Annotated in this window: 52 protein-coding genes, 2 tRNA genes and 1 other RNA gene (2 of these 55 only partly in view); 19 read left to right on the top strand and 36 right to left on the bottom strand. The window is 73.0% G+C overall.

Translation table 11 applies throughout. The features are described 5' to 3' along the window. On the top strand, positions 1-559 hold the 3' end of the coding sequence (locus tag AC3YO9_RS05790) for a S9 family peptidase (protein ID WP_489982434.1). The gene continues 1247 nt to the left of window position 1, outside the view; the window shows 559 of its 1806 coding nt (coding positions 1248-1806); the start codon falls outside the window, past its left edge; its stop codon occupies positions 557-559. Between the two features lie 36 nt (positions 560-595). On the opposite strand, the gene AC3YO9_RS05785 is transcribed toward AC3YO9_RS05790, so the two are convergent. From AC3YO9_RS05785 to ffs, 3 genes are all read right to left on the bottom strand, one after another. Continuing rightward, the gene (locus tag AC3YO9_RS05785; protein ID WP_489982433.1) at positions 596-2752 is read right to left on the bottom strand and encodes a DNA polymerase III subunits gamma/tau; all 2157 of its coding nucleotides are present in this window, start codon (positions 2750-2752) and stop codon (positions 596-598) included. A 95-nt stretch (positions 2753-2847) separates the two neighbouring features. Further along, on the bottom strand, positions 2848-4125 hold the full coding sequence (locus AC3YO9_RS05780) for an aspartate aminotransferase type Ic (protein WP_489982432.1): 1278 nt from the start codon (positions 4123-4125) through the stop codon (positions 2848-2850). Between the two features lie 39 nt (positions 4126-4164). Further along, positions 4165-4259: signal recognition particle sRNA small type (gene ffs, locus AC3YO9_RS05775), an RNA gene on the bottom strand. 61 nt (positions 4260-4320) lie between these two features. On the opposite strand from ffs, the gene AC3YO9_RS05770 reads away from it, so the two are divergent. Further along, positions 4321-4408, top strand: a tRNA-Ser gene (locus tag AC3YO9_RS05770). 56 nt (positions 4409-4464) lie between these two features. Here AC3YO9_RS05770 and AC3YO9_RS05765 read toward each other — a convergent pair. Together AC3YO9_RS05765 and AC3YO9_RS05760 are read right to left on the bottom strand one after the other, a co-directional pair. Continuing rightward, entirely contained in the window at positions 4465-5604 is a 1140-nt protein-coding gene (locus AC3YO9_RS05765; RefSeq protein ID WP_489982431.1) for an NlpC/P60 family protein, read from the bottom strand. Between the two features lie 227 nt (positions 5605-5831). After that, positions 5832-6341 (bottom strand): hypothetical protein, encoded by a 510-nt coding sequence (locus AC3YO9_RS05760; protein ID WP_127781761.1) that lies wholly within the window; start codon positions 6339-6341, stop codon positions 5832-5834. Positions 6342-6458: 117 nt separating this feature from the next. On the opposite strand from AC3YO9_RS05760, the gene AC3YO9_RS05755 reads away from it, so the two are divergent. Beyond that, on the top strand, positions 6459-8267 hold the full coding sequence (locus AC3YO9_RS05755) for a thiamine pyrophosphate-requiring protein (protein ID WP_489982430.1): 1809 nt from the start codon (positions 6459-6461) through the stop codon (positions 8265-8267). Here the strand turns inward: AC3YO9_RS05755 and AC3YO9_RS05750 are convergent, their stop codons facing one another. Next, a complete protein-coding gene (locus tag AC3YO9_RS05750) occupies positions 8268-8999 on the bottom strand; it encodes a peptidyl-tRNA hydrolase (protein WP_489982429.1) in 732 nt (243 codons plus the stop codon). Between the two features lie 177 nt (positions 9000-9176). Here AC3YO9_RS05750 and AC3YO9_RS05745 point away from each other — a divergent pair, with 177 nt between their 5' ends. From AC3YO9_RS05745 to AC3YO9_RS05735, 3 genes are read left to right on the top strand one after another with little or no spacing between them, the layout of a single operon-like run. After that, a complete protein-coding gene (locus tag AC3YO9_RS05745) occupies positions 9177-10472 on the top strand; it encodes a cytochrome P450 (protein WP_127781759.1) in 1296 nt (431 codons plus the stop codon). Further along, a complete protein-coding gene (locus tag AC3YO9_RS05740; protein WP_127781758.1) occupies positions 10469-11674 on the top strand; it encodes an NAD(P)/FAD-dependent oxidoreductase in 1206 nt (401 codons plus the stop codon). The genes AC3YO9_RS05745 and AC3YO9_RS05740 overlap by 4 nt, the downstream gene beginning before the upstream one ends. Positions 11675-11733: 59 nt before the next feature. Then, positions 11734-12354: a TetR/AcrR family transcriptional regulator gene (locus AC3YO9_RS05735; protein ID WP_127781757.1), complete on the top strand. Its 621-nt coding sequence runs from the start codon at positions 11734-11736 to the stop codon at positions 12352-12354. On the opposite strand, the gene AC3YO9_RS05730 is transcribed toward AC3YO9_RS05735, so the two are convergent. The 5 genes from AC3YO9_RS05730 to AC3YO9_RS05710 all read right to left on the bottom strand — a co-directional run bounded on the left by AC3YO9_RS05730 (position 12351) and on the right by AC3YO9_RS05710 (position 15735). Continuing rightward, positions 12351-12854 carry a metallophosphoesterase family protein gene (locus tag AC3YO9_RS05730; RefSeq protein ID WP_489982428.1) on the bottom strand — a complete coding sequence of 168 codons (504 nt, stop codon included), beginning with the start codon at positions 12852-12854 and terminating at the stop codon, positions 12351-12353. The genes AC3YO9_RS05735 and AC3YO9_RS05730 overlap by 4 nt on opposite strands. A gap of 20 nt (positions 12855-12874) precedes the next feature. Continuing rightward, on the bottom strand, positions 12875-13507 hold the full coding sequence (locus tag AC3YO9_RS05725) for a hypothetical protein (protein ID WP_127781755.1): 633 nt from the start codon (positions 13505-13507) through the stop codon (positions 12875-12877). 47 nt (positions 13508-13554) lie between these two features. Next, a complete protein-coding gene (locus AC3YO9_RS05720) occupies positions 13555-13914 on the bottom strand; it encodes a hypothetical protein (protein WP_127781754.1) in 360 nt (119 codons plus the stop codon). A gap of 30 nt (positions 13915-13944) precedes the next feature. Continuing rightward, positions 13945-15126, bottom strand: coding sequence for an LLM class flavin-dependent oxidoreductase (locus AC3YO9_RS05715; protein ID WP_489982427.1), 1182 nt, complete (start codon positions 15124-15126; stop codon positions 13945-13947). 87 nt (positions 15127-15213) lie between these two features. Beyond that, positions 15214-15735, bottom strand: coding sequence for a DinB family protein (locus AC3YO9_RS05710; RefSeq protein WP_127781752.1), 522 nt, complete (start codon positions 15733-15735; stop codon positions 15214-15216). A 169-nt stretch (positions 15736-15904) separates the two neighbouring features. On the opposite strand from AC3YO9_RS05710, the gene atzF reads away from it, so the two are divergent. Together atzF and AC3YO9_RS05700 are read left to right on the top strand one after the other, a co-directional pair. After that, positions 15905-17695 carry an allophanate hydrolase gene (gene atzF / locus AC3YO9_RS05705; RefSeq protein ID WP_489982426.1) on the top strand — a complete coding sequence of 597 codons (1791 nt, stop codon included), beginning with the start codon at positions 15905-15907 and terminating at the stop codon, positions 17693-17695. A 77-nt stretch (positions 17696-17772) separates the two neighbouring features. Next, positions 17773-18495: a YoaK family protein gene (locus AC3YO9_RS05700; RefSeq protein WP_489982425.1), complete on the top strand. Its 723-nt coding sequence runs from the start codon at positions 17773-17775 to the stop codon at positions 18493-18495. Between the two features lie 77 nt (positions 18496-18572). On the opposite strand, the gene AC3YO9_RS05695 is transcribed toward AC3YO9_RS05700, so the two are convergent. The 7 genes from AC3YO9_RS05695 to AC3YO9_RS05665 all read right to left on the bottom strand — a co-directional run bounded on the left by AC3YO9_RS05695 (position 18573) and on the right by AC3YO9_RS05665 (position 26669). Next, the gene (locus tag AC3YO9_RS05695; protein WP_127781749.1) at positions 18573-19610 is read right to left on the bottom strand and encodes an isopenicillin N synthase family dioxygenase; all 1038 of its coding nucleotides are present in this window, start codon (positions 19608-19610) and stop codon (positions 18573-18575) included. Beyond that, positions 19607-20476, bottom strand: a complete 870-nt coding sequence (locus AC3YO9_RS05690; RefSeq protein ID WP_489982424.1) for an N-acyl homoserine lactonase family protein — start codon at positions 20474-20476, stop codon at positions 19607-19609. Before AC3YO9_RS05690 ends, AC3YO9_RS05695 begins: the two co-directional genes overlap by 4 nt. Before the next feature lie 3 nt (positions 20477-20479). After that, on the bottom strand, positions 20480-22081 hold the full coding sequence (locus AC3YO9_RS05685; RefSeq protein WP_489982423.1) for an ABC transporter substrate-binding protein: 1602 nt from the start codon (positions 22079-22081) through the stop codon (positions 20480-20482). After that, positions 22078-22674, bottom strand: a complete 597-nt coding sequence (locus tag AC3YO9_RS05680; protein WP_489982422.1) for a cysteine hydrolase family protein — start codon at positions 22672-22674, stop codon at positions 22078-22080. The genes AC3YO9_RS05685 and AC3YO9_RS05680 overlap by 4 nt, the downstream gene beginning before the upstream one ends. Before the next feature lie 89 nt (positions 22675-22763). Then, positions 22764-23759, bottom strand: coding sequence for an ABC transporter permease (locus tag AC3YO9_RS05675; protein ID WP_127781746.1), 996 nt, complete (start codon positions 23757-23759; stop codon positions 22764-22766). A gap of 11 nt (positions 23760-23770) precedes the next feature. Then, positions 23771-24556, bottom strand: a complete 786-nt coding sequence (locus AC3YO9_RS05670) for an ABC transporter permease (protein ID WP_489982421.1) — start codon at positions 24554-24556, stop codon at positions 23771-23773. Positions 24557-24641: 85 nt separating this feature from the next. Beyond that, positions 24642-26669, bottom strand: coding sequence for a dipeptide ABC transporter ATP-binding protein (locus AC3YO9_RS05665; RefSeq protein ID WP_489982584.1), 2028 nt, complete (start codon positions 26667-26669; stop codon positions 24642-24644). Between the two features lie 154 nt (positions 26670-26823). Here AC3YO9_RS05665 and AC3YO9_RS05660 point away from each other — a divergent pair, with 154 nt between their 5' ends. Beyond that, positions 26824-27558, top strand: coding sequence for a hypothetical protein (locus tag AC3YO9_RS05660; protein ID WP_127781744.1), 735 nt, complete (start codon positions 26824-26826; stop codon positions 27556-27558). A 13-nt stretch (positions 27559-27571) separates the two neighbouring features. Here the strand turns inward: AC3YO9_RS05660 and AC3YO9_RS05655 are convergent, their stop codons facing one another. Next, positions 27572-28627, bottom strand: coding sequence for an ABC-2 transporter permease (locus tag AC3YO9_RS05655; RefSeq protein ID WP_489982420.1), 1056 nt, complete (start codon positions 28625-28627; stop codon positions 27572-27574). A 55-nt stretch (positions 28628-28682) separates the two neighbouring features. Here AC3YO9_RS05655 and AC3YO9_RS05650 point away from each other — a divergent pair, with 55 nt between their 5' ends. Then, a complete protein-coding gene (locus tag AC3YO9_RS05650; protein ID WP_489982419.1) occupies positions 28683-29126 on the top strand; it encodes a MarR family winged helix-turn-helix transcriptional regulator in 444 nt (147 codons plus the stop codon). Between the two features lie 105 nt (positions 29127-29231). On the opposite strand, the gene AC3YO9_RS05645 is transcribed toward AC3YO9_RS05650, so the two are convergent. Together AC3YO9_RS05645 and AC3YO9_RS05640 are read right to left on the bottom strand one after the other, a co-directional pair. After that, positions 29232-29321: transfer RNA gene (locus AC3YO9_RS05645), tRNA-Ser, on the bottom strand. Positions 29322-29742: 421 nt separating this feature from the next. After that, positions 29743-31476, bottom strand: coding sequence for a hypothetical protein (locus AC3YO9_RS05640; RefSeq protein WP_489982418.1), 1734 nt, complete (start codon positions 31474-31476; stop codon positions 29743-29745). 102 nt (positions 31477-31578) lie between these two features. On the opposite strand from AC3YO9_RS05640, the gene AC3YO9_RS05635 reads away from it, so the two are divergent. Then, a complete protein-coding gene (locus tag AC3YO9_RS05635; protein ID WP_489982417.1) occupies positions 31579-32631 on the top strand; it encodes a DUF2776 family protein in 1053 nt (350 codons plus the stop codon). Positions 32632-32643: 12 nt separating this feature from the next. On the opposite strand, the gene AC3YO9_RS05630 is transcribed toward AC3YO9_RS05635, so the two are convergent. Both AC3YO9_RS05630 and AC3YO9_RS05625 read right to left on the bottom strand, forming a co-directional pair. Beyond that, entirely contained in the window at positions 32644-33078 is a 435-nt protein-coding gene (locus tag AC3YO9_RS05630) for a nucleoside deaminase (protein ID WP_489982583.1), read from the bottom strand. 65 nt (positions 33079-33143) lie between these two features. Beyond that, positions 33144-33686, bottom strand: a complete 543-nt coding sequence (locus tag AC3YO9_RS05625; RefSeq protein ID WP_127781739.1) for a tRNA adenosine deaminase-associated protein — start codon at positions 33684-33686, stop codon at positions 33144-33146. Between the two features lie 141 nt (positions 33687-33827). On the opposite strand from AC3YO9_RS05625, the gene AC3YO9_RS05620 reads away from it, so the two are divergent. Further along, positions 33828-34751: a prephenate dehydrogenase gene (locus tag AC3YO9_RS05620; RefSeq protein WP_489982416.1), complete on the top strand. Its 924-nt coding sequence runs from the start codon at positions 33828-33830 to the stop codon at positions 34749-34751. Between the two features lie 32 nt (positions 34752-34783). Continuing rightward, positions 34784-36121 carry an amidase gene (locus AC3YO9_RS05615; RefSeq protein ID WP_489982415.1) on the top strand — a complete coding sequence of 446 codons (1338 nt, stop codon included), beginning with the start codon at positions 34784-34786 and terminating at the stop codon, positions 36119-36121. Between the two features lie 39 nt (positions 36122-36160). On the opposite strand, the gene AC3YO9_RS05610 is transcribed toward AC3YO9_RS05615, so the two are convergent. The 3 genes from AC3YO9_RS05610 to AC3YO9_RS05600 are packed head-to-tail and all read right to left on the bottom strand — an operon-like array spanning position 36161 to position 38984. Next, positions 36161-36775: a putative glycolipid-binding domain-containing protein gene (locus AC3YO9_RS05610; RefSeq protein ID WP_127781737.1), complete on the bottom strand. Its 615-nt coding sequence runs from the start codon at positions 36773-36775 to the stop codon at positions 36161-36163. Between the two features lie 50 nt (positions 36776-36825). Further along, entirely contained in the window at positions 36826-38373 is a 1548-nt protein-coding gene (locus AC3YO9_RS05605) for a glycerol-3-phosphate dehydrogenase/oxidase (protein WP_489982414.1), read from the bottom strand. After that, positions 38370-38984 carry a TetR/AcrR family transcriptional regulator gene (locus AC3YO9_RS05600; protein WP_489982413.1) on the bottom strand — a complete coding sequence of 205 codons (615 nt, stop codon included), beginning with the start codon at positions 38982-38984 and terminating at the stop codon, positions 38370-38372. Before AC3YO9_RS05600 ends, AC3YO9_RS05605 begins: the two co-directional genes overlap by 4 nt. A 17-nt stretch (positions 38985-39001) precedes the next feature. Here AC3YO9_RS05600 and AC3YO9_RS05595 point away from each other — a divergent pair, with 17 nt between their 5' ends. Beyond that, entirely contained in the window at positions 39002-40666 is a 1665-nt protein-coding gene (locus AC3YO9_RS05595) for an FAD-binding oxidoreductase (protein ID WP_489982412.1), read from the top strand. Continuing rightward, on the top strand, positions 40663-41529 hold the full coding sequence (locus AC3YO9_RS05590; RefSeq protein WP_489982411.1) for a diacylglycerol/lipid kinase family protein: 867 nt from the start codon (positions 40663-40665) through the stop codon (positions 41527-41529). Before AC3YO9_RS05595 ends, AC3YO9_RS05590 begins: the two co-directional genes overlap by 4 nt. A gap of 24 nt (positions 41530-41553) precedes the next feature. On the opposite strand, the gene AC3YO9_RS05585 is transcribed toward AC3YO9_RS05590, so the two are convergent. Continuing rightward, complete coding sequence (locus AC3YO9_RS05585; RefSeq protein WP_489982410.1) at positions 41554-42246, bottom strand: YoaK family protein; 693 nt, start codon at positions 42244-42246, stop codon at positions 41554-41556. Positions 42247-42577: 331 nt separating this feature from the next. Between AC3YO9_RS05585 and fdxA the strand changes: the two genes are divergently transcribed. Further along, positions 42578-42892 (top strand): ferredoxin, encoded by a 315-nt coding sequence (fdxA, locus tag AC3YO9_RS05580; protein ID WP_489982409.1) that lies wholly within the window; start codon positions 42578-42580, stop codon positions 42890-42892. Next, positions 42889-43875, top strand: a complete 987-nt coding sequence (locus AC3YO9_RS05575; RefSeq protein ID WP_489982408.1) for an NAD(P)/FAD-dependent oxidoreductase — start codon at positions 42889-42891, stop codon at positions 43873-43875. The genes fdxA and AC3YO9_RS05575 overlap by 4 nt, the downstream gene beginning before the upstream one ends. A 287-nt stretch (positions 43876-44162) precedes the next feature. Here the strand turns inward: AC3YO9_RS05575 and AC3YO9_RS05570 are convergent, their stop codons facing one another. From AC3YO9_RS05570 to AC3YO9_RS05555, 4 genes are all read right to left on the bottom strand, one after another. Then, positions 44163-44333, bottom strand: a complete 171-nt coding sequence (locus AC3YO9_RS05570; RefSeq protein WP_489982407.1) for a hypothetical protein — start codon at positions 44331-44333, stop codon at positions 44163-44165. 190 nt (positions 44334-44523) lie between these two features. Next, positions 44524-45321 (bottom strand): IclR family transcriptional regulator, encoded by a 798-nt coding sequence (locus AC3YO9_RS05565; protein ID WP_164860543.1) that lies wholly within the window; start codon positions 45319-45321, stop codon positions 44524-44526. Continuing rightward, complete coding sequence (locus AC3YO9_RS05560) at positions 45318-46613, bottom strand: hypothetical protein (protein ID WP_489982406.1); 1296 nt, start codon at positions 46611-46613, stop codon at positions 45318-45320. The genes AC3YO9_RS05565 and AC3YO9_RS05560 overlap by 4 nt, the downstream gene beginning before the upstream one ends. Further along, entirely contained in the window at positions 46601-47497 is an 897-nt protein-coding gene (locus AC3YO9_RS05555; RefSeq protein ID WP_489982405.1) for a VOC family protein, read from the bottom strand. Before AC3YO9_RS05555 ends, AC3YO9_RS05560 begins: the two co-directional genes overlap by 13 nt. Before the next feature lie 197 nt (positions 47498-47694). On the opposite strand from AC3YO9_RS05555, the gene AC3YO9_RS05550 reads away from it, so the two are divergent. After that, the gene (locus AC3YO9_RS05550; protein ID WP_489982404.1) at positions 47695-48783 is read left to right on the top strand and encodes an acetamidase/formamidase family protein; all 1089 of its coding nucleotides are present in this window, start codon (positions 47695-47697) and stop codon (positions 48781-48783) included. Positions 48784-48845: 62 nt separating this feature from the next. On the opposite strand, the gene AC3YO9_RS05545 is transcribed toward AC3YO9_RS05550, so the two are convergent. After that, positions 48846-50303, bottom strand: a complete 1458-nt coding sequence (locus AC3YO9_RS05545) for an aldehyde dehydrogenase family protein (RefSeq protein WP_489982403.1) — start codon at positions 50301-50303, stop codon at positions 48846-48848. A 129-nt stretch (positions 50304-50432) separates the two neighbouring features. On the opposite strand from AC3YO9_RS05545, the gene AC3YO9_RS05540 reads away from it, so the two are divergent. After that, positions 50433-51515 (top strand): zinc-binding dehydrogenase, encoded by a 1083-nt coding sequence (locus tag AC3YO9_RS05540; RefSeq protein ID WP_489982402.1) that lies wholly within the window; start codon positions 50433-50435, stop codon positions 51513-51515. A gap of 56 nt (positions 51516-51571) precedes the next feature. Here AC3YO9_RS05540 and AC3YO9_RS05535 read toward each other — a convergent pair whose 3' ends face one another. The 4 genes from AC3YO9_RS05535 to AC3YO9_RS05520 all read right to left on the bottom strand — a co-directional run. Then, the gene (locus AC3YO9_RS05535; RefSeq protein ID WP_489982401.1) at positions 51572-53758 is read right to left on the bottom strand and encodes a cytochrome P450/oxidoreductase; all 2187 of its coding nucleotides are present in this window, start codon (positions 53756-53758) and stop codon (positions 51572-51574) included. A gap of 61 nt (positions 53759-53819) precedes the next feature. After that, entirely contained in the window at positions 53820-54884 is a 1065-nt protein-coding gene (locus AC3YO9_RS05530) for a TauD/TfdA family dioxygenase (RefSeq protein ID WP_127781724.1), read from the bottom strand. Between the two features lie 49 nt (positions 54885-54933). Next, positions 54934-55848, bottom strand: a complete 915-nt coding sequence (locus AC3YO9_RS05525; RefSeq protein ID WP_127781723.1) for an ABC transporter permease — start codon at positions 55846-55848, stop codon at positions 54934-54936. After that, positions 55845-56345: the final stretch of an ABC transporter permease gene (locus tag AC3YO9_RS05520; RefSeq protein WP_489982400.1), read on the bottom strand. Its footprint extends 654 nt past the window's final position; 501 of the gene's 1155 nt are visible here — the last part of the coding sequence; the start codon falls outside the window, past its right edge — the gene reads right to left on this strand; its stop codon occupies positions 55845-55847. The genes AC3YO9_RS05525 and AC3YO9_RS05520 overlap by 4 nt, the downstream gene beginning before the upstream one ends.

Genomic DNA, 56345 nt, shown 5'->3' with positions numbered 1-56345 from the left:
CTCGGCCGGCTACGGCAAGCGCTGGGTGTCGCTGGACGACGTGCGCCTGCGGCTGGACTCGGTGGCCGACCTCGGCGCGATCCACGACTGGTTGCCCACCGTGGACTGCGACCCGGCTCGGGCCGCGCTCTACGGCGGGTCCTACGGCGGCTACATGGTGCTGGCCGGGTGCGCGTTCCAGCCCGAGCGCTGGCGCGCCGGCGTGGACATCGTGGGCATGTCCTCGCTGGTGACGTTCCTGGAGAACACCTCGCCGTACCGGCGGGCGGCGCGGGAGCGCGAGTACGGGACGCTGGAGCACGACCGCGAGTTCCTCGAGCAGGCGTCACCGCTGAGCCGCATCGACGACATCCAGGCCGCGCTGCTGGTCATCCACGGGGCCAACGACCCCCGGGTGCCGCTCAGCGAGGCTGAGCAGCTGCACGACGCGCTGACCACCCGTGGGGTGGAGTGCGACCTGCTGGTGTACCCCGACGAGGGTCATGGGCTGGCCAAGCGGGTGAACCGGATGGACGCCTACCCGCGCGCGGTGGAGTTCCTGGCCAAGCACCTGGCCTGAGGGACAGCTCGGCGGAGGGTCCGCTCGGCCCGCCGCTCAGCGGGGGTCGAGCGGGCGGGCACCGAGCTCGGCGGCCAGCAGCTCCAGGGCGACCTCCTCGGGGTCACGTCGGCCGGCCGGGTCACCCAGGTCGCCGCTGGCGGCCTCGGCGAGCATCGCCTCCTCGTCCAGCGGCTCGGGCTCCGGGGCGTGGCGCCCTGCGTCGTCGGGGTCGTCGGGGTCGCTCGGGCCGTCAGGCAGTGGCACCTCGTCGGCCGGCGCCGCCTGCCCGGTGGAGCCACCGGAGGGACGGGTGAAGCGCGGCGGGGCGGCGGGGGCCTGGCGCTGCGCGGCGGCGGGCGGCGCCGCCGGGGCAGCGGCCGGCTCGCCACCGGTCTCGCACACCACCACCCAGTCGACCCCCAGCACGTCGCGCAGGGCCGCGGAGACCACCGCGGAGTTGCGGGACTCGGTGAGCCGCTTGGCCAGCGGCGCGGAGTCGTGGCCGAGCACCAGGGTGTTGCCGTCGAGGCGGCGCACGGTGGCGCTGGAGAGCATCACCTCGGTGGTGCGGCTGCGCTCGCGGACGGCGGAGCGGACCTCCGACCACACGGTGCGCACGGTGGCGGCGTCGGGCTGCCCGGCCACCGGACCGGCAGCCGCGGGCGCCTCCGGTGCTGGCGCGGCGGGGGCTGGGGCGGCGGGTGCTGGGGCGGCGGGTGCTGGGGCGGGTGCCCGGCGCTCGGGTGCGGCCGGGGGCTGCGCCTGCTTGGCCTGGGCTGCCGGGGGTTGGGCTGCCGGTGGCGTGGGCGCTTGCCGGGGCGCGGCCGGGGCCGACTCGGCCGCCGGCTCGGGGCGGCGCACGGGCGCCGGCTGCGGGGCGGCCGCCGGGGCGGGCGCGGCGACCGGACGCTCGGCCACCGCAGGCTCGGGCTCGGCGGCCGCAGGCGCAGGAGCGGCGGCGGGAGCGGGCGCGGCGGCCGGCTCGATGCGGCGGGAGGGCCGCTGGAACGCCGGCTCGGCGGGCGCGACCTGGTCGGTCTCCTCGGTGGGCGGGGTGATGACCATGCGCCGCTCCACCCGCTCGAGGCGGTGCAGCACGGCCGACTCGGCGTCCGAGGCGGAGGGCAGCAGCATCCGCGCGCACATCACCTCGAGCAGCAGCCGCGGGGAGGTGGCCCCACGCATCTCGCCCAGTCCGCTGTGGATGATCTCGGCGTAGCGGGCGAGGGTGGCCCCGCCCAGGTGCTCGGCCTCGTCGCGCATCCGCTCCAGCACGTCGCCGGGTGCCTCCACCAGACCGCGCTCCCCGGCGTCGGGCACCGCGCGCAGCAGGATCAGGTCACGCACCCGGTCGAGCAGGTCGACGGCGAAGCGGCGCGGGTCGTGCCCGGCGTCCACCAGCGTCTGCACGGTGCCGAACAGCGCGGCCCCGTCGTCGGCGGCCAGCGCGTCCACCGCGTCGTCGATGAGCGCGACGTCAGTGACCCCGAGCAGGGCCAGCGCCCGCTGGTAGGTGACGCCCTCGGGTCCGGCCCCGGCCAGCAGCTGGTCCAGCACGCTCAGGGAGTCGCGCGGCGAGCCGCCGCCGGCCCGGATCACCAGCGGGTACACCGCGGCGTCCACCTGCACCTGCTCCTGCTGGCAGATCCGCTCCAGCAGACCACGCATGGTGGCCGGGGGCAGCAGCCGGAACGGGTAGTGGTGGGTGCGCGAGCGGATGGTGGCGAGCACCTTCTCCGGCTCGGTGGTGGCGAAGATGAAGACCAGGTGCTCCGGCGGCTCCTCCACGATCTTCAGCAGCGCGTTGAAGCCCTGCGTGGTGACCATGTGCGCCTCGTCCACGATGAAGACGCGGTAGCGCGAGGAGGCGGGGGCGTAGAAGGCGCGGTCGCGCAGCTCGCGGGCGTCGTCCACCCCACCGTGGCTGGCGGCGTCGAGCTCCACCACGTCGAGGGTGCCCGCCCCACCGGGGGCCAGGCCGATGCAGGACTCGCAGACCCCGCACGGGGTGGCCGTGGGACCCTGCTCGCAGTTGAGCGAGCGGGCCAGGATGCGGGCCGAGGACGTCTTGCCGCAGCCGCGCGGGCCGGAGAACAGGTAGGCGTGGTTGATGCGGCCGGACGTCAGCGCCACGCTGAGCGGCTCGGTGACGTGCTCCTGGCCGACGACCTCGGCAAAGGTCGCCGGACGGTACTTGCGGTAGAGGGCCACGGGGTGAGGGTACCGGCGCGCACTGACAGCCATCAGTCAGCAGCAGCACACCGCCGCTGTGACCTCGGCCGGGCCCGGGTGCTCAGGCGGTCAGGTCAGGAGCTGAGCAGCTTCTCCGCCGCCGCCAGCAGCACGCAGGTGGCCAGCCCGTCGATGGCCACCCGCAGCTCCTCGACGCCGGGGTAGGTGGGGGCGATGCGGATGTTGCGGTCGTGCGGGTCGTCGCCGTAGGGGAAGGCCGCACCGGCCGGGGTCATGGCGATGCCGGCGTGCTTGGCCAGCGCGATCACCCGGGAGGCGGTGCCGTCGAGCACGTCCAGGCTGACGAAGTATCCACCGGCGGGCTCGCTCCAGCTGGCGGCCTTGAGCTCACCGAGGCGGTTCTCCAGGATCTCCAGCACCAGGGCGAACTTTGGGGCCAGGATCTGGCGGTGGCGCTCCATCAGCGCGCGCACGCCGTCCGGGCTCTGCAGGAACTGCGCGTGCCGCAGCTGGTTGACCTTGTCCGGGCCGATGCTCTGCGCGGCCAGGTGCTTGAGGTACCAAGACACGTTGGCCGACGAGCCGCCCAGGAAGCTGACCCCGGCGCCGGGGAAGGTGATCTTGGAGGTGGAGGCGAAGACCAGCACCCGGTTGGGGTTGCCCGCCTCGGCGCACAGGCCCACCACGTCCACCGGCTCCGCCGGGCTGTCGGTGAGGTGGTGCACCGCGTAGGCGTTGTCCCAGTACAGCCGGAAGTCGGCGGCCGCAGTGGGCATCTTGGCCAGCTGCGCGACGACCTCGGGCGAGCAGACCGTGCCGGTGGGGTTGGCGTAGGTGGGCACCAGCCACATGCCCTTGATCAGCGGGTCGGCGGCGACGAGCTGGGAGACCAGCGCCATGTCCGGGCCGTCCTCGCGCATCGGCACGGGGATCATCTCGATGCCGTAGCGCTCGCAGATGGCGAAGTGCCGGTCGTAGCCGGGCGCGGGGCAGAGGAACTTGACGCGCGGGTGCTGGCTCCACGGGCGCTCGGAGTCGGGCGTGCCGTGCAGCAGCGAGAAGATGATCGAGTCGTGCATCAGCGTCAGGCTGGAGTTGCCCGCCGCGATGAGCTGGTCGACGGGGACGCGCACGAGCGGTGCGAAGATCTCGCGGATCTCCCGCAGCCCCTGCAGGCCGCCGTAGTTGCGGACGTCGGTGCCGTCGGCGGAGCGGTGGTGCTCGACGCCGGGCAGCTCCAGCAGCTCCTTGGACAGGTCCAGCTGCTCGGGACCGGGCTTGCCACGGGTGAGGTCGAGCGACACCGCCTTGGCGACGAGCTCCTCGTAGGCCGGGCGCTGGGCGTCTCGCAGGTCCGCGAGCTCGTGCTGACCGAGCGTCGTCAGTGACATGTACCCGTTGCCCTTCCGTGGTGGCCGATGGTCCAGACATGAAGGGGACCCCGCGCACCCGGCAGAGCCCGTTGACCCTTGCTGCCTTCCGGCCCTGGGGGAGTTCACAGGATGGACGCCGCGCGGGGTCCGTGGATCAGTGTAGCCGCAGGGGGCGATTGGGTTCGACGCCCGTCGCCCGGTAGAGTCCCCCTCGGAGGATTCGCCTAGTGGCCTATGGCGCTCGCCTGGAACGCGGGTTGGGTTAACGCCCTCAGGGGTTCAAATCCCCTATCCTCCGCCACGAACGACGTGAGCCCCGACCAAGCGGTCGGGGCTCACGTCGTTTCTGCAAATCCGTCACATCCGGCGGGCCGTGGTGTAGGGCAGGTACTTGATCGGCGTGTACTGCACGCCCTGGCCCTCGGTCGGGGCGTTGAGCACGTTGCCGTTGCCGTCGTAGATGCCGACGTGCGTGACCGGGCTGTAGAAGAACACCAGGTCGCCGGCCTGCAGGTTGCTCTTGTCCACGTAGGTGCCCACCTTGGCCTGGTCGGCCGCCACCCGTGGCAGCGTCACCCCGACCTGGCGAAACGCCCACGACGTCAGCCCCGAGCAGTCGAACACGGTGGGGCCGTTGCCGCCCCACACGTAGCGGGCACCCAGCTTGGTGTGCGCGACGGCCAGGGCGCGCTTGCCCTTGGACTCAGCCGCCGGCGGGGGGCTGGGGGTGGCGGCCGCACCCACCACCCGGGTGGTGTTGCTGGCCGCGGTCCAGATGACCGACCCGCCCTGGAAGTCGGTGCGCCGCCCCTCGGCCACCACGTACTCGTCGCTGGTGGGGAAACCCAGCGCGCTGGTCTCCCAGCCCAGCCCGGCCCACCGCTCGCGAATGGCGCCGCGCACCTCGTGCGCACCGGTGGCCGGCGACCAGTAGATGCTGCCGCCCTGGAAGTGGTTGAACGCGCCCGCCTTGGTGGGGGTGCCGGCCTCGCCGGTGGTGGGGAACCCGAGCGCGCCGCCCTCCCAACCAAGCGCGGCCCACTTGTCCCGGATGGAGCCGTGCACCTCGCGGACCCCGGTGCCCGGCGACCAGTACAGGCTGCCGCCCTGGAAGTGGTTGAACGCCCCGAAGACGCGCGGGGTGAAGGCCTCGTCGGTGGTGGGGAAGCCCAGGAACGAGCCGGTGGCTCCGGCGGCGGTGTAGCCGTCCCGGATCAGGCCCTTGACGCTGTGCGCCCCGGTGACCGCGCTCCAGTAGACGGTGCCTCCGCCAAAGCCGGTGGCCCGCCCACCGGGCACCGCGTGCTCGTCCTTGGTGCAGGTGCCGAGGAACGACCTCTCCGCTCCCACGCCCTGCCAGTAGGCGCCGATGGCCCCGTAGGGCTGGCACGCCGGTGCGGCCTGCGCCGCCGCGGGCTGGAGCCCGGCTCCCGTCATGGTCGCGGCAGCGACGGCGGCCAGCACCGCCACGCTGCGCAGGCGGTCGGTGAGACCCATCTGCAGTGTTTCCTTCCACGCTTGCCCAGCAGGCGTCCTCGCACGGTGGGGCAGCCGTCGGCGTGCACGCCGGCAGCGGGAAGCAGGTCGCCAGCGGCACGTGTCAGCCTCGGCAGCCCCTGTCCACGACCCCCGGAGGTCTTCACCTCCGACGAGGAGCTCACCGTTCCCATCGCCCAGCGGCCGGCGAACCTGAGCGCCGCGTCCCAATCGGCCGGCACCAGCCGTCACCGGCTGCTGTGCGCCGCCCGCCACCCGGCCCGGGCGTACCCCGCGGCCAGGGTCACCACGCAGGACCCGGCCAGCGCCCACTTGGTGGTGCTGGCCACGCCGGTCGCGGTGATCACCGGCGGGGTGATCGCCTCGCGGTGGTCGAGCAGGTACAGGTGCGCCACGTTCTCCGCGTAGTCGCAGGCCGCGGCCACCCACGGCGCCACCAGCAGCGCCGTGCGCACCCGCGGTGGCAGCGCCACCAGCTCGTCCAGCTTGAGCGTGCTGGCGGTGAGGCTGCAGCCGTAGATCACCGGGTGCACCATGTCCGGCGGCAGGTGCGAGCGGTAGCGCGCCAGCTGCCCCTCGTCCCAGCCGTCCACGATGGACCGGAACGTGGGCGCCGAGGTGGTCAGCTGCAGCCGGAACAGGTCCTTGGTCATTGGCCCCAGGCGGCGGCCGATGAAAGTCTGCGAGGCCAGGTACAGCGCGTTGAGCCCGAGGGCGGCAGCGGTGCGCGAGTTCATCCGACCACCCTGGCCGCCGGGGCGGGCCTCCACAAGGGCTCGTTCAGCGCCGCCCCGCAGCGGCGTCCCATACTGGCCGCGCCCGTGAATCTCGGCGAGCCCCAAGGGAGATCTGACGTGAGCGACGAGCGACTGGTGGCCGACGTGGTGGTTGAGCGGATGCGCAGCTGGGGCGTGCCACGGCTGTTCGGCTACCCCGGCGACGGTGCCAACCCGCTGATGGCCGCGCTGCGCCGGGCGGGCGACGACCCGGAGTTCGTGCAGGCCCGCCACGAGGAGAACGCCGCGCTGATGGCGGTGGGCCACGCCAAGTACACCGGGCAGGTGGGCGTGGTGATGACGACGCAGGGCCCGGGCGCGGTGCACGTGCTCAACGGCCTCTACGACGCCAAGCTCGACCACGTGCCGGTGGTGGCCCTGGTGGGGCAGCAGAACCGCTCCATCATCGGCTCGCAGTACCAGCAGGAGGTGGACCTTCAGCGGCTCTTCGCCGACGTCGCGGCCCGGTTCTGCCAGACCGCGCTCACCGCCGAGCAGGTGCCGATGCTGCTGGACCGCGCCTTCCGCACGGCGCTGACCACCCGGACCCCGACGGTGGTGGTGCTGCCGCACGACGTGCAGCAGCTGCCGGCCCCGGACCTGCCGCACGCCCACGCCATCATGGTGACCACGCCGGTGTGGCGCCGCCCGGTGGCCGTCCCCAACGCCGACGACCTCGCGGCCGCCGCCGAGGTGCTCAACGCCGGCGAGCGGGTGGCGCTGCTGGTGGGCCAGGGCGCCCGGGACGCGCAGGCGGAGGTGCTGGCGGTGGCGGAGCGGCTCGGCGCCGGCATCGCCACCAGCCTGCTGGGCAAGCCCTACGTGGACGAGGACCACCCGCTGGTGGCCGGCACCATGGGCCACCTCGGCACCACCGCCAGCGCCCACGTGCTGGGCGAGTGCGACACCCTGCTCGTGGTCGGCTCCAACGACCCGTGGACGGAGTACTACCCGCCGCCGGGGCAGGCCCGGGCGGTGCAGGTGGACGCCGCCAGCGAGCACCTGGGCAACCGCTACCCCATCGAGGTGCCGCTGGCCGGTGACGCCGCGGCCACCCTCACCGCCCTGCTGCCGCTGCTGCACGAGCGCACCGACCACGCCTGGGAGCGCAGCGTCCGCGCCGACGTCGCCGCCTGGCACCAGGTCAGCGCCGACCGGGCGCAGGTCCCCGCCCGCCCGGTGAACCCCGAGCTGGTGGTGCGGACGCTGTCGGCGCAGCTGCCCGCTGATGCACAGGTGAGCGTGGACGTCGGCTCGGTCGTCTACTGGTACGCCCGGCAGCTGCGCCTGCCCCCAGGGGTTCCCGCGCACCTGTCCTCCACCCTGGCCTCGATGGGCTCGGCCCTGCCGTACGGCATCGCCGCCAAGCTGGCCCACCCCGACCGCCCGCTGGTCGCCCTGGCCGGGGACGGCGCCATGCAGATGAACGGCCTGGCCGAGCTGATCACGGTGGCGCGGATGTGGCCACAGTGGACGCACCCCGGGTTCGTGGTGTGCGTGCTGCACAACGAGGAGCTGGGCGAGGTGACGTGGGAGCAGCGCGAGATGGAGGGCGACCCGCGGTACGAGGCCAGCCAGGCGCTGCCGTCGTTCCCCTACGCCGGCTACGCCGAGCTGTTGGGGCTCACCGGAATCCGCGTCACTGACCCGGCCGAGCTGAGCGACGCCTGGAGCCAGGCGCTGGCCGCGCAGCGCCCCGTGGTGCTGGAGGTGCTCACCGATGCCGACGTGCCGCTGCTGCCGCCCTACCCCGCCGGCGCGGAGAAGCTGGCGAAGTTCCGTGCCGGCCTCGAGCAGGAGCCGAGCAGCGAGCACGCCCGTGAGCTGCTGGAGATCTACCGAGCCATGGAGGACGCGCTCACCGAGCAGCGCCAGGCGCGCAGCTGATCAGCGCCAGCGGGCGGTGGCCGTGCAGGTGCCTGGCGCCACGTCGGTGAGCCCGCCGTCGATCACCTGCACCGGCTGCCGGGTGCGCTCGTGCGCCCACCGGGCAGGGGTGGGCTGCTCGATCACCACGGGGAACCCGGCCGTGGCCCACGCCGCCCGGCGCCGGTCGTCCATCCGGTAGAGGGCCAGCTGCGCGGCGTGCCCGGCCGCGGCGGCGGCCTTGCCCAGCGACAGCGGGGGCTCGGCGCACAGCGTCACTACCACCGGTCCGTCCACCACCGCCTCGACCTCGGCCCGCGCGTCCGGGTCGGCCAGCTCGCTGCCGGCCAGCTGCAGCTTGGCGATGGGAGCGGGGATGGCGTCGGTGGCGCACGGCACGAAGGCCCGCACCTGCGCGCCCTGCACCTCGGCGGTCACCCCGGGCAGGGACTGCACCGCCTGCCACGCCGCCCCGCGGGCGCGGCGGGAGTGCTTGCGGATGCGCCCGTCGGTCCAGCGCACCACCTCCGGCGCCCACTCACCCCCGGTGCGAGCCCGGGGGTCGTCCAGCAGGGTGGCCACGGCAGTGGCCGAGGCCGCGCACACCGCCGAGCGGGTGGGTGGGTCGGCCTTCTCGATGCGGGTGACCAGCTGCATCACCCACGGCGCCTGGCCCTCGGGGTCGGCGTCACCGCTGGGCTCGATGAGCTCGCCGCCGTCCTCGGCGAGCTCGCCCTCCGCGGGATCAGTCATGCGTCGTCTCCTCCTGGTGCGCCCGGCCGGCCGGTCACCATGCTGCCCGGCACCACTCACGGCGCGCCCACCCCACCCTTGACAAAGGCTCAGTGCGTGTAAAGATGATTGACACCTAGATCTTTTTTGTTCACCTTCTGGTCATCAGGGGGTGCCGTGTACAGCAGGAGGCTCACCGTGACCACCACCCCCCACGCCGCCCACCCCCGCGAGACCCGCCCCAAGGACCCGGCGGACATCTCCTCCACCGCGTTCTGGTCCAAGACCGCGGCCGAGCGGGAGACCACCTTCGCCGAGCTGCGCGCCGAGCGGCCGGTGAGCTGGCACGCCCCCATCGAGGGCCTGATGTTCGAGGACCCCAACGACCAGGGTTTCTGGGCCGTCACCCGGCACGCCGACCTCATCGAGGCCACCAAGCGGCACGAGGACTTCCTCTCCGGTGAGGGCATCCTGATGGAGTCCATGCCCCAGGAGCTGTTGGACACCGCACAGGGCTTCATCGCGATGGACCCACCGCGGCACACCAAGATCCGCCGGCTGCTCACCTCCGCCTTCACCCCCAGGCAGCTCGACCGGATCAACGGCCAGATCGACGCCAACGCCGCCGCCGTGGTGGACGGCATCGCCGCCAAGGGCTCGGTGGACTTCGTCGCCGAGGTCGCAGCGCTGGTGCCCATGCACAACATCTGCGACATGATGGGCGTGCCGCAGGAGGTGCGCGCCAAGGTCGCCCACGAGGCCCAGTTCGCCGGCAGCTGGAACGACCCCGAGCTGTTGGACGGCGCGGAGCCACTGCCCCGGCTGTTCGAGGCGTCGGGCTACATCTTCGAGGTGGCCAGCGACCTCATCGCCCAGCGGCGCCGCAAGCCCGAGGCTGACCTGATGACCAACCTGGTGCAGGCCGAGGTGGACGGCGAGCAGCTGACCGACGAGGAGATCATCAGCTTCTTCGGCCTGCTCACCGTGGCCGGCAACGACACCACCCGGCAGAGCCTGAGCCACACCATGAAGGCGCTCACCGACTTCCCCGACCAGCGGGAGTGGCTGATGGCGGACTTCGACGGCCGGATCAAGCCCGCGGTGGAGGAGATGGTGCGCTGGGCCACCCCGATCATGACCTTCCGCCGCACCGCCGCCCGCGACTGCGAGCTGAACGGTGCGCAGATCACCGCCGGCGACAAGGTGGTGCTGTTCTACGCCTCCGCCAACTGGGACACCGAGGTCTTCGACCACCCCGAGCGCCTGAACCTGGGCCGCAACCCCAACCCGCACATCGCCTTCGGCGGCGGCGGCATCCACCACTGCCTGGGCGGCCAGCTCGCCCGCCGCCAGATCACCGCCACCTGGCGGGAGCTGCTGCACCGGCTGCCTGACATCGCGGTGAGCGGTGAGCCCAGCTACACGGTGAGCAACTTCTTCCACGGCGTGAACCACCTGCCGGTCACCTTCACCCCCGAGCGCCGCCCGGCGTGAGCAGCAGCCAACCGCCGCTGGTCGTCGTCGGCGCCTCGCTGGCCGGGCTGCGGGCGGTGGAGGCGGCGCGGCGCACCGGCCACACCGGGCCCATCACCCTCCTCGGCGCCGAGGAGCACCTGCCCTACGACCGTCCGCCGCTGTCCAAGGCATTCCTGGACGCCGACGGCAGCACCGCGCCCAGCAGCTACCGCACCCGCGAGCAGCTGGCGGAGCTGGACGTGGACCTGCACCTGGGCAGCCCCGCCACCGCGCTGGACCCCGCCGGCCACCGCGTGCAGGTCGACGGGCAGTGGCTGGACTACGCCGCGGCAGTGATCGCCACCGGCGCCACCGCGCGCACCCTGCCCGGGGAGCAGCTGGCTGGGGTACACACCCTGCGCACCCTCGACGACGCCCGCCAGGTGCGCGCGGCGCTGGACGCGGGGGCACAGACCGTGGTGGTCGGTGGCGGGTTCATCGGCTCGGAGGTGGCCTCGGCCGCCGCCCGGCGCCAGGTGGACGTCACCGTGGTGGAGGCCGCCCCGCTGCCGCTGGTGCGGGCGGTGGGCGCGGAGATGGCCCAGGCCTGCGCCGACCTGCACCACCGGTACGGCACCCGGCTGCTGTGCGGGTCCGGGGTGCAGCGGCTGGTGGGCACCGACCGGGTGGAGGCCGTGGTGCTCGAGGACGGCACCCACCTGGACGCCGACCTGGTGGTGGTGGGCATCGGGGCGCAGCCGGCCACCGGCTGGCTGGCCGGCTCGGGGCTGACGCTGGACGACGGCGTGGTGTGCGACCCCACGCTGCGCGCCGCCGACGGGGTGTACGCCGCCGGCGACGTCGCCCGCTGGGTGAACCCGCTGTTCGGCACCAGCATGCGCCTGGAGCACTGGACCAACGCCACCGAGCAGGCGGGCACCGCCGCCCGCAACGCCCTGGACCCCGCCAGCGCCACGGAGCACCGCGCGGTGCCCTACTTCTGGTCGGAGTGGTACGGCAACAAGCTGCAGATGGTGGGTGTCGCCGACGGTGACGAGGTGCACGTGGTGGGTGGGCCGGACGCGCTGGCCGGCGACCAGTGGGTGGCGCTGTTCCGTCGCGGCGACCAGCTCACCGGGGCGCTCACGCTGAACCTGCCCGGCAAGACCATGAAGTACCGCGCCCGCATCGCCGCCGGGGGCAGCTGGGCGGACGCGCTCGACTTTGCCGGTGCCCGGTAGCCCGCCAGGCCCTGCCCCGCGCGTGGGCCGGCGCGAGCCGGCTCCGTAGGGTCTCCAGCGTGTCGGCCGACTCGCTCCGGGTGTCCTACCGCCAGCACCTGCGTGCCCAGGCGCTGGCCGCCGCGCACGCCCTCACCGCCGAGAAGGGGTGGGACCGAGTTCGGGTGAGCGAGGTCGCGGCCGCGGTCGGCACCTCCCGCACCACCCTCTACAACGAGTTCGGCGACAAGCAGGGCCTGGGCGAGGCGCTGGTGCTGCAGGAGGCCGACCGCTTCCTCACCGGCATCCGGGACGCGCTCGACGCCCACCCCGACGACGTCCGCACCGGCATCACCGCCGCGGTGCAGCACACCATGGACCAGGCCGCGGCGAGCCCGCTGCTCAAGGCGGTGCTGACCAGCCCGCGAGCGGCCACGCAGGCCGAGACCGTGCCGGAGGCGCACCGCGACGGCGGGATCCTGCCGCTGCTCACCACGTCCATCTCGCTGCTCGAGCTCGCCTCCGACCAGCTGGTCAGCTGGCTCACCGAGCACCTGCCCGACGTCACCGACGCGGACGCCAGGCACGGCATCGACGCCGTCGTCCGGCTCACCGTCAGCCACCTGGTGCTGCCGGCCGCCGACAGCGCCGAGACCAGCCACCAGGTCGCCGAGGTCGCGATCCGCTACTTCCGCCTCTAGCCGGCCCGCGGCGGCAGGCGGTGCAGCACCACGTCGCTGAGCACCCCGCCGCCCACCTGGGCTGTCAGGTAGGTGCAGTGCGGCTGACGGCGGCGGTCGGTGGGCGAGCCGGGGTTGAGCACGCGCAGCCCGTCGTGCTCGCCGTCCCAGGGGATGTGGCTGTGGCCGAAGACCAGGACGTCGACGTCGGGGTACAGCGCCCGCATGCGCTGGTCGCGCCGGGTGCTCGGTCCGGTCTCGTGCACCACCGCGAAGCGCAGGCCGCCCAGCTCCACCCGGGCCACCTCGGGCAGGCGGGCCCGCAGCTCGGCGCCGTCGTTGTTGCCCCACACCCCGACCAGCCGGCGGGCCCGCTGCTCCAGCTCGTCCAGCGCCTGCGGCACCACCCAGTCGCCGGCGTGGATCACCACGTCGGCCCGGTCCACCTCCGCCCACACCTGCTCCGGGAGCGCGCGGGCCCGCTTGGGCAGGTGGGTGTCGGCGATGATCAGCAGCTGCACGGGAGGAGTTCCTGCACCGGTCAGCCTCCGTGCGGGCGGACGCCCAGCCGCTGCAGCTCCAGGGTGCCCAGCGCCTCCAGGGTCTGCTGGTCCACGCCGGCCGGGCGCGACTGCAGCACCGCGCCCAGGGCACCCACCGGCGCCCGGCCCGCCGCGCGCAGGCCCAGCACCTGCAGGCCCTCCCGGCTGCCCCGGAGCACGCTGGCCGCCTGGGCGTCGTTGGCCCAGCGCAACCGGTTGACCACCCACCAGACGAGCACCACCCCGACACAGAGGACCAGCACGAGGGCGTAGAGCATGGTGGCGGTGGTCCCGACCGCGCTCTGCGCGCTGCGCCCCACGGCGACCAGGTCGGTGCCGGCCTCGCCGGCGGTGCGCAGCGGCGAGGCGAGGGTGCCGCCCAGCAGCGGCACGCTGCCGAGGATGGCGCTGGCGTCGCCCAGCTCGTTGTTGAGCTTGGTGCCGGCCGCCTCGGCGCGGCGGGCCGTGTCCTGGACGTCGAGCACCCGTTCCCGCAGCATCCCGGCGAGCACGATCCACACCACGCACCACAGCAGCACCCCGAGGTCGCTGATCACCTGGCGCGAGCGACGCTCAGGGACCTCCGAGTACAGCGACCAGGATCGCGCCGGTGCGGCAACAGGTGTCGTCATGGCAGGCATCTTGTCGCACAACCAGCGGGTGAGCCCGTTGCCACGGGTCAGAGACGCACGCCGAGCCGGGCCCGCAGCGCGTCCGCCACCAGCTCCGCGTCGTCCATGCCGATCAGCAGGGTGTCGAAGCGCTGCCCGCTCAGCCGCACCCGCACGGCCGGCTGCCCGCGCCGCACCGAGACCATGGTGCGCTCACCCTTGTGGCGCCAGGTGCCGATGGCTCGCAGCCCCGGCAGCCCCAGCCCGGGGGCGCGCAGGCCGCGCAACGCCTTGAGGCCGTTGGGCACCAGCTCGACGTCTCGCACGGACGAGGCGGGCACCTGGAGGTTGCGCAGCAACCCGCCCACGTGCTCGCCCACGTTCAGCCGTACCCGCAGGATGCTGTCGGACAGAACGATCGTTGCCATGCAAGCCATTCTGTCACGCGAGTCCTGCCGTCACGGCTTGTCGGCGAGCTCCTTGGCGTACTTGTCGGCCATGTGGCTGACGGCGCTCCACTGGGCGTCGGCGTGGCTGTCGCGCACTCCGGTGGCGTAGGCCTTGGCGGCCAGGGTGGACTCGGCGTGGCTGCGGCCCGGGCCCTGGAAGTGCGGCATCACGTGCTGGGCGACCAGCTCGTAGGAGCGGCGGGTGGCCTCGGGGTTGGCCCACTCGTGGCTGAGCAGCAGCATGGCGCCGAAGCCGCCGGACTGCTCCTGCAGGCGCTGCACCTGGGCGCGGGCGTCGTCGGGCGTGCCGATGACCCCCACCCCGTGGTCGTTGATGAAGTCGATCATCTCGCGGACGTCACCGCCCTCCACCCCCATCTGCGGGAACGCCGCCACCTTCTGGAAGTACCTGAACCACTGCTCGATCCCGTGCTCCACGTCGCGGTAGGCCTGCTCACGGGTCTCGGCAACGTGCATCAGCCCCACCAGGCGCCACTTGTCCCGGTCCGGCGGGGGCTGGTGGAAGTGCGCCGCCCGCTCCTGCACCACGCCCCAGTGCAGCGCGAGGGCGTCGAAGCCGTCCTGGGTGAGCGTGGCCCCGATGGACAGCAGCCCCACGCCGTAGCGCCCGGCCAGCCGGGGACCGGTGGGCGAGGCGACTGCGGCGACGGCGATGTCGAAGCAGGGCTCGGAGTAGGGCCGCAGCTGCAGCCGGGCGTCCACCAGGTTGTGGGTGGCGGTCTGCTCGGTGACCGTCTCGCCGGCCAGCAACCGCATGATGATGTCGATGTTGACGTCGAGCAGCTCGCGCGTGTCGGTGGGGTTGAGCCCGATCATCGCCGAGTCGGTGGGCAGCGAGCCCGGGCCGACGCCGAGCATGCTGCGGCCCCGGGTGAGGTGATCGAGCAGCACCATGCGGTCAGCCACCCACAGCGGGTTGTGGTAGCTGATGGAGGTGACGCCGGTGCCCAGCTTGATGCGCCGGGTGCGCTCGGCGGCGGCGGCGATGAAGATCTCCGGCGAGGCGATGATCTCGCTGCCCGCGGAGTGGTGCTCGCCGATCCAGGCCTCGTCGTAGCCCAGGTCGTCGAGGTGCTGGACGAGGCGCAGGTCCCGCTGCAGCGCCAGCGTCGGGTTCTCCCCCGCGGGGTGGAACGGGGCCAGGAACGTGCCGAACCGCAGCTTGCTCATGGTGTGCCTCTCCCGCGCTCATCACCGTTGACGAAGGTCAAATGTAACCTGCGTCACACCACGCGGCCAGCGGAAGGCGGCCGTCGCTCAGGCCATGGTCTTGGCTCCGTCCAGCGACTCGCGGATGATGTCGGCGTGCCCGGAGTGCTGGGCCGTCTCGGCGATGAGGTGCAGCAGCACCCGGCGCCCGGTCCAGCTCAGGCCCTGGGGGAACCACGGGGCGTCGGGCAGCGCCTGGGCGGTGTCCAGGTCGGGCAGCGAGGCGGCGAGCGCCTCGGTGCGGCGGGCAGTCTCCTCGTAGCCGTCGAGCAGCCCGGCCAGGGTGTCGCCCTCGACCATCTGGAAGCCGTCCGCCCACTGCGCCGTGCCGCCACCCATCATCGCGGCCGCACCCTCGGTGAGGAAGCTGGCCCACTGCCGCTCGGTGGCGGCGACGTGCTTGATCAGCCCGCCCAGGGTCAGCGTGCTGGCGGTGGTCCGCTGGGCGGCCTGCTCGTCGGTGAGGTCGCGGACGGTGTGCCGCAGGAACTGCCGGTGCTGGGCCAGGGTGCCCAGCAGCTCAGCCAGCTCTCCTCCGGCCGGGGCGGGGTTGACTGACAGGTCGCTCATGACGTTCTCCTCGGGTCCGGGCGGGAGTCCTCTGGGGCGAGGTCTCTGGGGCCTTTCCCAAGGTAGGAGACAGCACCGACAGAACTGTGACTGCCCGCACATCGCCCCGACCCCGGCCCGTAACACGTAGGCCCTGATGGCGTAACTGTCGCGGGATACCTTCGCCCGCATGGACACAACGGCACGCCGAGGCGGCACGACGACCTCGGTGCAGGAGCGCCCGGTGGTGCTCGAGACCCCCGCTGTCAGTGCGACCCGACGGGTGGAGGCGACGCTGGACAGCCTCGCGCTGCGCGAGCGTCCCGAGGCCTGGATCGCGCTGCGCCCGCCCGCCGAGCTGCTCGCGGAGGCGGCCGAGGTGGACGCCCGGGTGCAGGCGGGCGAGGTGCTGCCGCTGGCCGGCACGGTGTTCGGCGTCAAGGACAACATCGACGTGGCCGGGCTGTCCACCACCGCGGCCTGCCCCAGCTTCGCCTACCAGCCCACGGGCAGCGCACCGGCGGTGGCGCGGCTGGTGCAGGCCGGTGCCATCGTGGTGGGCAAGACCAACATGGACCAGTTCGCCACCGGGCTGGTGGGCACCCGCAGCCCGTACGGCGTGGTGCGCAACGCCCACGCCCCGGAGCGCATCTCCGGCGGTTCCAGCTCCGGGTCGGCCGTCGCCGTGGCGCTGGGCACCGTGGATTTCGCGCTGGGCACCGACACCGCAGGGTCGGGGCGGGTGCCGGCTGCGCTGCACGGCATCGTCGGGATCAAGCCCACCCTGGGCCTGGTGCCCTCCCTGGGCGTGGTGCCTGCGGCCCGCTCCTACGACACGGTCAGCGTCTTCGCCCCCACCCTGGCCGCGGCGGAGGCGGTCACGGCCGTGCTGTTCGGGCCCGAGGCCGCTGACCCCAGCTCACGCCCCTGGCCCACCGATGCCCCGCTGGCCGCACCTCCGGCGCCCAAGGTGGGGGTACCCGCCGCGGAGCAGCTGCTGCACCTCTCGCCCGCCCGGGTTCAGCGCTTCACCGAGACGGCTGAGCAGCTCCGCCAGGCCGGCGCCACGCTGGTGCTGGTGGACATCGCCCCGCTGCTGGAGGCGGCCACGCTGCTCTACAACGGTGCGCTGGTGGCCGAGCGCTATGCCGCGGTGGGCGCCTTCCTGGCCACCCAACCCGCTGACGCCGACCCGGTGGTGTCCTCCATCATCCTGGGCGCCCAGGACGTTCCGGCGCACGAGCTGGTGGCGGACCAGGGACGGCTGGCCGGCTTCGCCCGCCTGGCGCGTGCGGTGTTCGCCGAGGTGGACACGCTGCTGCTGCCCACCACCACCGAGAACCCCACCATCGCCGAGGTGCAGGCTGACCCGGTCGGGGTGAACAGCCGGCTGGGCACCTACACCAACTTCGCCAACCTGCTGGACCTGTGCGGGGTGGCGGTGCCCGCCGGCGAGGCCGACGGCGCCCCGTTCGGGGTGACGGTGCTGGCCCCGGCGTTCCACGACCGGGTGGCCGCTGACGTTGCCCACCTGCTCGACGGGAAGGGCAGCAACGACGTGGCGGTGGTGGGCGCGCAGCCCAGCCTGGAGCTGGTGGTGGTGGGCGCACACCTGGCCGGCCACCCGCTCAACCACCAGCTCATCGAGCGCGGTGCGCGCCTGGTGGGTCCGGTGCGCACGGCGCCGGAGTATCGCCTGCACGCCCTGCCCACCACCCCGCCCAAGCCGGGACTGGTGCACGACGCCGCCTGGGGTGCCGCCATCGCCGGGGAGAAGTGGCTGCTGCCACCGGCCGGGCTGGGCACCTTCCTGGCCGAGCTGCCCGAGCCGATGGTGCTGGGCACGGTGCGCCTGGACGACGGCTCGCAGTGCACCGGGTTCCTGTGCCCCAGCGAGGCGGCCGAGACCGGCCGCGAGATCACCAGCTTCGGCGGCTGGGTCGCGTACCTGGAGCGCGGCAGCACCCCCATGACCCCGTGAGCCCCGTGCCCCAGGCGCCGCGCTGAGCAGACACCGCCCGGGCCGGGGCGCGTGGGCGCTTGGGCACACTGGAGAGGGTGACGTCCCAGGCGGGCAGCACCGGCCCCGCAGAGCCTGCTGACCTCAGGCTGCGCAACGTCCTGGTGACGCTGCTGGCGGTGAACAGCGGCGCCACCGACGCCACCAGCTACCTGCTGCTCGGGGGTGTCTTCACCAGCGTGATGACCGGCAACATGGTGATCTTCGGGCTCTCCCTCGGCGACCAGGACTGGCCCACCCTCGGCAAGGCCGCCACCGCCATCGGCCTCTACGTCGTCGGCGCCCTCCTCGGCGGCTGGATGGTGGGGCTGGCCCGCAAGCCCGACGTGCTGTGGCCGCGGGCCGTCCAGCCCGCTCTGGCCGTGGAGCTGGCGCTGCTGGTGGTCTACGCGGTCGTGTGGTGGGCCGAGGACGGGCGCCCCGACCAGGGTGCGGCGCTGGCGCTGCTGGTCGCCAGCTGCCTCGCGCTGGGCATCCAGGCTGCCGCAGTGCAGCGCCTGGGGGTGCCCGGGCTGTCCACCACGTACCTCACCGGCACGCTCACCACGCTGGTGGTGCAGCTGGTCAACGGCCGGCGCGGTGAGCCGGCGCAGCGGGCTCTGCTGGCGCTCGGCGGGCTGGTCGGCGGTGCTGCACTCGCCGGGGCGCTGGTGCGCCACGCCCCCCAGGCGGTGCCGGCGGTGCACCTGGCCAGCCTGGGGCCGGTGCTGCTGGCCGGGGCGCTGAGCCGGCTCCGTCGGGTGCCGCGGCCCGCGGCCTGACGCCCCTCCGCTCGGGGCACGGCGTCCGGCACCGCAGCTGGGGGCGTCGCCAGCAGACGCCCCCAGCGGGACCCGGCCTACCCGGCCTTCGCCTGGAGCGCTCCCTGACCGAACTGTCCCCGGGGAACAGAACCCTCCGGCAGGGTGAGCTCCCCACTCTCCAGCCGCGTGCGCAGGTACTGGAACGACTGCGCGGTCTGGGCGAAGAGGTGCTCACCGGCCTTCAGCGCCGGACGCTCGCGGCCGTCAGCGGAGGCGAACTGGGGCAGCGGCGCCACCACCGTGTCGTAGTCGACGTTGAAGAAGAGCGGGAAGGAGTACCGCTCCTCCTGCACCTTGCGCACCCGGTGGGTGGTGGCGACGAACTCTCCCGCGGTCCACAGCTCGAGCAGGTCGCCGATGTTCACCACGAAGGTGTCCGGCACAGGTGGGACGTCGATCCACTCGCCGGCTCCGTTGAGCACCTCCAGGCCGGGTGCGGTGGGCTTGAGCAGGGTGAAGCACTCGTAGTCGCTGTGCGCCCCGATGCCCTCCACGTCCACCGCCTCGTCGTTGCGCCAGTAGTGCATCAGCCGCAGCTGGCTCGGCGTCTTGGTGGCCTTGGCGGTGAACAGCTCGGGGTCCTCGCCCAGAGCCACCGCGAACGCGCGCAGCAGCTGGTTCCCGACCCCGAGCACCGCGGTGTAGTAGGCGGTCACCGTCTCGGCGAAACCGGGGATGTCCGGCCAGGTGTTGGGCCCGAGCATGGGGTTGCCCGCCAGGTGGTCCGGGTCGTCGGCAGGCAGGTCGAGCGCAGAGTCGAAGGCCTCCTTCAGGTCCACCTTCGCCGGGTCGCCCTCCTCCCCCATCGGGACGTACCCGCGGTGGCACCGGGACAGCCCGATGTAGGTGCGCATCTTCTCCTCCAGCGGCCGGGCGAAGAAGTCCCTCGTCACCTCCACCAAGCTGTCGAACAGCGCCGGGTCGACCCCGGTGTTGCTCACGTAGAAGAAGCCCACCTCCCGGGAGGCACGGCCGATCTCGGCGACCACCGCCTGCTGCGCGTCGGGGTCGGCCGAGCGCAGGCCACCGATGTCGATGATGGGCACGGACTGGAACGACGTGGTCTTGCTCATGCCGGCACTTCTCCTTCTGGGTGGGCGACGAGACGGGAGTGGGAGTGAGCACCGACCGGGCCGAAGCGCTCGTGAAAGTGCTCGGTCAGCTCGGGCCAGACGTGCGGGTCGTGCCCGGGCACGAGGGTGAAGCCGCGCTCGGTGGCGAGGCGCTTGAGCCGCCGGATGGGCTCCACGGTCTCCTCGGGGGCCACCCCCACGAAACCGCCGATGGCCAGCTCGTGCTCGATGTTCTCGGTCAGGTCGGCGGCGTCGAAGGCGAAGACGAACCCGCCGCCGCCCACCGACTCGTCGAGCTCGACGGAGAAGCTCTGGTGGCCGGGGGTGTGCCCGTAGGTGGGCACGGCGTGGATGCCTGGGGCGATCTCGGCGTCCCCGTCGGCGAGCCGCCAGTCGATCCGCGGGTCGTCGAAGTCGATCCTGGCCATCGCGTGGCGCTCCGGCTCCGGGTGGTTAGACAGGCCGTACTCCAGCTCCCGCCGCTGGGCGTGCACCGGCACCTTGCCGGCAAACAGCTTGAGCCCACCGGAGTGGTCGTGGTGCAGGTGGCTGACGCCCACCGCGTGGATGTCGTCGACGTCCACCCCGATGTCGGCGAGCGCCTGCTCGACGGGCTCCCCCGTCGGGGAGATCACCGGGACGTAGTCCACGCCCGGGTAGAAGCGCTGGCGCAGGGCAGCGTCCCGGATGAGGGCGGTGTTGAAGCCCGTGTCCAGCAGCACCCACCCCCCGTCGGCCTGCAGCAGCACCCCGGGCACGGGCTCCCGCAGGCGCTCGTGAGCGGGCGCGCCGTGCACGGAGACCGACTTGGGCAGCTCTTCCCAGCCGAGGGTCAGCAGCACGATTCGACGAACCAGGTTTCCCATCGCTCAGCCCACCGTCAGCTCGGCCAGGCGCAGCGCCGTGGGGTTGGTGACGACGTGGGCCTTCTCCACGCCCTTGAGCCAGGACTGCGCGACGATGAAGTCGTTGATGTCGACGAAGTTGAGCCAGCAGCCCGTCTCCAGCGCCCTGGCGGCTGCGGTCGAGAACGCCTCGCTGGAGCCGGTCCGCTTGCCCTCCGTCAACGCGCTGGTGGTCTCTGGCGAGGAGCAGCCCAGGTAGTTCAGGCCACCGTCGGGGTCGTAGGTGATGTGCCCCCACGTGTAGGGCGAGGGGGCGTCCGGCCAGGCGCTCGAGGCGAAGAGCTCCGGCGCGTCCTTGCCCTTGGTGCCCACCCAGCCGTAGACCTCCGAGGAGGGATACCCCTGGACCTTGGCCGTGATCCCCATGCTCGCCAGCTGGGTAGAGACCAGGTTCGCCACCAGCTGGTAGTCCGGGTTGGACGAGTCATAGCCCACGGTGATGTTCTTCTGGTCCGAGGGCAGGCCTGCGGCCACCTTCGTCAGCGGCGCTGGATCATGGCGGACGGTCTGCAGCGCGAGCTGCGGGTCGATCATGTTCGGCGGGTAGACCTGCTTGGCCACCGTGCCCCGGCCGAAGTAGGTCTGCTTGACCAGGCTCTCCACGTCGATCGCCTGCTGCAGCGCGCGTCTGGTCGTGACGTCGGTGAACATGCCCTTGTTGGGGTTCACGTAGATGTTGCCGGACATCATGGTGGGCAGGGAGTAGCTGGTGAACCCGGTGTTCTTGCTGTACGACTCCACCGCTGACGAGGGCAGGTCGTGGGTGATGGCGGCTACCTGGCCGTTCTTGAACTGCAGCTGCTGCGCGGAGGTGTCGGTGAGGACGGGCAGCTCGACGTCGGTGAAGTACGGCTTCTTCCCCCAGTAGCCGGGGTAGGCCTTGAGCGCGTAGCGCGAGCCGACCTGGGCGTCGGAGAGCGTGTAGGGGCCGGTGCCGACGTCGTGGGTCTGCAGGTAGGTCTGGGCGTGGTCGGAACCGGCGTGCTGGGCCAGCGCCGTCGGGCTCATCATGCGGGGGCCGTAGGGCGAGGCGAGGTAGTCCAGGAACGCGGAGTTGGGCTCGGCCAGGGTGATGGTGGCCCGGTAGTCGCCGTCGGTGGTCACCGTCGCGACGTCGGCCACCATGTACGCCGGTCCCTGGTTCACCGCGAGCCGCCGGTCGAAGGACGCCTTGATTGCCGCGGCGGTGAAGGGGGTGCCGTCGTGGAAGGTGACGCCCTGGCGCAGCTCGAAGCTGAACACCCGGTTGTCCGGCGAGGCAGTCCAGGAGGTGGCCAGCAGCGGCTCGAGCACCGGCTTCTCGGTGCCTGCCTTGAACTGGAGCAGCCCCTCGTAGGTGTTGGTGGTGAGCATCAGGCCCTGACCCGCGTAGTAGATGTCCGGGTCCGGGGGCTGGCCGATGTCCTGCAGGAACGACAGCTTGAGCACCGTGTCGGTGGGAGCGGCGTTGGGTGCGCTGGACCCACCACCCCCGCACGCGGTGAGGGTGAGCGCCACCGCGGCGGCCATGGCGCCAGCGGCAAGGACGCGTCGCCGCGAGGAGATCAGTCCCGGTCGTCTTCTCACAGGCTTGCTCCTTCGAGGTGGGACAGGCTGAGGTTGTTGAACGCAGCGACGATCTCGTCGCTGGTGCGCACGGCACCGGTCTGCAGGTACTCCATGGCCTCGAGCGCGGCCGCGTGGCTGCGCTCCGACGAGCCACCCACGCAGTCGGAGACCACCCGGACGTAGAAGTCGCGCTGGTGGGCGTCGGCGAAGGTGTAGTGCACACAGACGTCGGTGAGCCCACCGACCAGGATCAGCGTGGATGCCCGCAGCCCGCGCAGCACGATCTCGAGCTCGGTGCCGATGAACCCGGAGTAGCGCCGCTTGACGATGTGGAACTCGTCCTGCCGTGGTCGCAGGCTTGGCTCCAGCGCGGTGCCCCGGGCACCCTCGATGCAGTGCGGACCCTCGGCGCCGTCCAGCTCGCGCCCGAAGTCGATCCCACTGGGGCGGTGCACCTCCTGGAAGAACACCACCGGGACGCCAGCGTCTCGGGCCGCCGCGAGCAGGCCCTCGACTCGGGCGACACGGTCAGCGTTGCCCCCCATCACCTCGATGCCCATCTCGTCGCCGGGCAGGCCGGCGCCCTCCTGCATGTCGACGACCACGAGCACGGGATTTCCCACTATCAGGGGCTGAGCTGGCACGGCAGTCTCCTCTGGTTGTCGGCGGAAGAGCAGGGGGAAGGGGAGGTCGAGGGGAGTCAGACCTTGATGCGGGGATCGGCGGCCGCCTGGAGCAGGTCGACGACCGCGTTGATGACGACGTAGACGGCGCCGAGGAGCAGGGTGACGCCGGCAATGGCGGGGAAATCGGCGACCGGGATGCTCTGGGCCACGTACTGCCCGATGCCGGGCCAGGCGAAGACCTGCTCCACGACCAGCACTCCGGAGAACATCAGCCCCAGCTGCAGGCCGGTCATCGCCAGGGAGGATCCGACGCAGTTGCGCAGCACGTGCTTGAACAGCACCCCCCGGCTGGACAAGCCCTTGGCGCGGCCGGTGCGGGCGTAGTCGCTCTCCAGGTCGGTGAGCAGGCTGGAGCGCAGCACCCGCCCGATCGCCACCGCGGGCCCGAGCGCGAGCGCCGTGGCCGGCAGCACCAGGTGTTGCAGCGCGTCGGCCACCACGTCCAGGCGCCCGGCCAGCAGCCCGTCGACGGTGAGCAGTCCGGTGGGGCCGTCCGGCAGGTCGGCCACGGACGAGCGGCCGGTGGCGGGCAGCCAGCCCAGCTGCTGGTAGAAGACGATGATCCCCACGATGCCGAGCAGGAACATCGGCGCCGCTGCCCCGGTGAACAGCACCACCCGGAGCACCTCGGCGCCGCGCCAGCGCAGCGTGGTGCTGAAGGCGAGCAGCATGGCCAGCAGCAGCGCGATGGTGATGCCGGCCAGTGCCAGCTCGAGCGTGGCGGGCACGAACGACAACAGGTCGGTGCCCACTGGGCGGCGGGTGCGGAAGGACGTCCCGAAGTCACCCTGCACCACCGCGACCAGGTAGTTCCAGAACTGGGTGGTGAGCGGCAGGTCGAGCCCCAGCTCGTGCCGGCGGGCCGCCACGGCGTCCGCAGATGCCTGTGCGCCCAGCTGGGCGTGCACCGGGTCGAGGCTGGAGACGCTCTGGAGCACGAACATCACCCCGGTGAGGACCACCAGGATCAGCACCATCGCCGAGAGGCGCTTGAGCACGAAGGCAGGCACGGCGGGTCCTCTCAGCTCGTCTTCATGAGGTTGCGGGCGCTGTCCCCGGCGATGTTGGCGACCAGGGTGAGCAGCAGGACCCCCACGCCAGGCAGCACCGGGATCCACCACTGCTGCAGGAAGTAGCTGAGGTTGCGAGCGGTGTCCGCACCCAGCTCCGCGGCGGGGGCGGACTGGCCGAGCCCGAGGAAGGACAGCGCAGCCAACGTGAGGACGAGCGCTCCGATGTCCTGGCTGGCAGCCACCACCGTGTTGGGAACGGCTCCGGGCAGCACGTGGCGCCGGGCCAGGCGCAACCGTCCGGCCCCCGCCAACCGCGCCGCCTCGACGTGTGGCCGAGCCATCAGGCGAGCCACCTCGCCGCGGACCAGCCGGGCGTAGAAGGGCCACCACACGATGGACACCGCGATCAAGGTGTGCAGGAAGCCAGGGCCCAGCGCGGCCACCACGGCGATGGCCAGCACCGGCGCCGGCATGGAGAGGAAGCCGTCGGTGATGCGCATCAGGGCGAAGTCGACCCAGCCACCGGCCATCCCGGCGACGAGGCCCACCAGACCGCCGACCAGCACGCCGAGGGCGACCACGGCGAGGGCAGCGAACCAGCTGGCGCGCACCCCGTACAGCACCCGGCTGAGCACGTCCCTGCCGATGCTGTCGGTGCCCAGCAGGTGCGCCCCCCAGGACGGCCCGGTCAGCGGCACTCCCACGGGCAGCAAGGGGTCGTGCGGCGCCAGGACCGGCACCGCCACGGCCACCAGCGTGAGCAGCAGCAGCAGGCTGGCTCCCAGCCAGCTCATGGTGGCTCCGCGTGAGCTGAACCAGCGGGTCCGGCGTCGAGCGGGTGCGGCCAGCGGCACCGCCCTGGACAAGGTCAGCGTCATGTCAGCTCGCCCTCCGCTCGATGCACGCCACTCGGTGGTTGCTGCCGGGCGTGCCCTCCAGCCCGACGTCCAGCGCAGGCTCGCTGCAGGTGGCGATGGCCAGCGGGCACCGGGGGTGGAAGGCGCAGCCGGAGGGCGGTGACAGGGGGCTGCCCGGCTCACCGATCATCACCTCCGGCTCGCGGCCGATGTCGGGGATCGAGGCGATGAGCGCCTGCGTGTAGGGGTGGGCGGGGCGGGCGGTGACCTGCTCGACGTCGCCGATCTCCACGATCCGACCCAGGTACATCACGGCGATGCGGTCGGCGACCACCCGGGCGACGGACAGGTCGTGGGTCACGAACACCACGGCCATGTCCAGGCTCTCCCGCAGCTGCCCGACCAGGTTGATCACCGAGGCGGCGAGGGAGACGTCCAGAGCACTGGTCGGCTCGTCGCAGAGCAGCACCGCCGGGGGCACCACGGTGGCGCGGGCCAGCGACACCCGTTGGCGCTGCCCGCCGGAGAGCTGGGCTGCGCGGGCCCTGGCCACGTCGGCAGGCAGGCCCACCCGAGTGAGCGCCTCGGTCACCCGCGCGTCGCGCTGCCGGCGCGAGAGCTTGCGGCCGCGCAGGCGCTCGGAGACCAGCTCGTGCACCGACATCCACGGTGTCAGCGAGGCACCAGCGTCCTGGAAGACCATCTGGGGGCGCTCGGTGGCGGCGAGGCCCACCTGCCCGGTCGTCGGAGTCTCCAGCCCGGCGATCACCCGGAGCAGGGTCGACTTGCCCGAGCCGCTCTCCCCCACGATCGCCACGGCCTCACCAGCGCCGACGGTGAGGGAGACCCCCCGCAGGGCCTGCAACCGAGCCCGTCCCCGCACCGCGCCGCCCGTGGGGAACGCCTTGGTGACCTCGCGGACGGAGACCGCCACGCCACGCTCGCGCGCTGGGTCGTCGGTGGTGGTCTGCGGAGCCACTACCTCGTCGGGGGGCACGGCCGCGTCAGGAGGTACGGCGTCCTCGGGAGGTACGGCCTCCTCGGGGTGCAGCCGGGCGTGGACGGTGGGTGCCGGCAGCACGCAGGCACTCACCCGGCCCGGCCCGGCCTCCGTCGGCGCAGGTGGCCGGGTGCTGCACTGGTCGTGCGCGAGCGGGCAGCGCGGGACGAAGGGGCAACCCGACAGCACCGCGGTGGGGCTGGGCACCTCGCCAGGCAGCACTGCGAGCGCACGCTGGCGGTGGGTGTCGAAGGTCAGCCGTGACTGCAGCAACCCGTGCGTGTACGGGTGCGCGGGGGCTTGCAGCACCTCCGCGGCGGGCCCGACCTCCGCGATCCGACCGGCGTAGAGCACGGCCACCCGGTCGGCGATCTGCGCGGCAACGCCCAGGTCGTGGGTGATCATCAGGACGCTGCACCCGAGCTCGTCCCGGAGTCGACGCAGCAGCACCAGCACCTGCGCCTGGACCGTGACGTCCAGGGCGGTGGTCGGCTCGTCCGCGACGATCAGCTCGGGGTCGCCCGCGACCGCCATGGCGATCATGACGCGCTGGCGAAGGCCGCCGGAGAGCTCGTGGGGATAGCTGCGCATCCGCCGCGCCGGGTCCGGGATGCCCACCGCGGCGAGCAGGCGCTCCGCCTCTGCGGTGCTGCCGGCCGACTCGGCCACCTGCTGTCCCACCCGCATCGTCGGGTTCAGCGACGTCATCGGGTCCTGGAAGATGGAGCCCAGGTTGAGTCGCCGCACCTTCTGCCGCGACTTCTCGTCACCGTGCAGCATGTCTGAGCCCATCACGCGCACGGCACCACCCAGCTCGGCGGACCGCGGCAGCAGACCCAGCAGGGAAAATCCCAGAACGCTTTTCCCGGAACCGGACTCGCCCACCAGGCCCACGATCTCGCCGGGGGAAATGGTGAGGGAGACGCCCCGGAGGGCGCGAACTGCAGCGCCCTTTCGCTGAAAGGTGACCTCCAGTTCCTCGACCTCGGCCGTTGTTTGGTTCACCGACGTGTTCGTGGTCAAGGCCAGGTCAGAAGCACTGCGGGTGATGAGGGTGTCACTCAAAGAAGCCCCCTACAGCGGAAGGAGTGAATCTCTCCGGCAATACCGGTTGCGCGATAGTTTTAGGTGCAAGTGTTTCGGCTGAACGTTCGCAGGTAACTATGAAGTGAATTGACTTGCCCGCCTTTGTCACGATGGTCAGGTGCCGACGCTGCGCTCGCTGAACCTCGCGGTGGACCTGCGCGCCGAGCCGTGGCGCTACCCCGGGCCAGCGCTGCCGTTCTCCGCGCTGCAGGTGGACGACCACCTCATCGCCCTGCACGGGGCCGCGGGCGAGGTTGACAGGCTGCTGGCCGACATGGGCGCCGCGCCCCTGGCCCGCCGGGCGCTGGTGGTCGGCATCGGCTCCAACCGCTGCCCGGACGTGCTGCGCCGCAAGCTCGCCGCAGCCGGCGCCGCCACGGTGGTGCCCACTGGCGTGGGGGTGCTGCACGGCACCGACGTGGGCCACTCCGCCCACGTCAGCCAGGGCGGGTACGTCGCGGCCACTCCGTTCGCGCGGCGAGGTGCGACCGCAGCGGTGACCGTGTCCGCGCTCAGCGCCGAGCAGCTGAGCTGTCTAGACGCCACCGAGGGCAGCTACGACCGTCGTGCTGTCGCCGCGGACCGCCTCACCCTGCAGCAGGGTTTCCCGCTCGGCGATCGCCCGCTGCTGATGTACGTGTCGCGCTGGGGGGTGCTCGGCGACCGCGACCGGCGGCCGCTGCCCTTCGGCACCCAGGACCAGGTGCTGACCCACCTGGGCGAGCTCGGCGTGGTGGACCCACAGCTGGTGGGCCGGGGAGCGCAGCACACGACGACAGCGCTGGCCGCCGACCCGCAGCTGCGGCGAGAGGTCAGCGAGCGGATGCGCCCGTTCGCCCGCCCGTGCACCTAGGGGACCGACACGCCTAGGAGACGACGCTCTCCGCCAGCTCGATCTCCCGCTCCTCGGCCTCGCTGACCTCGGCGCCCCGCAGGGCCGCCGCGCGTCGCCGCCGCTCCACCACGGCCGCCGCACCCAGCAGGGCCGCGGCGACCACCAGCCAGCCCCCGATCGTGCCGAGGTCACGGGCCAGGGACAGGTCCGGGAAGTACACGATCTTGCGGGCGGCCTCGAGCATGCCGGAGCCGATCCAGAACTGGTGCAGCCACGCGAAGAGGCCGGGCTGCAGCCACGGCTGGTACACCCCACCCGCACTGGTGAAGTTCAGCGCCACGAACAGGATGACCATGCACGCCGTGGTGAACCGGCCGACCAGGGTGTGCAGACCGACGCCGAAGAGGGTGAGCACCAGGGCGTAGGCGAAGGCCGTCCCGCCAATGGCCCAGACGTGTCCGCCCATGGTGCCATTGATCAGCTCCGCCACCGCGGTGACCAGGACGGCGTTGGCCGCGGCTCCACCCACGGCCAGGCCGATGCGGCTGCGCAGGGTTCGCGAGGCGCCCGCGGTGCCGATCGCCGTGCCCGTGCCGTAGGCGCCGACGGTGAGCGCCACCAGGTAGAAGAAGAGGGCCTGACCCGAGGGATCGTCCGGCGAGGTGGGCACCACGTCCTCCACCGCCAGCGGGAGCGACTGCTGCAGCGCGATCGGGGCGAACATCCGCTCCACGGTCACCGCCGTGGTGTCCGACGCCGCAGAGCTGACGAGCAGGCTGGGCCGGTCCGCGTCGAGCACGTAGGCAGCGCTGGTCTCCTGCGCCGCGATGCGGTCCGCCGCCGCCTGCCGGTCGGGCTGCACGGTGAGGCTGACCTTGTCGCCCAGCGTGCCGCGCAGCGACTCCACCAGCGCAGTGGCCTGTGGGGCGTCGCCGACCACGTCCACCGGCACCTGCTGCGGGTGGGGCTTGGCGAACCCGCCCACGTAGGCCGCCGCCATCACCGCTCCGAGGAGGACCGGGACGAGGGCGTGGCTCAGCACGAAGGAGACGGAGACGCGGGGGTGGCCGTGAGCGGCGGCAGGCATCGGCAGAACTCTCTGGTTGTATTTTACAACTGGTTGAGGTTGTAGAGTACAACTCATGGCGGCCGACCAGCAACCCTCAGCGCGTCGCTGGGCTGAGCAGATTCATGACGACCTCGCAGACTTCAGCCGCCGCATCCGGGCGGAGGGCGGGTCGGCGAAGGCCGGGCTGAGCTACGTCGACTTCTCGCTGCTGTCCCACGTGGATGGACATCCCGGCGCCCGGGTCACCGAGGTGGCTGCCGCGCTGCGCGTCGACAAGTCCACCGCCAGCCGGCAGCTCACCGGCCTGGAGGCTCGCGGCCTGCTGGTGCGCCACCCCGACCCGGAGCGCCCCCGCTCGCACACCCTGGCGCTGAGCGAGCAGGCGACGATGCTGCTGCACGGCGTCCGGGACGAGCAGGTGCGGGCCATCGAGGGCCGGTTGCGCGACTGGTCGGAGGAGGACGTGCAGACCTTCGCCCGGCTGCTGCACCGCTACAACCGCAGCGACGACGCCTGACCCGCCGAACCGCTGCCACCGCTCCGCTGCGTGCTGGGGCGGAACGACCCAGAACGACCAAAGCCCCTCACCGCGTGCGCGGGAGGGGCTTCGTCGTGGTGCTCGTGGCGGTAGCGGTGGGATTTGAACCCACGGAGGGGGTGAACCCTCACACGCTTTCGAGGCGTGCTCCTTAGGCCGCTCGGACACGCTACCGCCGGCTACCTTACCGGATCGCGGTCGGCGCTCCTGCCCGGCCACCTCTGGGTGCACCGCGCACGAGCCATCGCCGGGCCGCCCACGCAACCCGGGCCACCTGGTGCGAGCTAGTCGCCGGTGAGCTTGTCCTTGGTGTCGCTGGCAGCGTCCTTGACGTTCTCGCCCCCCCTGCTTGACGTTGCCCTTGGCCTGGTCGCCCTGGCCCTCGTGCTTGAGGTCCTTGTTGCCGCTGGCCCCACCCACGGCTTCCTTGGCCTTGCCGATCAGCTCTTCAGCCTTGTTCTTGGCCTTGTCGATTGCGCTCATCGTCACCCTCCGTCGTGCCGCCGTCGGACTGCAGCCGCCCATCCGGACGAGCCCTCGGCACTGCGCTGACGGTACCGCCGGACGATCCTGCTCGCAGCGGCAGAAAACGCCGCTACCTGGGCGGAAGGCCCGCGGTGAACTCCACCAAGCGGTGGCTGATCTGCTCGGGGCGCCCGTCGTTCTGCTTCCACGCCGCCGTGGTCACGTCCAGGTGGTTGTAGCCGGGCAGCACCACCTGCACGCCGCCGTTGACGATGGGGCCCCCGATGGCCGGGCCGTCGGCCACCCCGGAGTCACCGGCGTCGAAGTAGATCGCCGGGCGCTGGTTGGGCCCGTCGTACCGGAGCCCGGCCAGCGAGCCGTGCCGGTCGCCCAGCTGCGCAGCCTGCAGGTCGGTGACCAGCCGGATAGGGAAGTACCACTCAGTGCCGTCGGACTCCGGGATGCTGAACGCCGAGGCGAACTGCTGCACGTCGGTGATCTCGCTGGCCGGGGTGGTGAAGACGTCGCCGTCGGCGGTGGTCGCCCCCGCCGCGGGCAGCTCGTCGTAGTTCAGCCAGCTGCTCACCGCCGCGGGGTCGCTGGCGATGACCAGCTTGTTGCCGCCGAGCAGCGAGTTGCTGGGCGTTCCGTAGGGCAGCGGGAAGTTCTTGGGCGCGATCGATCCACCACCGGTGGGCGCACCGAAGCTGGCCCGCAGGATGGTGATGGGCGAGGAGTTGTCGTCCAGCACCGTGCCCAGCACCGTCGCGTTGGTGGCGTTGAAGTCGCGCAGGTCGGGCTGCCCGGTGAGCGCGGACGCCCAGTCCTTGGCGCCGAACAGCCGCAGCGCCACCTCGAAGTTGAGGTCCCGCGGGATGCGCGGCAGCACCGTGCTGCGTGCGTCCGGCGCCTGCCCGGCCGCCGTGTTGAGCACCCCGAGCAGCGCGAAGGTCTGCGGCGTCAGCGGGGAGAGGTTGATGTAGGGGGAGGCGGCCCGCAGCCCGCTGAGCGCGTCGGCCAGGCCCACCGGCAGCATCGCCTGCAGGGCGGCCAGCCCCTCGGTGCCGGGCCGGGTGATGCTCAGCCGGGAGTCGAGCACGTAGTAGCCGCCGCAGAGGGTGTACCCGGGGGTGCCGTTGAAGTCCCAGCTGCTCAGCGCTGCGGTGATCGGGCCGCCCAGGGAGTGGCCGCCGCACATCACCTTGCTGCGGTAGCTGGCGGGCAGCTGCATCAGCACCGTGGCGTAGTCCTGCACGGTCTGCGCCAGGCCCACCTCGTTGAGGAAGGCGGTGTCGGCGGCGCTGGCGGTGCCGGCGTAGCTCCGCCCGTCCTGCTCCGCACCGTCGAAGTAGTAGTCGAAGGCGACGTCTGCGCTGCTCGCGTCCGCGGCGGCGAGCAGCCCGGTGTGGTCCTCCAGGCAGTTGGACCGCCGGTCCAGCGCCCACACCTCCACCTGCTTGCCGGTCTTCGCCGCCGCCCGCACCACGTTGCGCGCGACGGGCTCCAGCGATCCCGCGCCCGCCAGGATGCCGGGCATGAGCACGTAGACGTTGTCGGTCTCGGCGGGGTCGGCCGGGCCGTCGGCGGCGCGCACCCGCAGGTAGCCCAGGCGGTCGCAGGCGGCGGGGTGTGCCGGGGCGGCGGCCGGCATGGGCGCGTACAGGCTGACGTAGCTGACCTGCACCCCGTCGCCGCTGGCCGACCCGGTCACCGGCTCCTCGGTGCGCTCGGCCTGCACGGGCTGCTGGGCGGCAGCGCTGGGCGGCAGCGCCAGCCCGAGCAGCGCGGTGGCGCCCGCCACGGCCAGGGCCGCGACCTTCCGAGAACGGGCGAGTCCGGCGCGCACTGCGATCTGGGTCACCATGGACGGAGACTAACCACCTCGTTGCCTGACCAACCAGTCGAAGCGTCACCCCCACGTACGGTCGATCTCAGACCACTCCGGCGAGCGCCTGCGAGGTGTCGCATGAACGTCAGCATCAGCGTCCTGTTCCGGGCCATCCCGTTGGTGATGGGCGCGCTGTGCCTGGCCTACGGCCTGGACGTGCGCCTGGCCGCCGACGACGCCGGCAGCCGGCCCGCCCACGTCACCGCCGGCACGGTCCTCATCGCCCTCACCGCGATCTGCTTCGCGCTGTTCACCACGGCGGCGACGATCATCCGGCAGCTGATCCACCGCTACAGCACGGTGTGGAAGGTGGTGCTGCCCTGTGCGGGCTACGTCGTCGCGCTGGCCACCGTGGTGTGGGGCGCGGTGATCGCCGCGGGCAGCTCCACCGAGCACCACACCATCGGGCCGGTGGTGGTGGGCATCGGGCTGGTGGCGACGTGCGTGAGCACCGTGGCCACCGCGTCCACCGCCTTCACCCGCATCCCGGCCAACAGTGCTCGTCCGGCCGACGCCGGCCCGCCGGACGGCGCCTACTCCGCCGCGGTGGGCTGGGCGCTGGGCGCGGTGCCGGCGGCCTGCGCGGTTGCGGCGATCGGCTACGCGGCGGCGCTGCTGGCCGAGGCCGGCGCCGACGACGTCGGTGGCCACGTGCTGCTCGGCCTGGGCATGATCTGCGCGAGCCTGGTGGCGCTGGTGCTCAGCATCGTGCGCCAGGTGCGCAACACCTTCACCGGCCGCGAGCGCTACTGGTGGACCTGGTGGGTGGCCGCGATGGGGACGGTCAACCTGGTGTGGGGCCTGGTGGTGCTGCTGGGCACCGACTGGCCTGCCCGCTACGCGCCCGGGTTCGTGCTCATCGGCCTGGGGCTGATCTGCTTCAGCATCCTGTCCAAGGTGCTGCTGCTGGCCCTGGTGTGGCGGCAGAGCTTCCCGCTGGCCAGCCGCATCCCGCTCATCCCGGTGGTGACCGCGCTGACCTGCCTGTTCCTGGCCGCGTTCGTGTTCGAGGCGGCAGTGGTCAGCCCCGGGTTCTTCGTCCCCGCTCGGGTGCTGGTGGGCCTGGGCGCGGTCTGCTTCACGCTGTACTCCATCGTGTCGATCCTGGAGGCCGGCGCCAGCTCGGACTGATCCGGGAGGCCCTCAGCGGTGGCCGGTGAAGAACTCCTCCAGCAGCGCCGCGCACTCGCTCTGCAAGACCCCGCCGCGCACCTCGGGCCGGTGGGTGAGCCGACGGTCGCGCACCACGTCCCACAACGACCCGACAGCCCCGCTGCGCGGCTCCCACGCCCCGAACACCACCCGACCCACGCGGGCCGCCACCGCGGCGCCGGCGCACATGGTGCACGGCTCCACGGTCACCGCCAGGGTGCACTCCAGCAGCCGCCAGCCGTCGCCGTGCACCTGTGCCGCCGCCCGCAGCGCCAGCACCTCGGCGTGCGCGGTGGGGTCACCCAGGTGCTCGCGGGCGTTGGCGGCACGGGCCAGCTCGGTGCCGTCGGCGGCGAACACCACCGCACCGATGGGCACGTCACCGGCAGGGGTCTGCCCCGCGGCGTCCAGCGCGGCGCGCACCATCGCCTCGTCGGCGGCAGGGCTCCAGGAGGGGCTCACGCAGGGCGCCGGACGTCGGGAGGGAGGGCTCAGCGCCCGTAGGCGTCCACGGCGGCGGCGAGCTCGTCGGCGAACCCGCAGCGCTCGGCGATCATCGTCAGCTGCTCGTCGGCGTAGAGGTCGGTGTCGCTGGCGATCACGTTGAGCACGGTCGCGGGCAGGCCCAGGTCGTCCAGCAGGCCCAGCTCGCCCTCGGCCCACGGGTCGACGTCGTCGAGCTCGTCGGGGTCGAGGTCGGGAATGTCGATGTTGAGGTGCTCGAGGGCGTCAGCGGCGATGTCGTAGTCCAGCGCCGCGGTGGCGTCGGAGAGCACCAGCCGGATGCCCTGCGGACCCGGCCGCAGGATGAGGAAGAACTCGTCGTCGACGTCCAGCAGGCCGAACACCGCTCCCGCACTGCGCAGCTCGCGCAGCTCGGTCACCGCCTCGGACAGGCTGTGCAGCGCGGCCGGCTTGAGCGGCTTGCACCGCCACGTGCCCTCCTCGCGAGTGACGGCGATGGCGGTGCCCTCGAGGTCGTCGTCGGAGGCTTCCTGGGCGACCTTGCTCTTGGACCCACGCTGCTCGGACATGGGCATCACGGTAGTCGTTGTCCAGCCGCCGGCGGACCGTCGTCCCGGTGCGAGGCACGCGGTGTCGCGGCGGGGTGCCAGGATCGTGCCCGGCAGGCGGTGCCCACCAGGCACCGGGGCGAGGCGAGGAGCTGAGGCGGCGTGACCAGACCGGTGTGTGTGCTGGGGCTCGGGCTGATCGGCGGCTCGCTGCTGCGGGCTGCCACCGACGCGGGCCGACCGGCGTGGGGCTACAACCGCTCCCCCGTGGCGCCCGCCGACGGGTACGACGTCAGCAGCGACCTGCCCGCCACCCTGCGCCGTGCCGCCGACGCCGACGCGCTGGTGGTGGTGGCGGTGCCGATGACCGCCCTGCAGCCGGTGCTGGCCGCGGTGGCCGAGCACGCCCCGGGCTGCGCGCTGACCGACGCGGTGAGCGTCAAGGCGCCGGTGGCCGCGGCGGTGGCCCAGCACGGGCTGGCCGCGCGCTACGTGGGTGGGCACCCGATGGCCGGCACCGCGCACTCCGGCTGGGCCGCCGGCAGCGCCACGTTGTTCCGCGACGCTGCCTGGGTGGTGGCCGCCGACGACGGCCTGGACCTGGACGTGTGGCGGGACGTGGCCCAGCTGGCCCTGGACTGCGGCGCCCACGTGGTGCCGGCGTCGGCCGAGGAGCACGACCGCGCCGTCGCCGCCATCTCCCACCTGCCGCACGTGCTGGCCGCAGTCCTGGCGGCGGTGGGTGGCGAGGGCGGAGAGCTGGCGCTGAGCCTGGCCGCCGGGTCCTTCCGCGACGGCACCCGGGTTGCCGCCACCCGTCCCGAGCTGGTGCAGGCGATGTGCGAGGCCAACCGCAGCAGCCTGCTCGACGCGCTGGAGGACACCCTCACCCGGCTGACGAACGCGCGCGACTCGTTGCGCGACAACGCAACCCTGGGTAGCACCGTTGCTGCGGGGCACACCGCCCGGCTGCGCCTGGACGAGCTGCACCGCACCGAGGTCACCGACGTCGACCTCACCGGTCCGCAGGCGCTGGAGCGGCTGCGCGCGCTGGGCCGCAACGGGGGCATGATCCGCCGGCTCTGAGCGCCCCGGGCAGGATGGACACCATGGCCAGGATGAAGGACTCCACCCTCGATCTCCGTGAGCTCGCGATGCACCTGCGCTCGGGGCGGCTGAGCCCGGTGGACCACGTGGAGTCCACCCTGGCCGGGCTGACCGAGGCCGGCGGACTGGTCACTGCGCGCGACGACGACGCCGCCATGCGGGCGGCCGAGCTGGCCGCCACCGAGATCACGAGCGGGCAGTGGCGCGGACCGCTGCACGGCATGGCGGTGGCCGTCAGCGACACCATCGACGTGGCCGGCCTGCCCACCCGCTGCGGCAGCGCGGTGCGCGCCGGCGCCGCACCCGCTCGCACCGACGCCGAGGCGGTGGCCCGGCTCCGGGCGGCCGGCGCCATCGTGGTGGCCAAGGCGCAGTGCCAGGAGCTCGGCCTGGGTCCCACCGGCGACGTCGGCGTGGGCTCGGCGCCGCACAACCCGCACGAGCACGGGGCCATCACCGGCGGCGCGTCCTCCGGTGCGGCCGCGCTCGTGGCGCGGGGCTACGTGCCGTTCGCGCTGGGCAGCGACACCGGCGGCGACGTCCGCGTGCCCGCGGCGCTGTGCGGCGTCGTCGGGCTGCGACCGCACCAGGGCGCGGTGCCCACCACCGGGATGGTGCCGGTGTCCACCACGCTGGACCTGCCCGGGCTGCTCACCGGCGACGTGCACGGCGCGTCAGTGGTGTGGGACGTGCTGGCCCGCGGCGCCGAGGGCACCGGGGGCGGCATCCAGGAGCCCGGCGTGACCGGGTTGCGCATCGGGCTGCCGCAGAACGTGCTGCTGGGGGTGGACGACCCGCAGCTGGAGGTGGTGCTGCAGGCCGCCGCCGCCCGGCTGAGCCAGCACGGCGCGGAGCTGGTGGAGATCGAGATCCCCGACCTCGACGCCCTCGCCGCCACCTACGCCGTGATCGTCGGGGCGGAGGCGCACGCCACCCACGCCGCCGAGCTGGTGGAGCGCCGGGAGGACTTCCAGCCGGAGACGGCGCAGCGCCTGCTGGCGCAGTCCGAGCGCACCGCGCAGGAGTACATCAGCGCGCTGCGCACCCGCGACCGGCTGCGGACGTCGATCATGGCCACGCTGCGCAGGACCTACGGGCTGGACGCGCTGCTGCTGGGCACCACGCCGCTGCGCGCCACCCCGCTGGGCGAGCGCACCCTGGCCGGCGACCTGGACCTGCGGGCCGAGCTGTCCCGGCTGACCAGCCCGTTCAGCCTGCTGGGTGCGCCCGCGGTGAGCGTGCCCGCCCGCGCCGTGGACGGGCTGCCGATCGGCATCCAGGTGGCCGGGGTGAAGCTGGAGGAGCGCGGCATCCTGCGGGTGGCCGCCGTGGTCGACGGCAAGGACTGACCGACGGCCCCGAGGGGTGGAACGCCCCCGGAGGAAACGTCAGATGCGGTGGGTGATGCCCGCGTAGTCCAGCGCGAAGCCGTCCTCGTCCACCGCCATGAGCGCCACCCCGGACGGGGTCACAGCCTCCACGCCGGTGGGCGAGCTGGTGTAGGTGCACGTCGCCGGCTGCACGGTCAGGTCGGGCAGGCTCACCGCCACCACGGGCACGGTCTCCGCGCGGTGGTCGTTGACCAGCCCGAGGCGACGCACCGGCAGGGTGGCGAACAACGAGCTCACGCCGACGTGCACGTCGATGGCGCCGTCGAAGCCCGAGCTCTTGGGTCCCTGGCCGTGGTCGATCAGCCAGAGCCCGTCGGAGTTCCGGCTCAGGGCCACCTGCCGGTCGCCCTGGGCGACGGTGCTGCGGATGGCCAGCCGACGGGTCACGCCGGCCTCGTCCAGCAGCAGCTCGTAGGAGGCGCTGAACGACTCGTGCGCGCTGGTGCGCCCGGCGACGATGCGGCCGTGCACCTTCACCGCTCGGCTGGTCATCTGGACACGGGCGGACTCGAGCAGCGCGGCGGCGTCGCCGGCCCAGGTCAGCATGGCCGGCCAGGTGTTGCTCTCGTCGTTCGGAGCCGCTGTGTTCTCAACGGTCACTGATGCAGTCACGCGACCAGGGTAGGCGTCCGCAGCTGGAGCGGTCGCAGAGGTGGGGATGCTCACTCGCCCAGAGCTTTTGACGCTTCAGTCAGCACCTGTTTGGCCACCTCAGCTGCGGTGGGCACGAGGGCGGGGGCCACTGTGGTCAGCCGGCTGCGCCGGGACAGCAGGTCGCCGACGTCCAGCGCCCCCTCGGCCAGCGCTCCGAACAGCAGCTCCTCGCGGCACAGCGGGTGCCCCGGCACCACGCGCTCGCCCGGCCGCTCCACCACGCTGCGCACCACCGGGGCCTCGGCGCCGTACCGGTGCACCAGCCGGGCCGGCGCGTCCACGCCCAGCAGCTCGGCGCGCGGCAGGGCGCCCACCAGCCCCAGCTTGGCGGTGACGCAGGGACCGGCGTCCAGCCCGCGCAGCGCGACGGCGTGGTCCACCGCGTCCTGGGCCATGGCGCGGTAGGTGGTCAGCTTGCCGCCCACCACGGTCACCACGCCGGGGGGCTGCTCCAGCACGGAGTGCTGGCGGGAGAGGTCGGCGGTGCTGGCGTCGCCGGTGTCCAGCAGCGGGCGCAGGCCGGTGTAGGTGGCCAGCACGTCGGCGCGGGTGAGCGGGGTGCGCAGCGCGGCGTTGACCACCTCGAGCAGGAAGTCGACGTCGCGCTCGGCGGCCTGCGGCTCCTCGCTGACCTCCTCGGCGGGGTCGTCGGTGAGCCCCACGTAGACCACCCCCTCCGGCTGGGGCAGGGCGAAGACGTAGCGGCCGAAGTGGCCGGGCACGCCCACGGTGAGCGCAGCGGAGGGCCGGCCCAGGCGCTCGGCGGGCACCACCAGGTGCACCCCCTTGCTGGGCCGCAGCCGCACCTCGGGGGCAAGGCGGTCGGCCCACACCCCGGTGGCGTTGACCACCGCCCGCGCCCGCAGGTCCAGCTCGGCGCCGCTGCGCACGTCGCGCACCCGGGCCCCGTCGGCGTGCACCTGCAGCGCCTGCGCGTAGGTGAGCACCCGCGCCCCGAAGCCGGCCGCGGTGCGGGCCAGGCCGATCACCAGCCGGGCGTCGTCGGTGAGCTGGCCGTCCCAGTGCACCAGCCCGCCGCGCAGCCCGGCGGGGCGCAGGCCCGGCACCAGCTGCAGCGCCTCGGTGCTGGACACCCGGCGCGGGGCGGGCAGGGTGTGGGCGGAGGTGCCGGCGACGCGTCGCAGCCCGTCGCCGATGCGCATCCCCAGCAGGCTCACCACCCCCGGCAGCGGCGGGGTGTGCTCGTCCAGCGGGGTGAGGAAGGGCAGCGCCCGGGTGAGGTGCGGGGCGGTGTGCTCCATCAGCACGTGCCGCTCCCGGGCGGACTCCCAGGCCAGCGCCACGTCGCCCTTGACCAGGTAGCGCAGCCCGCCGTGCACCAGCTTGCTGGACCAGCGGCTGGTGCCGTGGGCCAGGTCGGCCTTCTCCACCAGCGCCACCGACAGTCCCCGGCTGGCCGCGTCCAGGGCAACGCCGGCCCCGGTGACCCCGCCGCCGACCACCAGCAGGTCCACCTCGGCGCCGTCGGCCAGCTGGGCCAGCTCGGCGCTGCGTCGGCGGCTGTTGAGCCAGGTGCCGGGCTGCGGGCCGCTCACGCCTGACGCTCCGACAGCCCCGGGGCCAGGTAGTGGTCGAGCATGATGCCCAGCTCGGCCAGCGCACCCTCCGGGTCGCTCTCCCGCAGCGTGATCGCCCAGGACATCACGAAGACCTGCACCATCAGCAGGATGTTGCGGGCGGCCAGCTCCGGGTCGCACTCGCGCACCGAGCCGTCGGCGTGCCCGGCGGTGATGGCGGCGACCAGCAGGTCCAGGAACATCCGCTGGCTGGCCCCGGTGCGCTCGCGCAGGTACGGCAGCAGCACCTCGGGGTCGACCTCCAGCACCCGGTTGAGCAGCGGGTCGGTGCTGAGCCGGCGCACCACGGCCAGCGTGGTGGCGCACAGCCGCTGCCGCGCCGTTCCCGTGCCGTGGTCGGCCACCTCGGCGAACAAGACGGCGGACTCGCGGGTGAGCAGCGCGGCCAGCACCCGCTGGATGTCGGGGAAGCGGCGGTAGAACGTCATGCGGCTGACGTCGGCCCGGCGTGCCACGTCGGTGGCGGTGGTGCGGCGCAGGCCGAACGCGATGACCAGCTCCCGGGCGGCGTCGAGGATCCGGCCGGTGACCTCGTCGTCGTCCTCGCCCTTGTTACGGCTAGACGTCATGTGTCACTGTGTACCGCATGAGCAGCGAGGACGCCAGCGCCCACTCGTCGGTGCGGCTCGGCTCGGTGTGGCACGGCTGGGGCGACCCGGCCCGGCGCGCCCCCCTGCCCCGGGCCGCGCGGGAGCACCTGGCCGCGGCCGGCCTGCTGGGCGAGCGCAGCACTCCGGTGCCGCTGGAGCAGGTGCGCCTGCCCGACCCGCTGCTGAGCGAGGCCGCGACCGCGGCACTGGTGGCGGCGGTGGGCATCGAGCACGTGCGCACCGACCGCCTGACCCGGGTGCTGCACGCCGGCGGCAAGTCCTACCTGGACCTGCTGCGCCGGCGTCGCGGGGACGCCGAGCACGCTCCGGACGCCGTGGTGTGCCCGGCCGACCACCAGCAGGTGCGGCAGGTGCTGCAGGCGTGCGTGCAGCACGAGGTGGCCGTGGTGCCCTTCGGGGGCGGGACCAGCGTGGTGGGTGGGGTGGAGCCGCTGAGGGGTCGGTTCTCCGCGCTCGTCGCCCTGGACCTCACCCGGCTGGACGCGCTGGTGGACGTCGACCCGGTGTCGATGACGGCCACGCTGCAGGCCGGCATGCGCGGCCCGCAGGTGGAGCGCGAGCTCGGCGCGCACGGGCTCACCCTGGGCCACTTCCCGCAGAGCTGGGAGCAGGCCACCGTCGGCGGGTTCGTGGCCACCCGCTCGGCCGGGCAGGCCTCCACCGGCTACGGCCGCTTCGACGAGGTGCTGATCGGTGCCACCTGCGCCACGCCCAGCGGTGACCTGGTCCTGGGCCGTGGACCGGCCAGCGCCGCCGGCCCGCGGCTGCTGGACGTGGTGGTGGGCTCGGAGGGCCGCCTCGGCGTGGTCACCTCCGCCACGGTGGCGGTGCGCACCGCGCCGGCGGTGCAGAAGTTCACCGGCTGGTCGTTCCCGTCGTTCGCGGCGGGCACGGCGGCGTTCCGGGCGCTGGCCCAGCAGCTCGGCCACGGGGTGGCGCCGGACTCCTGCCGGCTGTCCGACGAGGAGGAGACCACCACCACGCTGCGCCTGGCCGGGGGTTCCCTCGGCGCCCGCGCGCTGCGCGGCTACCTGCGCACCCGCGGACGCCGCACCGGCAGCCTGGCCATCTTCGGCTGGGACGGCACCGCCACGGAGGTCACCCGCCGCAGCCGGGCGGCGGCGGCGCTGCTGCGCCAGCACGGCGGCGTCCCGCTGGGCAGCGGCCCGGGCCAGGCCTGGTCGCACGGGCGCTTCCACGCCCCGTACCTGCGCGACGAGCTGCTCGACCACGGGGTGCTGGTGGAGACGCTGGAGACCGCCACCTCCTGGCGCGACCTGCCTGCGCTGCACACCGCGGTGGCCGCCGCGCTGCGCCGCTCGCTGACCACCGCCGCCAGCACCCCGCTGGTGCAGTGCCACGTCTCGCACGTCTACCGCACGGGCGCCTCGCTGTACTTCACCGTGGTGGCCCGCCAGGACCCCACCGACCCGGAGGGCCAGTGGCTCGCCGCCAAGCGCGCGGCGTCTGACGTCATCGCCGCGCACGGCGCCCCGGCCACCCACCAGCACGCGGTGGGCACCGATCACGCCCCGTGGATGGCGGCGGAGGTGGGCGAGACCGGCCTGCAGCTGCTGCGGTCCATGAAGGACTCGCTCGACCCCACCGGCATCCTCAACCCGGGCAAGATGATGCCGTGAACGTGCTGCTGCTCGTCAGCCCCAGCTCTGGTGGCGGCCGGGCGGCGGCGGCCATGCCGGCGGTGCAGCGGGCGCTGGCTGCCAACGGTTGGCAGGTGCGCACTCACCTCACCCGTGACCTCGACGACGCCGAGCAGGTGGCCGCGGCGGCCCAGCCCGGCACGGTGGTGGCCGCACTCGGCGGCGATGGGCTGCTGAGCCGGGCAGCCGCAGGCACCCGGGTGTCGGGCACGGTCCTCGCGCCGCTGCCCGGCGGACGCGGCAACGACTTCTGTGCCGCGCTGGGCGTCCCGCGCGACCCGGCGGTGGCCGCGGCGGCGCTGCTGGGCGCGGTGGAGCGGGCCGTGGACGTGGCCGAGCTGGACGGGCGCACCGTGCTGGGGGTGATCAGCTGCGGGTTCGACTCCGAGGCCACCCGGCGGGCCAACGCCACCACCGTGGTGCGCGGCCAGCTGGTGTACGCGTGGGCGGCGCTGCGCACCCTGGCCACCTGGGTCCCCGCCGAGCTCACCGTCACCGTGGACGGAACGGCACGGTCGTTTCGCGGCTACACCGTGGCGGTGGGCAGCTCCGGGCGCTACGGCGGGGGCATGAAGATCGCCCCGGACGCGCGGATGGACGACGGCCTGCTCGACGTGGTGACCGTCTCGCACGCCGGGCGGTGGCACTTCGTGTCCAACCTGCCCAAGCTGTTCAGCGGCACCCACGTGGACGGCGACGTCGTGCAGGTGCAGCTGGGCCGGCAGGTGCACCTCACGGCGGTGACGCCCATCGAGCTCTACGCCGACGGCGAGCCGGCGGGGTGGGTGCCGTGCACCGTCCGCGTGGCGCCGGGCGCGCTGCGGGTGCTCGGCGGCCGCTGAGCTCGTCCTCTGAGGGCGCGCGGGTCAGCGCAGCGCGCGGTGGCCCACGGCGGTCACACCGAGGGTGAGCACGCTCGCCACCGCCATCGCCACGCTCATGTGCACCTGCAGCAGCAGGGCACCCACCAACGCACCGAGCAGGATGAGCACAAGCGCACCCAGCCGGCGGTTCCAGATCGCGCCGCGCCACCCCGTCACCAGCGACTCGCTGGCCCACGAGGTGAGCGTGGAGGTCACCACCACGGTGGTCATGTCCTTGATGGCCAGCTTGCGCGCCACGCAGGCCTGGCTGCCCATGGCCAGCGCGGTGCCCGCGGCGATCACCAGCTGCTCGTCGGGGGTGTAGCCGTCGTCGAGCACCCACAGCGCGACGGCCAGCACTCCCAGCATCGCGCCGCCGGCGGCCAGCAGCGCGGTGACGCGGGTGGTCCACGCCGCCGCGGCTCGACGCAGCACCATGCCGGCCCCGAGCGCGCCGAGGGTGAACGCCAGCAGGGCGATCGCGGGGCCCAGCACGGGCAGCTCGTCGGCGCCGGCCACACCCATGCCGAGGATCACGATGTTGCCGGTCATGTTGCCGGTGAAGACCCGGTCGAGGCCGAGGTAGCCCACCGCGTCCACCACGCCGGTGACGAAGGTGAGCACCAGCATCAGCACCAGCGCCACCTGCTGGGTGTCAGCGGCAACCCGGCGGGGAGCCGCGGCGGGGGCGCTCACCGCGCGCACGGTCGAACGGTCATGGGAGCTCCTCGGGGCTGGCCAACGCCCTGCCACCACCAGCGCGGGCGGCAGGAGCAAGTCGCCGTAACGCTAAGCGAGACACTCGAAGAGCGTCAACCGGCCCCATGCTCCCCCGCGACGTTCGTCGGCCTCGTCCCTCGCGGGGCCGGCAAGGGGCCTGGCAGCCTGCCCGGTCCGCCACGGTTACGAGTGCGTAAATCTCCGGCCGCAGCCGGGATCTGCGTTGACACCGGCGATCACCTCCGGCGAGTCTATCTCGCATTACGCGGTGACGACCTGCATTGCGTGACGCCAGTGAAGGAGTGCCATGGCCTACGTGATCACCGATCCCTGCATCGACGAGACCGACCAGTCGTGCGTGGACGAGTGCCCCGTGGACTGCATCTACGAGGGCGACCGGATGATGTACATCAACCCGGACGAGTGCGTGGACTGCGGCCGCTGCGAGCCCGTCTGCCCGGTGATCTCCATCTTTCACGAGGAGGACGTGCCGGCCGACCGTGCCGTGTTCATCGAGATCAACGAGCAGTTCTTCGCCACCATCGGCTCCCCCGGCGGCGCCCGCAAGATCGGCCCCGTGGGCACCGACCACCCCGCCGTCACCGAGTGGGCCGCGACGTGACCGCCCCGCAGCCCACCGTGCAGGTGGACCTGCTGGTCGTCGGCGCCGGCCCGTCCGGGCTGTACGCCACCTACTACGCCGGCTTCCGCGGCATGACGGTCGCGCTGCTGGACTCCCTGCCCCAGCTGGGCGGGCAGGTCGCCGCGCTATACCCGGAGAAGGCGATCTACGACGTCGCCGGCTTCACCGCGGTGAAGGGCCAGGACCTGGTGGACGCCCTGTCCGAGCAGGCGCGCCAGCACGACCCGCTGCTCATCCTCGGCGAGACCGCCACCACCCTGGAGCACGGCGACGACGGCGTGGCCGTCACCACCGACACCGGGCGCCGCATCGAGGCCAAGGCCATCCTCGTCACCGGCGGGGTGGGCAGCTTCATCCCCCGCGAGCTGCCGGTGGGCTCGGACTACCTCGGCCGCGGGCTGCGCTACTTCGTGCCGCGGCTGGACGAGCTGGCCGGGCAGGACGTGGTGGTGGTCGGCGGTGGCGACTCCGCGCTCGACTGGGCGCTGGGCCTGCAGCCGATCGCGTCCTCGGTGACGCTGGTGCACCGCCGACCGGTGTTCCGCGCGCACGAGCGCAGCCAGGCGCTGCTCAAGCTCGCCCCCATCAGGGTGCTCACCCCGCACGAGGTGGTGGGGGTGCACGGCGAGGAGTGGATCACCGGCATCACCGTGCAGAACAAGAAGGACCCCGAGCCCGTCCAGCTCGCCGCCACCGCGGTGGTGGCCGCGCTGGGGTTCATCGCCGACCTGGGGCCGTTGGACACCTGGGGCCTGGAGCAGCGGAAGCGGCGCATCGTGGTGGGCCGGGACATGCAGACCTCGATCCCGCGGGTCTACGCCGCCGGCGACATCAGCGAGTACCCCGGCAAGGTGCGGCTGATGAGCGTGGGCTTCGGCGAAGCGGCGTCGGCGGTGAACAACCTGGCGCCGCTGGTGAATCCAGCCCTGTCGGTGACGCCGGGACACTCCTCCGACGCGTAGCGCCTACCCGACTACGGGACCAGGAGCAGGAACAACATGCCCATCAGCATCATGCCGATGGCCCCGACCACGGTGTACCTCCGCCAGAACTCAGGTTTCTTGTCCTTGAGCCCGAACGGCGCTGTCGGCATGCTCTGCACTGTGTGGCCCAGGAACCTGGCATAGGGCTTCCGGAACACGATTGCCAGCACGCCCAGCACGATCGTTGCTGCGGTGAGCGGCCACGCACTACTCATCGGACGAATCCCCCCTGCTGCTGCGACAAACCGTTGACCGAGCCACGCGCCCTACTTGTCGAGCGCGCCGATGACGAGGGCGAGGACGGGCCCGGCCGCGATAAAGAGGCAGCCGATGACGAACGACAACCGTGCCGAGGACTCAGCGCTGCGACGACCGCGCCAGAAGTTCTCCTCGAAGCGCCCCATCCAGTGCCGACTGACGATGATCAGCACCCCCATGATCACTGACGCGACACCAAGGGGCAGTCCATCCGCGCTCACGCACTCGCCACCGATCGCCTAGTCGGAACAGCGCGGAGGCCGACGCCCCCGCAGCCCAAGCCGGCACGAAGATACCCACTCCTGCGGGTGTCCACAAGAGACAGATCGACGCGAGAAGGCCTGCGTCTCAATGATTTCCTTTGAGCCGCTAGGCCCGGCCGAGCTCCGCGGAGATCAGCTCGGCGGTCTGCTGCAGGGCGGCGATGGTCTCGTCCTCGCCCTGCTGCCCGGCCACCGACGTGGCGATGACGGCCAGCGCCGCCACCACCCGGCCGTCCTGGAACACCGGCGCCGCCAGCGTGCGCAGCCCGTTGACCACCGGCGACTTCACGCTCACCTTGGTCTCGCGGATGCCCACCAGCTCCTCGGCGAAGTCGGGGTTGGTCTGCATCTCCCTCTTGAGCATGGGCACCTCGCCCTCGGGCAGAAAGGTGCAGAACACCCGCCCCTGGGCGGAGGCGGTGGGCGACAGGCGCGCACCCAGGCGCACTGCCACCCGAGCCACGTGGTCGGTGTTGTCGTTGGAGGCCACCACGATCGGACTCTCCCCGTCCCAGACGCTGAGCACCACCGTCTCCTGCACCTGGCGCAGCAGCTGGTCCATGAACGGCTCGGCGATCTTGATCACCGGCAGCGCCGAGCGGGCGGCCGCGGCCAGGGTGAGGATCTGCGGGCCCAGGGAGTACACCGTCTCGGTGGGGTCGTAGCGCAGCAGGTTCGCCGCCCGCAGCGCCTTGGTGTAGCGGTGCGCGGTGGCCTTGCTGGTGCCCAGCGCCGCGGTGATCTCGTTCAGGCTCATCCGCGGTCGCTGTGGGGTGAACGCAGCCAGGATGACCGCGGCCCGCTCCACCGCCTGGATGGCCGGCGCCCGGCCCCGGCCCTGCGCAGACCCGTCGTCGTGGTCGTCGGCCGTGGCCGGACCCGTGCTGGTTGTCAGTGCACTCACTCTCCCCTGTTGACCGCGAAGCGCACGGCCGCAGCTGCGTACACCTGTGCGTACCGTACAAGTTCCTCCGCCGAGCACACATCCCGTCCAGGCCGGTCAGGATCGGCTCGACCCTGGGGTCCGGTGCGCACCGTGTCGATCCCCCGGGCGCGGAACAGCACGCCGTCGGTGGAGCCGGTCCACCCGGTGATGTCCGGTTCTCCGCCGCGCTGCAGGTGGCGGGCTCGCGCGGCGCGCACCAGCTCCACGATGGGCGCCGACGCCGGCGTGGCGCCGCCCGGCTCCGCGTCGCCCACCGTCACCTCCACCGTGCAGCCGGCCAGCGGGCTGCCGCGCAGGTGCCCCACCAGGGTGTTGTGCAGCCGGTCCAGGTGCGCGCCCAGCTCGTCGCCAGGGGCCGACACCAGGTAGACGAACAGGTCCAGGTGCGCCGGCAGCAGGTCAGGCTTGGCCACCGCGCCGGTGCGGATGGCGCCGATGCCGGCCTCCCGCCCGGTCTGCCCGGTGGTGGGCAGCGCCCGCCACTGCCCGCGCCACGCCTCGAACGCCGCGCACACCAGGCCCACGTGCCGGGGCAGCCCGCCCACCGGCTGCGCCTGGTCACGGAAGAGCACCACCCCCGGGCCGGGCGCGCTCACCCGGATGCGCAGGAACGCCGCCCCCGGCTCCTCGTGCAGCACCCCGGGCGGGCCCGACTTGCCCACGATCACCGCGTCGGGTGCACCACCGTGGTCCAGGTAGTGCCGAACCCCCGAGCAGGCCGGCTGCGGTGGCTCGGCCAGCGCGGTGTTGCGGTGGGTGCCACCGCTGGCCAGCAGCAGCTGCACGGTGCCGGCCACCCCGGCCTCGGCCAGCGCGGTGGCGGCCGCGGCGTAGCCGACCAGCACCGCCGCCGCCGGTGCCCGGGCCACCCCGAGGCCGAACCCCGACACCGCGTCACCGTCCAGGCACACGCCTGGCTGGTACGGCGTGGTGGAGCCGGTGACCTCGCGATGCACCGTGCCCTCGCCGGAGGTGGAGGTGTCCAGGTGCGAGCACAGCAGCACTCCGCCGCGGTCCGACCCGGTGCTCGCCGCCAGGTTGGCCCCGCCAGCGCCTGTGTCCTGCACCGTGAAGCCCAGCTGCGGCCAGCGCTGCCGGCTCCACGCCGCCAGCGCCTCGGCGCAGCCGCGCTCCGCGCCACGATCCACGGGGGCAGCGCTGAGCACCTCCAGCGCGGCGAGCAGGTCGTCGCGCCGGACCAGCTCGGCAGCCGTGTCCGCCAGGTGCTCGGCGGGGATCAGTGCGCCCACGTCCGGTCGTCGGCCTCGGCCCGCCAGACGTCGATGTTGCGCGGGTCGCGCTTGAGGCGGCGCGGCCGGTGCGTCTCGTGCTCGGCCGGCGTGAAGATCCGGTGGCCGTCGCACAGCTCGTAGCGCGGGCCGTGCTGGTCGTCGTAGAGGTAGAAGGCGATGGAGGTGGACGCGGAGTGGTTCACCACGTCGCCGAGGATCTTGACGTTGCGGTACTGCGCCCGCGCGCGGCGGCGCATCACGCCGTCCATGTCGCCCATGATGAAACACAGGTGCTCCAGGGCGAAGCGGTCGCTGCGGCGCACGGCCAGGCTGTGGTGGTAGCGGTCCTCGCAGCGCAGGAACGCGGTGAAGTCCTCCACGTAGTCCGAGGCCTGGAAGCCAAGTACGTCGAGGTAGAACGCCAGGGTCTCGTCGTAGCGGTCGGTGATGATGAACGGGTGCACCAGCGTCTGTGGGCGCAGGTCCGGCCACGGCGTCTCGGCGTACTCGATGAAGTCGGTGAACAGCTCCACCAGCGTGCCGTTGGGGTCGCGCACGGCGAAGCCCGCCTGGCACAGCCCCTTCATCCCCTGCGTCAGCGGCAGCACCTCGTGGCCGGCGGCGCGCACCCGCTGCTCCAGGTCGGCCAGCACGGTGTCGTTGTCCACGCTGTAGCCCACGCCGTCGTAGCGGAAGGCCGACAGGCTCGGCTCGTGCAGCAGCTCCACGCTGTGGTGCTCGGTGCCCACCCGCAGGTAGGCGTGGCTCTCGTCGTGCTCCTCCAGGGCCAGACCGACGTGGTACGCGAGGAACTCGATCGTCGCGGTCATGTCCGGCACGGCCAGGCGGACGTACTGCACGCTGGCGGGGCCCAGGGGGCGGGTTTGCACCGGCTCGGTCACTGCGGTTCACCTTCCGTCGCGGCACCCTGCGGTGCACAGTCCGAACCCTAGGAATCGCCCGAGACCGTCGTCAAGCCATGTGAGACGTCATAGCGTAATGCAACACGTAGTTAACCTGCCCGGAACGCCGCACCCCTAGTTTTTGAGCCGTCGAGGCACTCGTCTCCGCTTCCCCGGCTCACTGGAAGGCTCCCGAGTTGACTGTCCTGCAACCTCACACCGGCCCTGTCCCCGGACAGCACTACCTGACGGCGACCGGCGCGGCGCTGTCCTGGGGACGGCTGCCCACGCCCGACCGCAAGCCCGTGCTGACCATCGCCTCCGGCGAGACCGTCACCGTCGACACCCTCTCCCACGAGGGGCTGATGGAGGACCAGGGCCGCGACCCGCTGACCTACTTCGACAGCCACGGCGTGGCCGCCGACGACGTGCTCACCGACCTGGTGGAGCTGGCCGCCTCCGACGTGGTGCACACCCGCGGCCCGGACGGCCCGCACGTGGTCACCGGCCCCATCCACGTGGAGGGCGCGCGCCCCGGCGACGTGCTCAGGATCGAGTACCTGCAGCTGGACCCGCGGGTGCCCTACGGCGTGGTCTCCAGCCGGCACGGGCTGGGCTGCCTGGCCGGCGAGCGCCCCGTCGACGACGAGACCGGCGAGCCGGTGAACCTGCTCAGCCAGTTCTGCACCGTGGACCTGGCCGCGCACACCGCGACCATGCGCTGGGACTCCGGCAGCGGCATCACCTTCCCGCTGCACCCCTTCATGGGCCTGTCCGGGGTCACCGCGGCCACCGAGGAGGCGCTCAACACCATCCCGCCGGGCCGCCACGGCGGCAACCTCGACGTCCGCGACCTGGGCGGCGGCTCCACGATGTACCTGCCGGTGCAGGTGCCGGGGGCGGGCTACTACCTGGGCGACCCACACTTCGCCCAGGGCAACGGCGAGGTGTCGCTGACCGCGCTGGAGGCCTCGCTGCGCACCACCGTGCGCCTCACCGTGCTCACCCCGGACGCGGCCTTCGCCTCGGTGGGCGCGCTGGACGGCCCCGTCGGCGAGACCCCCACCCACTGGGTGGCCATCGGGCTCGACCGCGACCTGGACGAGGCGATGCGCAAGTGCGTGCGCGAGGCCATCCGGGTGCTGGCCGAGGTGGCGGAGGTGCCGCCGTCGGTGGCCTACCTCTACCTCAGCGCGGCCGGCAACTTCGTGGTGAGCCAGGTGGTGGACGACGTCAAGGGCGTGCACTGCCTGATCAGCAAGAAGGACTTCCCCGCCTGGGCCTGAGCCCGGCACACGAGAAGCCCCGCACCGGGTGGTGCGGGGCTTCTCGCGGTGCCAGGTCCGGCTCACCACGCGCCCAGGCGCATGCTCACCGCCTTCTCCGCGGTGTACTCGCGCATCGCCGTGTAGCCGCCGCCGCTGTTGAAGCCGCTGGCCTTGGTGACGTTGAAGGGCAGGCCGATGACGCCCACGTTGGACGGCTCGTTGACCGACACCTGACCGCTGCGCACCTCGCGCACCACCCGCAGCGCCCGCGAGACGTCCCGGGTCCAGATGCCCACCTGCAGGCCGAAGTCGGTGTCGTCCACCAGCTTCACCGCCTCGTCGGTGTCGCCGAACTCCTGCACGGTGAGCACCGGGCCGAAGATCTCCTCGCGGCTGACGGCCATGGTCGGGTCCACCTGGTCGATGAGCGTGGGGGTGACGAAGTAGCCGTGGGCGAAGCGCTCCCCCTCGGGCCGGCCCCCACCGGTGACGATGCGTGCGCCGGCACCGCGGGCCAGCTGCACGTGGTGCTCCACCTTCTGCCGCTGCGCCTCGCTGGCCAGCGGACCCATGTCCAGGTCGTCGTCCCAGTGCCCGATGCGGGTGGCCGCCATGATCGCCGCTAGCCGCTCGGTGACGTCGGCGGCGATGCTGCGGTGCACCAGCAGCCGCGAGCCGGCGTTGCAGTTCTGCCCGGAGTTCTCCGTGATCGACGCCGCGATCAGCGGCAGCGCGGCGTCCAGGTCGGCGTCGGCAAACACCACGTTGGGCGACTTGCCGCCCAGCTCCAGCTTCACCGGCACCAGCCGCTCGGCGGCGCCACGCATGATGGCCTTGCCGGTGGTGGTGGAGCCGACGAAGCTGACGTGGTTGACCAGCGGGTGGCTCACCAGCGGCTGTCCGGCGTCGGTCCCGAGGCCGGTGAGGACGCTGATCGTCCCCGGCGGCAGGCCGGCCTCCACCCCGAGGGCGGCCAGCCGCAGCACCACCAGCGGGGCCACCTCCGACGGCTTGACCACCAGGGTGTTGCCGGCGGCCAGCGCGGGGGCGGCCTCGGCCATCATCAGCAGCGCCGGCACGTTCCAGGCCGTGATGAGCGCGCACACCCCGTGCGGCTCGGCCAGGGTGAAGCCGAAGCTCTCCTCCAGCCGCGAGGGCAGCGTGGCCCCGGTGACCTTGTCGGCCATCCCGGCGAAGTACACCAGCATGTCGTGGGCGATCCACACGTTGCGGCGGGCGTCGCTGAGCGGCTTGCCCACGTCGCGGGCCTCCAGCGCCGCCAGCTCCTCGCTGGCCGCGGCGATGAGCCCGGCCCACGCGCGCAGCACCGTCCCGCGCTCGGCGGGCGAGGTGCGGGCCCAGGCCCGGGCTGCCTCGGCCGCCCCGCGCACGGCGCGGTCCACGTCGGCGGGACCGGCCGCACCCACCGTGGTGATCACCTCGCCGGTGGCTGGGTCGGTGACGGCGAGAGTGCCCCCGTCGGTGGCGGGGATCCAGTCCCCGTTGATCAGCAGCTGGGATTCGGGCAGCGACAACATGACTGGACGATGGCATACTTCCGTCTTGGCAAGCAATACGCTATCTCGCATTTAACAACGTTGTTTCCTGCGGGGCACAGGCCAGTCACAACCCCTCCCGACGCACCTCCCCCGAGCAAGGAGCTCCCCGTGTCCCGTGACGTTCTCGCCGCCGTGGTGACCACCCCCGGCCGCGCCCCTGAGCTGCAGACGGTCAGCCTGGACGACCCGCGCCCCGGCGAGGTGCTGGTGCGCCTGGCCGCCACCGGCATCTGCGCCACCGACCTGCACTTCTCCCACGACGTCTCCCGGCCGTCGGTGCTGGGCCACGAGGGCGCCGGCCACGTGGAGGAGTGGGGCGAGGGCGTCAGCCGGTTCGCCGTGGGCGACGCGGTGATCGCCAGCTTCGCCCGGTGCGGCACCTGCCTGCGCTGCCGCACCGGTGAGCCCGCCTACTGCAGCGAGTTCGACCGGCTGAACTTCACCGGTGGCCGGGCCGACGGCTCGTCCACCATCACCGTGGACGGGGCGGGTGCGTACGCGCACTTCCTGGGCCAGTCCAGCTTCGCCACCCACATGCTGGTGCGCGAGTCCAGCCTGGTGGCGCTGCCGGCCGGGGTGGATCCCGCCGCGGTCGCCCCCTACGGCTGCGGGCTGATGACCGGGGCCGGCGCCGTGCTCAACGTGCTCAAGCCCGGCCCTGCCGACACGGTGGCGGTGTTCGGTGCCGGCACCGTGGGCCTGGCCGCGGTGATGGCGGCGGCGGCCGCCGGGGCGCGGGAGGTGGTGGTGGTCGACCTCAGCACCGAGCGCCTGGCGCTGGCCAAGGAGCTGGGCGCCACCCGCACGGTGCTGCCCGAGGAGCTGGCCGCCACCCTGGCGGAGGTGGCCCCGGACGGGGTGGACCACGCGGTGGAGAGCACCGGGGTGGGCCGCGTGCTGCACACCGCCGTGGAGTCGCTGAACCGCCGCGGCACCTGTGCGGTGGTGGGCATCGGGGCGGAGACCACCATCAGCCTGGACTGGCGCACCGTCCTCAACGGCCGCACCGTCACCGGCGTCATCTCCGGCTCCAGCCTGCCCGACGTGGCCATCCCCAGCCTGCTGGCGCTGGCCGAGGCCGGCCGGTTCCCCGCGGAGAAGCTGATGCAGTCGTTCGCCTTCGCCGACGTCGCCGAGGCCTGGGAGCACACCCGCAGCGGCGCGGTGGTCAAGGCCGTGCTCACCTTCTAGCGCGCACGCCGCACGGCCCGGCCACCTGCTGAGGGTGACCGGGCCGTGGGGGGGAGCTAGAGGTCCAGCACCAGCTCCTGCCCGGCCGCGCAGCGGCTCACGCACAGCATCATCGACTCCGAGCGGGCGCGCTCCGCGGCGGTGAGCACGCTGTCGCGGTGCACCACCGGCCCGGCCAGCACCCGCACCTCGCAGGAGCCGCAGTAGCCCTCCTCGCAGTCCGACGCCACGCCCGGCACCACCTCGCGCACCGCCTGCAGCAGCGTCTGGTCGGCCGCCACCGCCAGCGAGCGGCCGGTGCGCTGCAGGTGCACGGCGAAGCCGGCCGCGTCCGGGCCCAGCACGTCCACCTCGGCGCCGGCACCGAAGCGCTCCACGAACAGCGGGGTGTCGGTGTTCGCCACCGCCGCGGCCACCCCGTCCATCAGCGAGTCCGGGCCGCAGCAGAACACCGCCGCCCCCGCGGGCAGGCCGGCCACCACCGCGTCCAGGTCCACCCGGCCCTGCTCGCCGGAGACGTGCACCCGCCCGCCCAGCGCCCGCACCTCCGCCAGCAGCGGCATCAGCGCGGTGTCCCGGCCGCAGTAGAGCAGGTCCCAGGCGGTGTCGCCGCGGGCGACCAGCGAGCGCACCATCGCGATGATCGGGGTGATGCCGATGCCCCCGGCGATGAACGTCCGCCACGGTGCCTCGGCCAGCCCGAAGCGCTCGCGCGGTGCGGACATCCCCACCGTGGTGCCGGGCAGCAGCACCTGGTGCACCTCCGCCGAGCCGCCGCGTCCGGCGGCCTCCCGCCGCACCGCCACGGTGTAGCGGGAGAGGTCGTCCGGGTCGCCGCACAGCGAGTAGTGCCGGGTGGCGCCCGAGGGCAGGGTGAGCGCCACGTGCGCACCGGGCCGCCACGGCGGCAGGGCGGCGCCGTCGGGGGCGGCGAGGTCCAGCGCCACCACGTCGGCGGTCCACTGCTGGCGGCCCACCACCACCGCCGACCGCACGCCCGGTCGCACCGGGGCGGCGGAGTCCAGCCGCGAACCGGGGGTGAAGGTGACGGGCACCCGGTCCCAGCCGGCCTGGCTGCCGCACGACTCGTAGCGCGCCAGCCCCGCCTCGTCCACCTGGTAGTCGGGCAGCCGCTGCAGCACCCGGGTGAGCATCGCGGTGAACATCGCCCGCGCCAGGTGCGCCCCGGCGCAGCGGTGGCTGCCGATCCCGAAGCTCAGGTGGCCCTTGGGGTTGCGCTCCAGCTGCACCTGCTCGGGGTCGGTGAACACCTCGGGGTCGAAGTTGCCGGCCACCCAGGGGATGAGCACCCGCTCCCCGCGGCTCATCGGGCAGCCGCCCACCTCGGTGTCGGTGGTGACGGTGCGGGCCATCGACTGCGACGGGGCGAACACCCGCAGGAACTCCTCGGTGGCCGCGGGCAGCAGCTCCGGGTCGGCGATCAGTCGCGCGCGGTCGGCTGGGTTGCGGGCCAGGTGCACCAGGGTGGAGCCGGTGAGCGAGGTGGTGGTGTCCACCCCGCCGGCGATGAGCAGGAACACCACCGACACCAGCTCGTCGTCGTCGAAACGGGTGCCGTCGGGGCGGGTCTGCAACACCAGGCGGCTCAGCACGTCGGCGCGCGGCTCGGCGCGCCGGGCGGCGAGCAGCTCGCGGATGCGGCTCTCCATCCAGCCCAGCGCCTGCCCCCCGCGGGCGGCCCGCTCGCTGCCCGGGGCGGCGGCGAAGATGTCGTGCACCGGGCCGGCCAGGCGCTTCCAGTCCTCGCGGGGAAAGCCCAGCCAGTCCAGGGTCACCGCGGTGGGCAGCGGGTTGGTCAGCTGCGCCACCAGGTCGGCGTGGCCGTCGGCGATGAAGGCGTCGATCACCTCGTCGGTGTGCCGGTGGATCATCGGCACCAGCTCGGCCACCGCCTCCCGGGTGAGCAGCGGGTTGACCAGCTCCCGGTAGACGGTGGCCCGCGGCGGGTCCAGCTCGATGGGGAACTGCTCCAGGCCCGGCCCGCGGGGGATCACGATGGCCGTGCCCCGCTGCGGGTCGGCGCCGCGGGCGGAGGAGAAGGTGACGTCGTCGCGGGCGATGCGCACGATGTCGGCGTAGCGGCTGGTCACCCAGTACCCGTCGTGCGCCGGCGTCCACGCCACCGGGCAGGACTCCCGCACCCGGGCGTAGGCCGTGGTGGCGTGCTCGCGGAACTCCTCCCGGTGGTGGTCGAAGTCGATGACCACTCTCTGCTGCGCCACTCTCTGCTGCCCTTCGCCGTGCCGTCGCCGTGCCGTCGTTCCGAAACCTCTGCTCGCGCGGCTACAGCCCCCAGGTCTCCTGGGGGATGACGGCCTCGACGATGTCGAACGACCCGCCCTCCTGCTGTGGGGCCTTGTCCGCGGTGACCGGCTTGCCGAAGCTGGGCACCAGCGGGCGCTGCTCGTGGCGGCGCAGCCACAGCCGGAGCAGGTGGCGACGCTTCTGCATCGAGGGGAAGTCGGTGAACTCCCGGCGCGAGTGCAGGGCCGCGTAGTTCAGCAGCCACTGCATGTCGCCGGGCTGGAACTGCATGTCCAGCGGCAGGCTCTCGTCGGCGGTGATCTCCGGGATCAGCTCCAGCAGCTCCTTCTGGGCGTCGGTGAGCCGCGGGGTCTCCGGGTAGTCCTGCGCGCTCCAGATCATCGAGCCGCCGGCGTAGATGCTGAACACGCCGTCGGTGTGGCTGACCATCGGCGAGACGTAGGTCTTGGCGGGTGCGTCGTGGTCCTGCTTGTACCAGTCCCAGTACCAGGGCTCGAACATCAGCGGTGCCAGGTCCGGACGCAGCTCGAGCACCCGGTTGTACAGCGCCGCACCGCTGATCAGCCGGCTCTCGCCGCCGCTCTTGGCGCCGCGCAGACAGATCAGCCCCACCACGTCGGAGGAGTCGGAGTGGAACTCCAGCTTGTCGCGCACCCGCGAGGGCAGCGCCTCGGGGTCGTCCATCGTCTTGTTGGAGGTGGCCACCACGTGGTCCACCAGGTCGCCCATCTGGTTCTGCGGCATGGGTGCTCCCAGGTACAGCCCCAGCAGGAAGAAGATGGCGCCGGACACCGCGTCGGAGTACAGCTCGGTGCGCAGGCCGCGCACCAGCACGAAGCCGCGGCCTCGGTCCAGGTCGTGGGTCCAGGTGGCGATGCCCGCCGCGCACACCGGCAGCGGGTAGTCGGCCGGGGTCACGGTGCGCAGGTCGGGGTTGTCGGTGACGAACCGGCGGCCCGCCTCCTCCAGCTCGGCGATCTCGGCGTCGCTGAGCAGGTACACCCACTCGGTGCTGCCGGCGAGCTCGGCGCCGGTCCAGGCCGCGGGTCCGGTGATCGGCTGCAGCGCCGTCGAGGTCGTCATGGTGGTTCTCCTTGGGGGTTCGGCAGAGAGTCGGAGTGGACGGGACGAGCTAGGTGAGTCCGCGGGCGAAGGGCCGGCCCAGGTAGCGCGGCTCGCGGCCGGACTTGGTCATGGCCACCATGGCCACCAGCGCCAGCAGGTACGGCGCGGCGATGAGCACCTGGGAGTTCAGCTGCAGGCCCAGGGCGGGCAGCGCCAGCCGCAGGGCGTCGGCGAAGCCGAACACCGCGCAGCCGACCAGGGTGCCCTTGAGGCGCCAGCAGCCGAAGATCACCGCGGCCAGCACCAGGAAGCCGCGGCCGCCGGTCATGTTGGCGTTGAACGAGCCGACCTCGCCGACGGCCAGGTAGGCACCGCCGAGGCCGGACAGCAGCCCGCACCACAGCAGGGCCTGCCGGCGGCGGCGGTTGACGTCGATGCCGGTGGCGTCGCAGGCCTGCGGGTTGTCGCCCACCGCCCGCAGCTCCAGGCCCCAGCGGCTGCGCTCCACCAGCCACCAGGTGAGCGGGACGAGGCCCAGCAGCAGGTACATCGGCCAGCGCTGGGAGAACAGCACCGGCCCCAGCACCGGGATCTCGCTGAGCCCGGGGATGGTGAGCAGGTCCACCTGGTGGTTGGTGAAGTCGGCGATGGAGATGAGGTAGCTGGTCAGCCCGAGGGCCAAGGTGTTGAGCACCAGGCCGACGACGAAGGTGTTGACCTCCAGCCGGTGCGCGAGGTGGCCGTGCAGCATCCCCACCAGCAGCCCGATGACGGCGCCCGCCACCAGGCCCACCAGGGCGCTGCCGGTCTGGCTGGCCACCGCGATGGAGGTGAACGCCCCGGAGAGCATCATCGACTCCACCGAGATGTTCTGGGTGCCGGCCCGCTCGGCCAGGTACTCCCCGCAGGCGGCGAAGGCCAGCGGCGCGGTCAGGCGCACCGCGCTGGAGAGGATGACCTCGGAGCTGTCCACGATGCTCATGCGGCGGTCCCCCGGTTCAGGCGCCGACGGGCCAGCACGAGGCTGATCGCCGGGGCGATGACGAATGCCAGCACCAGCAGGGACTGGACGACGTTGACGAGGTAGATGGGCACCCCGGTGGAGGCCAGGAAGTTGGACCCGGTGCGCAGCGCGCCGAAGGCGATGGCCACCGGGATGGCCACCAGCGGCCGGTTGCGGGCGATGAGGGCGACCAGCAGGCCGTCCCAGCCGAAGTTGTTGGACACCGCCGGCTGCAGCCGGAAGGCGGAGCCCTCCACGATGACGGCGCCGGCCACCCCGGCCATCGCGCCGGAGAACGCCAGGGCCGCGGCGCTGACCAGCGCCACCCGCACCCCGGCGTGGGCGGCGGTGAGCGGGTTGAGCCCGAGCATCTGGATCCGGAAGCCCCAGGCGGTGCGGGAGAGCACGGTCCAGGCCAGGCACGCGGCCAGCACCGCCAGGATCAGCCCCGCGCTCAGCGCCAGCCCCGGGTACTC

The organism is Rhodococcus sp. Z6_132 (assembly GCF_058133635.1).
Note: the sequence above shows the minus strand (reverse complement) of the source record. Positions and strands in the feature narration are given on the sequence as shown.

What these genes read in the sequence shown, in the direction of transcription:
- AC3YO9_RS05780 (WP_489982432.1), bottom strand. Translation starts at nt 4,125, where the DNA reads ATGTCACTGACGACGCTCGGTCAGCACGAGCTCGCGGACCTGCGAGAC.
- AC3YO9_RS05570 (WP_489982407.1), bottom strand. Translation starts at nt 44,333, where the DNA reads ATGGGGGTGCTGATCATCGTCAGTCGGCACTGGATGGGGCGCTTCGAG.
- AC3YO9_RS05595 (WP_489982412.1), top strand. Translation starts at nt 39,002, where the DNA reads ATGAGCAGCGAGGACGCCAGCGCCCACTCGTCGGTGCGGCTCGGCTCG.
- AC3YO9_RS05615 (WP_489982415.1), top strand. Translation starts at nt 34,784, where the DNA reads ATGAAGGACTCCACCCTCGATCTCCGTGAGCTCGCGATGCACCTGCGC.
- AC3YO9_RS05765 (WP_489982431.1), bottom strand. Translation starts at nt 5,604, where the DNA reads ATGGGTCTCACCGACCGCCTGCGCAGCGTGGCGGTGCTGGCCGCCGTC.
- AC3YO9_RS05670 (WP_489982421.1), bottom strand. Translation starts at nt 24,556, where the DNA reads ATGAGCTGGCTGGGAGCCAGCCTGCTGCTGCTGCTCACGCTGGTGGCC.
- AC3YO9_RS05715 (WP_489982427.1), bottom strand. Translation starts at nt 15,126, where the DNA reads ATGAGCAAGCTGCGGTTCGGCACGTTCCTGGCCCCGTTCCACCCCGCG.
- AC3YO9_RS05635 (WP_489982417.1), top strand. Translation starts at nt 31,579, where the DNA reads ATGAACGTCAGCATCAGCGTCCTGTTCCGGGCCATCCCGTTGGTGATG.
- AC3YO9_RS05750 (WP_489982429.1), bottom strand. Translation starts at nt 8,999, where the DNA reads ATGACTGATCCCGCGGAGGGCGAGCTCGCCGAGGACGGCGGCGAGCTC.
- AC3YO9_RS05640 (WP_489982418.1), bottom strand. Translation starts at nt 31,476, where the DNA reads ATGGTGACCCAGATCGCAGTGCGCGCCGGACTCGCCCGTTCTCGGAAG.
- AC3YO9_RS05650 (WP_489982419.1), top strand. Translation starts at nt 28,683, where the DNA reads ATGGCGGCCGACCAGCAACCCTCAGCGCGTCGCTGGGCTGAGCAGATT.
- AC3YO9_RS05525 (WP_127781723.1), bottom strand. Translation starts at nt 55,848, where the DNA reads ATGAGCATCGTGGACAGCTCCGAGGTCATCCTCTCCAGCGCGGTGCGC.
- AC3YO9_RS05690 (WP_489982424.1), bottom strand. Translation starts at nt 20,476, where the DNA reads ATGGGAAACCTGGTTCGTCGAATCGTGCTGCTGACCCTCGGCTGGGAA.
- AC3YO9_RS05695 (WP_127781749.1), bottom strand. Translation starts at nt 19,610, where the DNA reads ATGAGCAAGACCACGTCGTTCCAGTCCGTGCCCATCATCGACATCGGT.
- AC3YO9_RS05600 (WP_489982413.1), bottom strand. Translation starts at nt 38,984, where the DNA reads ATGACGTCTAGCCGTAACAAGGGCGAGGACGACGACGAGGTCACCGGC.
- atzF (WP_489982426.1), top strand. Translation starts at nt 15,905, where the DNA reads ATGGACACAACGGCACGCCGAGGCGGCACGACGACCTCGGTGCAGGAG.
- AC3YO9_RS05625 (WP_127781739.1), bottom strand. Translation starts at nt 33,686, where the DNA reads ATGTCCGAGCAGCGTGGGTCCAAGAGCAAGGTCGCCCAGGAAGCCTCC.
- AC3YO9_RS05710 (WP_127781752.1), bottom strand. Translation starts at nt 15,735, where the DNA reads ATGAGCGACCTGTCAGTCAACCCCGCCCCGGCCGGAGGAGAGCTGGCT.
- AC3YO9_RS05545 (WP_489982403.1), bottom strand. Translation starts at nt 50,303, where the DNA reads ATGTTGTCGCTGCCCGAATCCCAGCTGCTGATCAACGGGGACTGGATC.
- AC3YO9_RS05725 (WP_127781755.1), bottom strand. Translation starts at nt 13,507, where the DNA reads ATGACGACACCTGTTGCCGCACCGGCGCGATCCTGGTCGCTGTACTCG.
- AC3YO9_RS05530 (WP_127781724.1), bottom strand. Translation starts at nt 54,884, where the DNA reads ATGACGACCTCGACGGCGCTGCAGCCGATCACCGGACCCGCGGCCTGG.
- AC3YO9_RS05760 (WP_127781761.1), bottom strand. Translation starts at nt 6,341, where the DNA reads ATGAACTCGCGCACCGCTGCCGCCCTCGGGCTCAACGCGCTGTACCTG.
- AC3YO9_RS05655 (WP_489982420.1), bottom strand. Translation starts at nt 28,627, where the DNA reads ATGCCTGCCGCCGCTCACGGCCACCCCCGCGTCTCCGTCTCCTTCGTG.
- fdxA (WP_489982409.1), top strand. Translation starts at nt 42,578, where the DNA reads ATGGCCTACGTGATCACCGATCCCTGCATCGACGAGACCGACCAGTCG.
- AC3YO9_RS05720 (WP_127781754.1), bottom strand. Translation starts at nt 13,914, where the DNA reads ATGGCAACGATCGTTCTGTCCGACAGCATCCTGCGGGTACGGCTGAAC.
- AC3YO9_RS05630 (WP_489982583.1), bottom strand. Translation starts at nt 33,078, where the DNA reads ATGGTGCGCGCCGCGCTGGACGCCGCGGGGCAGACCCCTGCCGGTGAC.